This window comes from Natronococcus jeotgali DSM 18795, from assembly GCF_000337695.1.
GTDB lineage: Archaea > Halobacteriota > Halobacteria > Halobacteriales > Natrialbaceae > Natronococcus > Natronococcus jeotgali.
The window spans coordinates 1-56,765 of the sequence record NZ_AOIA01000144.1 but is presented as its reverse complement, the minus strand read 5'-3'; the positions used below and the strand labels follow the sequence as shown (position 1 = coordinate 56,765).

Below are 56,765 nucleotides of genomic sequence, written 5' to 3'. Positions count from 1 at the left end.
CGCGTCGGCTACCACGCCCCCGGGATCCCCGAGGACTGGCAGGAGCGGGAGTACCACCCCGGGCTGGACACCTGGGGGACCGTCTCGTCGATCAACGCCGAGCTCACGGAGTTCGGCCAGATCGTCTCGGTGATCCTCAAGGAGGAGTACGTCGACTGGGAGGCCGAGTACGAACCCCCCGAAGACCTGCCCGACTTCGACTGACCGACCCGACTACCGGACCGCGACCAGCGCGAACGTCTCGGGTCGATCGCGGGCGCTCTCGATCGTGAACCCGCCCGCCTCGAGCTGGGCGACGGCCTCCTCGAGGGAGTACCGCTCCCCGAGGTCGGGGCCGTCCTCGCCCGTCCCGTCGGCCGACCAGTCGACGGCGACGAGCCGACCGCCGGGTCGGATCACCCGCGCGAGTTCGGCGACCGCATCGCCGGGGCTCTCGTCGCCTGCCGAGTCGGCGTCGAGCGGGTTCGCGTACTCGTGGTGGGTCATCGTCGAGTACGCCCCGTCGAGCTCGTCGTCGGCGAACGGCAGCGCCGACACCTCGCTGGTGACGAACTCGACGGTTTCGGGCGCGCCCTTCTCCCGGTAGCGGTCGTGCATCGCCGACTGGACGTCGACCGCGTAGACCGTCCCGGCAAACGGCGCGACGTCGTCGGTGTAGAACCCGGTTCCGGACCCCAGATCGGCGACGACGTCCTCGGCGGTCGGCGCGAGTAACTCGAGCAGTTCCTCCCGGGAGCAAAACCGGTACCGAGAGGGGTCCTCGAGCGCGTCGGCCCGTTCCATCGGAAACGTGTGAAAACCCATGATCGGGATTGGCGCCGCCGACACTTCCCAGTTCCTGTTCGAGTCGTCGGGGCCGCTCCCGGGTCAGTCGTACAGCAGCTCTCTCAGTTCGGTTTCGTCGGCCACGTTCGGCTGGCCCGGTTCCTCGTTCATCGCGGCGACACAGCAGGACAGACAGAGCAGCTGATAGCAGTTCGGACGCTGCCAGCGCTCCCGCTCGAGCCACCATCCCTCGGTCTCCTCGCCGTCGACGCGGGCCCCGCACCGCTGGCAGGGCTTGGGGGCGCAGGGCGGGTTCGGACTGGGAAAGTACGGATCCATACGGGACCTTCGACCCGAGGAAGTATCGGTTCCGGGGTCGCTTCTCGAGGTGTGCGCTCCAGCCCGGGGCCGGGGTTCGGTGCCACATCGAACGCGTGTACGCCGTTCGAAATCGGATAAGAATTTATTCTTATGCGAGTTGGGTTCGACAACCATATGGTATCTGATACTAGCCCGGCATACGGATCTCCGCATTCTCATCCGCTGTAGCGTACGTTTCGTCTACTGAGGCCCGGTATTCGGTAGGAAGTGACACGCTCGGATCAAAGGCCACCATGTTTATACATAAGGAAGATGATGGCCGAACCGTATGTCCGAAACCGGGGCGGAGCCGCGTCCGCCGAGCCGAGCGCTTCCCGATCCAGCGACCGCATCGAACGTCCGGTACGACCCCTCGCTCGAGGAGCTGCGCGAGCTCGCCGAACGCGAGGAGACGACGACGGAGTTCGGCTCCCCGTCGTACGTCAGCGACGTTCGGTCGCGGAGTTCCGATCGGACAAAAAACGCCGTCGACCACGGGTTCGGCGAGCGCGATCACGCGTTCGTCGAGCGCGCGGTCGAGGCCGCCGGAAGCGACGAGATGCTCTGCGTGGACCGGTTGATGGGGCGCCACCCCGAGGCGACGTTCTGCTGTCGGCTCTACGTTCCCGTCGAGCACGCCCGGATCGCGTTCGCCTGGGCGAGCCTGTTCGAGCCCAGCGACGGCCGCGAGCCGGACTTACAGACGGTACAGCTGCCCGACGCCGACGAGACCGCGATCCGGATCCTCCCCGACGAGGGGTTCACCGCGGTGCTCGGCAGCGACTACACCGGCGAGGCCAAGAAGTCGTTCCTCCGCCTCTTTATGTACCGGCTCAAACAACGGGGCGGGCTCGGCCTCCACGCCGGGAGCAAGCGCGTCCGCGTCCGCGACGCCGACGGCGACCTGCGAGACGTCGGCCAGCTCTTTATGGGACTGTCGGCGACGGGCAAGTCGACGCTGACCGCCCACGGGTGCTGGCTCGACGGCGAGGAGGACGCGACCATGCTCCAGGACGACGTCTGCGGACTGTTGCCCGACGGGACGGCCCCCGGCAGCGAGGGGAAAGGACTCTTTATCAAGACCATCGGGCTCGACGAGGACGAACAGCCCGCCCTCTACGCGGCGGCGACCGACGAGTCGGCGATCCTCGAGAACGTCGCCGTCGACGACGACGGAACGGTCGACTTCGACGAGCCGCGGTACACGGAAAACGCCCGCGCGATCGTCCAGCGCGACGAGCTCTCGAGCGCGGCCGACGAGATCGACCTCGACCGGGTCGACCAGGTCTTTTTCATCACGCGCAACCCGCTGATGCCGCCGGTCTCGAAGCTCTCGACCGCACAGGCCGCCGCGGCCTTCATGCTCGGCGAGTCGATCGAGACCAGCGCCGGCGACCCCTCGCGGGCCGGCGAGTCGATCCGCGTCGTCGGGACCAACCCCTTCATCGTCGGCCCCGAGGGCGAGGAGGGGAACGTCTTCCACGACCTCATCGACGAACTCGAGGTCGACTGCTACCTGCTCAACACCGGGTATCTGGGCACCGACGCCAAGGACGTCGGCGTCACCGAGTCGGTGACGATCCTCACCGAGACCGCCCGCGGCACCGTCGAGTGGACCGACGACGACGCGACCGGGCTGACGATACCCGAATCCGTTCCCGGAATCGACGTCGATGACTACTACGTCCCCGATTACGTCGACGACTACGACGCGGCCCTGGCGGAGCTGCGACGGGAACGCCGCGAGTACCTCGCGGAGTTCGACGAGCTCCGCGAGGAGATCCTCGAGGCGGTCTACTGAGCGAAGCGTCGTTCGGCGTCCGTTATCGTTCGGCGAGTGCCAGGGATCGTCCGGAAATCGGCGGGTCTCGAGCGGGTCGCCCTCGAGGCGGCTCGCCGACGTGACGATCGCCGTCGATCGGTGACTGAAACGGGATCCGAGAGACCGACCGAAACGGTCGGCGGACGGAGACTAGGGAGGTCGTTCGGCGGACCGAGCCGTCGCAGTCGCCCGGATCGGGACGCGAGAGAAGGGTGAACGTAATTGGCAGGTTACCCCGGAGATTTCAGCTAGAGCCGAATTACACCGCGGAACGGGATATTTATCACTGAAATGGCAGTCCCAGTTTAAGCTGGACGCTCCCCCCTATCACGAACGCGGGCATGAGCGTACGTACAATACTCGTCGTAGTAGTCGCGCTGATGGTACTCGGCTCTGGCGGAGCCACAGCCATCGCAGCGGGTCCCGCTGCAACCAGCGTCGACGACAACGACAACGACACTGCAGACGGCGAATCGACAGACGCTTCCGACGACGGAGCGTGGCAGGTGACCATCGAAGAGGCGACGGTCCTCGTCCTCGTCGAAGACTCCGGGGACGATGCGGCCGGAGACGAGTCGGATGATGACGGACTAACCGACAATGAATCGGACGACAACGAGTCGGATGATGACGGGCTGACCGACGACGACTCGATCGACAACGATTCGGTCGACGATGGGCTGACCGACAATGAATCGGACGACAACGACTCGATCGACAACGACTCGATCGACGACGGACTGACCGACAACGACTCGGTCGACGACGGACTGACCGACAATGAATCGGACGACAACGACTCGGTCGACGACGGACTGACCGACGACGACTCGACCGATACGGACGACGAATCGGAAGACGAGTCCGTGAGCGCGAACGGCGACGACGACGCACAGGAGGTCACGATCGGCCAGGCGACGGCGTTCGTCCTTCTCGAGGAGGAGCCGGTCGTGGAATCGACCGCTGAGAACGGCGCGACCGACGCGTCCACCGGCGACGAAAACGACACGGCCGCCGACTCCAACGAGTCCGACGACGCGCTCGACGCTTCCGAAAACGGCGACGACGACGAGGCCGACGACCAGCGCCAGGTGACCGTCTCCGAGGCGACGATCTTCGTCTCGGTCGACGAGCTCGACGGCCTCGAGAACGAACTCGACGCCGTTGAAACCGATGGAACCGACGGCGAGAGTAACGCGTTCGTCTACGAGGGGCCGCTCGAGGTGACCATCGAAGAGGCGACCCTCGCTCAGCACGACGGAGCGTCGACCGACGAGGACCCCGTCGCTACCGACGGCGCCGCCGACGGCGTCGACGACGAAGGACCGATGGATGACGTCTCGGTCGACGACGGTTCCGAAGACGACCACAGCGTAACGGACGACGAGTCCACCAGCGACGAAAACGACACCGACGCGTCCCAGAACGGCGCGGATAACGCATCCGACGATAGCGCGGATAACGCATCCGACGACGTCCAAACCGGCGTCGACGACGCCTCGACTGACGAGCCGGTCGACGCGTCCCCCGACGACGGACTCCGCGTAACGATCGAAGAGGCGACGATCTTCGTGATGATCGCCGGCACCGACGAACCGGCGGACGAGATGCCGACCGACGAACCGGCGGACGAGATGCCGGCTAACGATTCCACCGCGGACGAGACGCCGACCGACGACTCCACCGCGGAGGAACCGGTCGACGGAGAGCCCGCTGACTCCGAGGAACCCGCGTCACCGATCGCCGAGAACGGTGATGCCGAGGCGACGAACGGCGGCGCAACCGACGGAAAGACGGCGAACGGCGGCGCAACCGACGGAAAGACGGCGAACGGCGGCACGGCCGGCGATCAGACCGCCGACACTGCCTGCTAGCGACCCCCCGAGGGGATTCTTTTGCCGATCGATCGGGAGCCGCGGCTGTGCTCGAGCGAGCGCCGGCCTCGAGGCTCGATGGGGGGTCGGTATCGTTATCCGGACCGTACCCTCACGGCTCGGTTACCGTCCCGTTCCGATGGTGGTGGCAGCAATTGCCGGTCACAGACACCGTTATGTGTGTCGAGTTCGCACACCCGGTAATGAACGCACAGGTACGGAAACCGACGACGCGAGTATGCGAGGAGTGCGAGCGAGCGGAACGATGGGACGAAGATCTCGGCGCGTGGCAACTGGTTCTGGAGGACGGCGACAAACGAGTCGGCAATCCTCACTGCATCCACGAGTGGGACATCACGGGGACGTTCAACCCGATAACGGGGAGTGGCGACGACGCCTGATCGCGGCGGATAGATCGGCCACGCTGTTGTCCGCTACCGAGTAACTGCGCGTATGCCGACGATCTACGTGACCGCACCGCCCGAGGACGCCCCGTCGATCGCCGAAACGCTGCTCGAGGAGCGACTGGCTGCCTGCGTCAACGAGCTGTCGACGACCTCGACCTATCGGTGGGAGGGTGAGGTCCACCGCGACGAGGAGACGGTCCTGCTGGCGAAGACGACCGACGACGCCGCCACCGACCTCGTCGAGCGGGTCCGGGAGCTGCATCCCTACGACGTCCCCTGCATCGAGCGGTTCGACGAGGCGGACGTCCTCGAGTCGTTCGCCGAGTGGCGCGCCGACGCCGTCGAGTAGTCGCGTACGCCAGTCGGTAACAGGCGTCGACTGCCCGAAAAAGCAATCCTTAAAACTCGCGCACGGGTTGTGACGGGTATGGCTGGAACCATCGAAGTGCTCGTTCCGGGTGGCCAGGCCAACCCTGGCCCACCGCTCGGTCCCGAGCTCGGACCGACCCCCGTCGACGTGCAGGCGGTCGTACAGGAGATCAACGATCAGACCGAAGCGTTCGACGGCACCGAAGTACCCGTCACCGTCGACTACGACGACGACGGCTCGTTCTCGATCGACGTCGGCGTCCCGCCGACGGCGGCGCTGATCAAGGACGAGGCCGGTTTCGAGACCGGTAGCGGCGAGCCCCAGAAGGACTTCGTCGCCGATCTCTCGATCGATCAGGTCAAGACGATCGCCGAGCAGAAACACCCCGACCTGCTCGCCTACGACACGAGAAACGCCGCGAAGGAGGTCGTCGGCACCTGCGCCTCGATGGGCGTCACCATCGAGGGCGAGGACGCCCGCGAGTTCAAAGAGCGGGTCGACGACGGCGAGTACGACGACGCGCTGTCGGCCTAACGCGGTCCGCTCTCGTTTTGCGGTGCGCTTTCCTCGAGTGCCAGCAGTCGCTTCGGCGTTCCCGTTCGACGAGCGAACGACTACTGCGCCGGACGGCGGCCACCCACGTCGCGGATGTAAACGGATCGGAAGCGGCGCCCTCGAGGACGACCGAACGGTCGCCACTCGCCCGCGGAAAACCGCCGTCGACGGCCGCGCCGATCCGGCGGGTTCGGGCCGGAGACACACGGGCAGGACAGTTCGACGGGTTTAAGTTCGACATCCCACTTTGCTCAACAGAGACAGGCCTAGCCTGTTTCACTGACCCGTAGGAGCACTCCTGCGTACTACGGAGGTGAACGATGGCAGATTCGGATATTCAAACAGCAGTCACTCGCGCACTCGAGGACGCGCCCGATCGGAACTTCACCGAGACGGTCGACCTCGCGATCAACCTGCGCGACCTCGACCTGAACGAACCGTCGAACCGTGTCGACGAGTCCGTCGTCCTGCCGTCCGGAACCGGCCAAGAGACTCAGATCGTCGTTATCGCCGAGGGCGAAACCGCGGTCCGCGCCGAGGAGGCCGCGGACCAGGTGCTCTCGGAGAGCGACGTGGCCGATCTGGACGACGACGAGGCCAAAGACCTCGCAGACGAGACGGACTTCTTCATCGCCGAGGAGGCGATGATGCAAGATATCGCCCGGCATCTGGGTACGATCCTCGGTCCCCGAGGGAAGATGCCGGACCCGCTCGGACCCGACGACGACGTCGTCGAAACGGTCAACCGACTCAAAAACACCGTGCAGATTCGCTCCCGGGACCGGCGCACGTTCCACACGCGCGTCGGTGCCGAGGACATGGACGCCGAGAACATCGCCGACAACATCGACGTGATCCTGCGACGCCTGCACGCCGACCTCGAGAAGGGGCCCCAGAACATCGACACCGTCTACGTGAAGACGACGATGGGCCCGTCCGTGGAGGTGGCCTGAGATGAGCGCAGAGGCCGAACGCAAGACCCAGAACCTTCCCCAGTGGAAGAAAGAGGAGGTCGACGAACTCGCCGACCTCATCGAGAGCTACGAGAGCGTCGGCATCGTCGGCATCGCCGGCATTCCGAGCAAGCAGCTCCAGGACATGCGCCGCGACCTGCACGGCAGCGCCGAGTTGCGGGTGAGCCGTAACACCCTGCAGGTTCACGCGCTCGAGGACGCCGGCCTCGGTGACCTCGTCGAGCACGTCGAGGGCCAGGTCGGGCTCGTGGGCACGAACGACAACCCGTTCGCGCTCTACAAGGAGCTCGAGGCGTCGAAGACCCCCGCCCCGATCAACGAGGGCGAGGTCGCTCCCAACGACATCGTGGTCCCCGAGGGGGACACGGGCGTCGATCCGGGGCCGTTCGTCGGCGAACTCCAGAGCGTCGGCGCCAACGCCCGGATCCAGGACGGCTCGATCCAGGTCATGGAGGACTCGACCGTTCTCGAGGCCGGCGAGGAAGTCTCCGCCGACCTCGCGAACGTCCTCAACGAGCTGGGAATCGAGCCCAAGGAAGTCGGACTGGACCTTCGCGCCGTCGTGGCCGAGGGAACGCTGTTCGACCCCGAGGATCTCGACATCGACGTCGAGGCCTACGAGAGCGACATCGCGACCGCGGCCGCGCGGGCGCGGAACCTCTCGGTCAACGCGAGCTACCCGACCGAGGCGACGGCGCCGACGCTGGTCGCGAAGGCCACGGGCGAGGCCAAGAGCCTCGGCCTGCAGGCCGCGATCGAGGACGAGGCGCTCATGCCCGACCTCGTCAGCAAGGCCGACGCGCAGCTGCGCGCGCTCGCGGCCCAGATCGACGACGAGGAGGCCCTGCCGGAGGAACTGCAGGGCGTCGAGGCACCCGCCGAGTCCGCGCCGGCTGACGACGCGGACGAGGACGACGAATCGGCAGACGACCAGGAAGCCGAGGCCGACGAGGCCGACACCGACGATGACGACGACGAAGACGGCGGTGGCGGCGGCGAAGGGCTCGGCGCGATGTTCGGATAACTAACTCGAGGTAATTACAATGGAATACGTTTACGCTGCACTCATCCTGAACGAAGCGGGCGAAGAGATCAACGAAGACAACCTGACGGACGTGCTCGACGCCGCGGGCGTCGACGTCGAGGAGTCCCGCGTGAAGGCGCTCGTCGCCGCGCTCGAGGACGTCGACATCGACGAGGCCGTCGACGAGGCCGCCGCCGTCCCCGCCGCGGGCGGCGCCGCAGGCGGTGCCGCTGCCGGCGAGGCCGCGGACGAGGAAGACGAGGAAGCCGCCGAAGAAGAGGAAGCCGCCGAGGAAGACGAGGACGACGACGAAGACGAGGACGCCGGCGGCGAGGGCCTCGGCGAGCTCTTCGGCTAAGTCGCGACGCGACGATTCGACGACCCAGGTATTTTTTCGAACCCGCGCTCACAGCGGTAGCGCCGCGGTTCTCGGCGACGCTCGAGTTTAAGTTCGAAGCCGAGGCCAACGCCGGCGATGATCGAGCTCGTCGGGGATCCCGAGCTGGCCGTGCGGCTGCTGGCCTGGGTGCTGGCGGGTTCGGCGCTCGGAACGCTGAGCGGGCTCGTACCCGGACTGCACGCCAACAACTTCGCGCTGTTGCTCGCCGGAATCGCTCCCTCGGTTCCCGGGCCGCCGCTTTTCGTCGGCGCGGCGATGCTCGCGGCCGGCGTCGTCCACACCTTTCTGAACGCCGTCCCCGCGATGGCACTGGGCGTTCCCGACGCGGAGATGGCCGTCACTGCCCTGCCGGGCCACCGAATGGTGCTGGCCGGACGGGGGTACGAGGCGATCCGCCTTTCGGCCCTCGGGAGCCTGCTCGCGGTGGTGGTCGCGATCCCGCTCGCGGTTCCGGTGACGCGGGTCGTGACCGCGGCGTACCCGACGATCAGGGGCAATCTCTCGCTCGTGCTGGCGCTGATCGCGGTCGCGTTGATCGCCTCCGAGCGGAGCTGGGCCGCCAGGGCGGGCGGGGCACTCTCCTTTGCGCTCGCGACGGTTCTCGGGGCGGCGACGCTAGATCTCTCGCCGGCAGCTCCGCTCGAGGCCGGCGGGACCCTCTCGCCGCTTTTCGCGGGGCTGTTCGGCGCACCGGTGTTGATCGACGCGGTCCGGGGCGGCGGGGTCCCGTCTCAGACGGACGCGACGCTCGCGCTGTCGCGACGACTGGTCGGGGCGACCGCGGTCGCCGGCGCCCTCGCCGGCGCGGTGGTCGGCTACCTGCCGGGGATCTCCGCGGCGATCGCCGGCGTCGCGGCGCTCGCGTTCGTTCCCGGCGACGCCGGCGATCGAGGCTACATCGTCGCCACCAGCGGCGTCGACACCGCGAACACCATCTTCGCGCTGTTCGCCCTGCTAGCGATCGGCCAGCCCCGAACCGGCGTGATGGTCGCCTTCGAGAGCGTGAACGCGCCCCTCGAGATCCCGGTCCTGCTGTCGGGAATCCTTCTGGCGGGCGTCGTCGGCTTCGTCGTCGTGATCGCGGCGGGCGACGCCTACCTCGAGCTCGTCGGTCGAACGGCCTACTGGAAGATCTCGACGGCCGTCCTCGGGGGGTTGATCGCGCTCTCGTACCTGTTTACCAGCGTGGTCGGGATCGCCGTCTTCGTCGCCGCGGCAGCGGTCGGAATGGTACCGGTCCGCCTGCGGTCCAGGCGCGTCCACCTGATGGGCGTGTTGATCGGCCCGCTCATGCTCGGCCTCTAGGGGCGCAACCGCGTGTCCGAAATTTATCCCGTCGCGGTCCGAAGCGGCACACGATGACGCTCGACAGATACGCCGACGCGATTGCCGACCTCGAGCCCGAGGAGGGCGAGGTCGAAACTGCGGAGCTGGTCGTCGCGGACGACGTGCTGGTCAAGGCCTTCGCGCTCGGTCCGGGGGCGACCCTCGAGCCCCACGAGCACGGCGACAGCACGAACGTGTTCCACGTCCTCGAGGGGACAGTGACGGTCCTGCGGGACGGCGAAGACGAGCGAGTCGAGGCGCCCGGCGTCGTAGTCCACGAGCGAGGCGTCGAACACGGTGCGGAGAACGAGACCGACGAGACGGTCGTGTTCACGGCGAGTCTCTGTCCGCTGCCGTCCTGAGCCGGCGCTCGAGCGCCGGACGAGACTGTCGACGAGGTGTCGTCGCGGCCGCGCTCGAGCCGTCGCCGATACCGACGGCTTCCGAACTCGGGGTGTCAAAAAACGGATCGTCGCTTACCGCCGCCAAAAGCGGCAGAGAGACGGAGTTAGTTGCGGACGACGTTCGTCGCGCGGGGACCCTTGGGGGCCTGTTCGATGTCGAATTCGATCTCCTCGCCTTCCTCGAGGTCCGGGCCGCCGACGTCTTCCATGTGGAAGAACACGTCATCGTCCGCGTCGTCCGTCGAGATGAAACCGTAGCCGCCTGTGTCGTTGAAGAAATCAACGTTACCTTTCGCCATTACAAACAAACGTTTGCCCGGCCGACGGATAAGGGTTCCGAGGGTCGTGGTACCACGAGCGTCGACGCCGCGATCGGTCACTCCTCGAGCAGCGATTCGACGTACTTCGTGACGTGGTCGTCCATCCGTCGCTTGTACCCCGCTTGGCGGGCGAGCCGATCGAGCTCGCGGGCGACGAGGCTGCCGTACTGGACCGCCTTCTTGTCTCGAGTCGCGATCTCCTCGGGCAGATACCGGGCCGCGACCCGTCGGAATCCGCGCTTTCGAACGTCCGCGTCGGCCAGCAGCTCGTCGGGCAGCCGGAGCGCCGCGTCGATCACGGCGTCGTGGAGCAGCGGCGCGACGGGCTCGAGCCCGGCGGCCTCGATCGCGCGCACGTCGCGGGGCAGCTGCTCGGGGAGGCTTCCGACCTGCTCTCGAACCGCACCGCGGACGGTATCAGCCGCGACGCGGTGGTCGAGGCGAACGACCTTCTCGTAGCCGCCGAACAACTCGTCGGCGCCCTGCCCGACTGCCAGCGCGTCGTAGCCGTCCGCGGCGGCGCGTTCGGCGACCAGGTAGAGCGGAAGCGCGATCTGGACGTCCATGGCGTTCGTCCGCCCGATCGCGCGGGCGACCTCGGGAACCGCCCGCTCGAGGTCGGCGGGCTCGAACTCGACGGTCCGGAGCTCGCGGCCCATCGCGTCGGCCGCGGTTCGGGCGGCCTCGAGGTCGTGGCTGTCCGGGAAGCCGACGACGTAACTCGGCGCGTCGAGTAACTCGGCGACCAGCGCCGAGTCGACACCGCCGGAGAACGCGACCGCGACGTCCCGATCCGCGCGTCGAACGCGGTCGGCCGCCGTCCGGATCGCCCGATCGAGCGCCTCGAGGGCCGCCTCGCGGTCGGGTTCGGGCGTCGGCTCGGGGATCGACCAGACGCGCCGGGGCTCCGAGCCGGGTTCGCCGACCGAGCCAGCCGGGAAGCGGACGGGATCCTCGAGGACGTGCGGTTCGAACGCCCACCGCTCGGGCGTCTCGCGCTCGACGAACAGCGGGACTCGCCCGAGTACGTCCCGGACGAGCCGACCGTCGAGCTCGCCCGCGAAGCCGGCGGTTCCCGGAAGCGGGTCCGCGGTCTCGAGGGCCTCGCGAACGGTCTCAGGGTCGGCGCCGCGAAGCGTCATCGGAGCAGTCCCACGACGGTGTTTCTGACCCGACGGGTGACGCCGCCGCCGAACTGGCGGAAGCTGATGCGCCACGGGGTCCGCTTCCCCTCGACGGAGGTTTTCCCCTGGCGGATCGCCTCGAGGATCGCCTCGGCCGAGCGCTCGTCGGCGTCGACTCGGGTGATCGCCTGGCCAACCATCTCCCCGATGTGGGCGTCGCTGCCCGCCGTCATCGGGAGGCCGCGCTCGCGGGCGAAGCGCTCGGCCTGGCGGTTCGCCCGCCCGGTCAGCAGCCTGGAGTTGTAGATCTCGATCGCGTCCCCCGCCGCGAGTTCCTCGCGGGAGATCCGGGCGGTCACGCCGTGGCGCGACTGCTGGAACGGGTGGGGGATCACCGCCAGCCCGCCCTGCTCGCGGATCCGCTCGAGGGTCGTCTCGTAGGACAGCCCCGGCGGAACCGCCTCCTCGATCCCCAGGCCGAGAACGTGGCCGGCCGTGCTCGAGATCTCCATGGCCGGAATGCCGACCAGTCCGTACTCGGGGGCGCGCTCGGCGGCCTCGAGGCTCGCGTCGATCTCGTCGTGGTCCGTGATCGCGATCGCGTCGAGGCCGACGGCCTCGGCCTGTTCTAAGATGAGCTCGACGGAGTCCCGGCCGTCGTAGGACAGCGACGAGTGGGCGTGAAGTTCGACCGACAGCACGTTCCGGTCTTTCGCGCGATCGGTCAAAAGCGCCCCGATCGCCGGCGCGAGCGCCGTCAGTCGGTGTCGGGGCTCGAGGGCGGGAAAGGGGCGGAGAGACGACGGCGGTGGAGGTTGCGCCAGCGGGGACGCGGGTTCGACGAGCTCCGGGCAGTCCGGTATAGTCAGATGTCGTATAAGTATTTTTCTAAAAACAGCACGGTGGCTAGTACGGTTGCGCAATCGCAAACGGAAACGCAAACGAAAATGGAACGGGACGCGTCTCCTCCACAATTCAAACCGTTACGTGGTAGAACCGACGCACGAGCGAGATCGAAATTCCTCCATCCTCCGAGGAGTCCTCTGAAACCGAGGCAATCGGGAATCCTTAATGGAAATAAAATATTTCGATGATTTTATCATCTAGATCATTGATTCACTGCCCGTACACCCGTATGCACCGAAGAAGATTCATCGAACTGGGACTCGCGACGTCGGGACTGGCGCTGGGGAGTACAGCGAGCGCGAACGACAATCGGTATCGTCCCGGCGGGCCGTGGGCGCCGAACGAACGCGCCGTCAACTACAGCGGCTACCTCGACAACGAACAGCTCGGGGAGCGACTCCGCCGACTCGACGAGCGAAGCGACCGGATCGAACTCGAGCAGATCGGCGAATCCGCCGGACGGGGCGATCCGATCTGGGAAGTAACCGTCGGCGACGGGGACGAGCGCGTCCACGTCATCAACCAGATCCACGGCGACGAGCCGACCGGTGCGGAGGCGATGGTCGAGATCTTGCAGCGACTCGCGGGGGGGTCCGGACCGAAAATCGATCGAATCTTAGACGAGTTGACGATCACGATCGTCCCGCGAGCGAACCCGGACGGCGCGAACTTCGTCGGCGAGGACGGACTCGGAGACGACGGCGAGTTCCGCCAGCGACGGTACAACACGACGGAGTGGGAGGAGGGCGATTCGAGATACAAAAACGAGAACTCGTACGCGTACAACCTGGACGTCCCCGGGTACGATCTGAACCGTGGATTCAGTATCATTCCTGGATTCAGCCCGGGCGACGAAAATGAGGACTGGTGGAGCGTCGAGGACGAGGAGGCGAACCTGGGCACTCTGGACGTGCCCGTCGACGAGGTCGGCCTCGAGTTACAGGACGGCAATCCCTACGACGAAATCTGGAACGCCGGGTTGAATCTCAATCCGGAAACGCAGGCGGTTACCGAATCGTTCCTCGGAGCCGACCCCGACTGGGCGCTCACCCACCACCACCAGGGTCCGACCGCGATTCCGGAGTCGGCCGACGAAAGTCCGGGTCCCCAGCGACAGTCGATCATGAGCGTAATGGCGCCGTACGGGCCGACGCACGCGAACCTCGAGGACGTCGACTACGCGTCGTACGTCCGCGAGGGGAACCCGTTCATGTCCGTCGACGCGCAGACTCGCTCCCTCCAGCTCGCGGGGCTCGTCCCGGAGCGGATGGACCAGTTCGGTCGCGGGCGCCTCGACACGATCACGCGGTACGCGTACGGCCCGCTCTGGGGCTCGTACCTCGATTCGCTCTGTCCGCAGACCGACGCCGCCGGCGCGCTCTACGAGGTCTCACACCAGAGCGACGACCGCGGGCACAAGGCCCTCGGAACCATGGTGAAAGTCTCCGTCGAGGGGATCATGGCGACGTTCGAGCGGATCGCGGACGGTTCGGTCCACGACGTCGACGAGATGAGCTACTTCGACTTGCCGATCCCGGAGGGGATCGAGAACCCCCACGACGAACGCGGCTCTCCCTCGCAGAAGCGGTGACGCCGCGGGGACGTCTCTCGGGTGCGCACCGCTCCGAAACGAGCCGCGGATCGGCCCGACGAGTGCGACACGGGCGCGACGACTCGGTGTCCGTAGGGTCGTGGGGCACCCTCGCCGGTAGTCGGTCGTCGTCGATCGTTTTCTCTGGTCCCGCTCGAGTTCGGTGTCACCACGCACGATCTGCCCACGAACGTGCATATAGAAACCCATATACTCCCCGGCTTTCATCACCTAGGTGAATGAGCCTTGCCGATTCGGACCGCGAACTCGTCGTCGAGGAGCTCGAGCGGGAGCCCACGCCCGCGGAGGCGGCGCTGTTCGAGAACCTCTGGAGCGAGCACTGCGCGTACCGCTCCTCGAGGCCGCTGCTGTCGGCCTTCGAAAGCGAGGGCGAGCGGGTCGTCGTCGGGCCGGGCGACGACGCCGCGGTCGTCGCGCTGCCGGACCCGGAGACGGGCGAGAACAGCGACACCTACGTGACGCTGGGGATCGAGAGCCACAACCACCCCTCCTACGTCGACCCGTTCGACGGCGCCGCGACCGGCGTCGGCGGTATCGTCCGGGATACGCTGTCGATGGGCGCGTACCCGATCGCGCTCGCGGACTCGCTGTACTTCGGGGAGTTCGATCGGGAGCACTCGAAGTACCTGCTCGAGGGCGTCGTCGAGGGGATCAGCCACTACGGCAACTGTATCGGCGTCCCCACCGTCGCCGGCAGCGTCGACTTCCACCCCGACTACGAGGGGAATCCGCTGGTGAACGTCGCCTGCGTCGGACTGACCGACGCGGACCGTCTCGTCACCGCCGAGGCACAGGAGCCGGGCAACAAGCTCGTCCTCGTGGGCAATGCCACGGGACGGGACGGGCTCGGTGGCGCGAGTTTCGCCAGCGAGGACCTAGCGGAGGACGCCGAAACCGAGGACCGCCCCGCGGTCCAGGTCGGCGACCCCTACGCAGAGAAGCTGCTGATCGAGGCCAACGAGGTGCTGATCGAGGACGGGGTGATCGAGTCGGCCCGCGACCTCGGCGCCGCCGGACTGGGCGGGGCCTCGAGCGAACTGGTCGCGAAGGGCGGACTCGGCGCCGAGATCGAACTCGAGCGGGTCCACCAGCGCGAGCCGAACATGAACGCCGTAGAGATCCTGCTCGCCGAGTCCCAGGAGCGAATGTGTTACGAGGTCGCTCCGGAGAACGTCGACCGGGTGCGAGAGGTCGCCGAGCGCTTCGATCTGGGCTGTTCGGTCATCGGCGAGGTCGCCGACGGGAACTACACCTGCACCTTCGAGGGGGAGACGGTCGTCGACGTCGACGCCCACTTCCTGGGCGAGGGCGCGCCGATGAACGACCTCCCCGCGGAGGAGCCCGACGCGCCCGAAACCGATCTGCCCGACGTCGACCTTGAGGACGCCCTCGAGACGGTCGTCTCGAGCCCGAACGCGGCCTCGAAGCGCTGGATCTACCGCCAGTACGACCACGAGGTCGGCGTGCGGACGAGCGTCGGACCGGGCGACGACGCGGCTGTCGTCGCCGTCAGAGAGGCCGACACGGGCGTCGCGATCTCCTCGGGCGCCGCGCCCAACTGGACGGACGCCGCGCCCTACGAGGGCGCCCGCGCGGTCGCCCTCGAGAACGCGACCAACGTCGCGGCCACGGGCGCGACCCCCCTCGCGGCGGTCGACTGCCTCAACGGCGGCAACCCCGAGAAGTCCGACGTTTACGGTGGCTTCCGGGCGATCGTCGACGGGCTCGCGGAGATGTGCGAGACGCTCTCGACGCCGGTCGTCGGCGGGAACGTCTCGCTGTACAACGACTCCGTCGCGGGGCCGATCCCGCCGACGCCGACGCTCGCGGTGGTCGGCGCGAAGGCGGGGTACGACGCACCGCCGCTGTCGGTCGAGCCCGAAGGCGAACTGGTACTGGTCGGCGACCGCGCCCTCGAGTCGGGCGACGCCCGGCTCGGCGGCTCCGAGTACCTCGCGCGCTTCGACGGGAGCGACCGGTTCCCCGCCCTCCCCGAGGAGCCGGCCGCCCTGATCGAGACGCTCGCGGCCGTCGCCGACGACGATTCGACGCTCGCGGTCCACGACGTCGGTCACGGCGGGCTGGCGGTCGCGCTGGCCGAGATGGTTACGCCGGACGCGGGGCTCGAGGCGTCGATCCCCGGCGACGATCCCGCGGGGGCGCTGTTCCACGAGCAGCCGGGTCGCGCGCTGATCCAGACCGACGATCCCGAGGCCGTCCGCGAGGCGTTCGACGGCGTCGCGCCGGTGACCGAACTCGGGCGCGCGACCGACGAGGGACGCCTCGAGATCGACGTCGGGGACGATCGACTCGAGGTCGACGCGGCGACGATCGGCGACTGGCGCGCGACGATCGAGCGCGAACTCGACTAGACGGCGAGACGCCCGGTAGCTTGATATACTCACGCGCGGAATTACCGAGTAACTGATATCTACAGGGGTGGATCTCGCATGGACGGCGACACCGCAACCGTACTCCTCGTCGAGAACGAGCCCGACCTCGCCGAGCTGTACGCCTCCTGGCTCGAGGACGCGTACCGCGTCGAGACCGTCCGCGACGGGGCCGAGGCGCACTCGGCCGTCGCCGACGGCGTCGACGTCGTCGTCCTCGACGGCCGACCCGCCGACGCCGACGTCGAGCCGGACGCCCTCGTTCGAGACCCTCGGACCCGCGTCGTGGTCATGACGGGAGCCGAGCCCGACTCGCCGAACCCGACCGTCGACGAGGTCCTGCTCAAACCGGTGTCGCGGGCGGAGCTTCGGAGCAGCGTCGAGAACCAGCTGTTGCGACGGACGTACGCCGAGCAGCTCGAGGCGTACTTCGAACTGGCCTCGAAGAGGGCGACGCTCCACGGACGGCTCAGCGAGGCCGAACGCCGGTCGAGCCAGGAGTACGCCGAGCTCGAGGATCGGATCGCCGTCCTCCGGACCGAAGTCGACGAGACCCGCGCCCGACTGCTCGAGCGGGACGACCCCGAACAGCTCTACCGAGACGTCTCGGCCGCCCCCGACACCACTACCTAGCCGACGGCCTCGATCCCGATCCCGACTCCGTTCGTTCGAGCGTCGCGATCTCCCGGATCGCGATTCGGAGCCGATCCCGTCGGTCGCGCTCGACCAGCGGCCGCCAGCCGTGGGCCCGCGCGATCGCCCCGAGGACCGCGAGCTCGGCCCCCTCGCGGACGCCGCCGACGGCCGGACCGAGGCCGTCGACGGCGGCGACGGATTCGGCGTCCCTGACGAACAGCCCGCGGCTGCCGTCCTCGAGCGGCCCGATCTCGATCGCGACGTCGTCGGTTCGGGCGGCGATCGCGTCGAACGCGGACTCGAGGAGGTGGCGGAACCGGTCGCGGTCGGCCCGGAGCGTTGCTCCGCCGACGAGACGGACAGCGTCGGGCTCGAGTCCGACCGCCGACCGGGCGTCCTCGACCGCGGTCGCGAGGTCGAGCCGGGAGCGAGCCCCGACCGCGCCGGCGTCGCGGGCGAGCTCCCGGACGTCGTCGACGAGTCGATCGGTCCGATCGAGGATCGACTCGACCTCGCGTTCGGCCGGCGGGAGCTCCCGATCGTCCCCGTCGCCCGCGTCGAGGACGGATCCGACCCGTTCGAGCTGACACTCGAGATCCCTCGAGAGGAGCCGCGCGATCGCCTCGAGGCGCTCGGTTTGGCGCTCGATCCGTTCGGTTCGCTCCCGGAGGGCTCGCTCGCGTTCGGTCCGGTCGAGCGCGGCGCGGGTGTTCTCGACGAGCGTCGAGAGTAACTCGACGTCGGTCTCGTCGAACGCCTCCGGCTCGAACGACCCGGTCATGAGCACGCCGTGGGTGCCGATCGGCGCGATGACCTCCGACCGCAGGGGCGTGTCGGGGTTGTACAGGTCGTCGACGGTCCGGAGGTCGTCGAACCGCTCGACCTCGCCGGCCTCGAAGGCGTCCCAGACGAGCCCCTCGCCCGGGCCGAACCGGGGGAAGCCGCCGAACTCGTCGTAGGCCTCGGCGGTGCCGGCGACGGGCTCGAGGTAGCCCCGCTCGTCCTCGAGCAGCCAGACGCCGCTGATCGGTAGCCCGAGCAGGTCGCTGCCGGCGTGGACGGCGACCGCGCAGATCTCTTCGGGGTCGTCGGCCTCGAGGAGCCACCGGGTCACCTCGTGGAGCGATTCGACGACCCGTTCGTACTCGCGGCGGTCGGTCACGTCCCTGACGACCGCCGCGACCGAGGCCGCGCCGTCCCGGATCGGTACGAGCCGGAGCTCCCCGACGCGTTCGCTCCCGTCGCCGTCGGTGACCGGGAGCTCGAACCGGCGCTGGCGGGCCAGTCCCGACTCGACGTCGCCGATCCCCCGACGGATCGCCTCGAGGTCTTCGTCTGCGACCCCGGCCAGCGCCGCGAGCGCGTCGACGCCCTCGCCGACGAGGTCCGCGCGGTCGGCGCCGAGAAACGACGTCATCGCCTCGTTGACGCCGACGATCCGTCGGTTACCGTCGATCGTGACGACGCCGTCGTCGATCGCCTCGAGGACGGCCGCGCGGCGGTCGACGCGTCGCTCCCGGTCGTCGAGCTCGAGGACGAACGCCGAGAGGCCGTCCTCGACCGGGTAGGCGCGCAGCTCGAATCGCGCGTCGCGCTCGTGGTGGTACAGCTCGACGGTCGCCGGGAGACCGCCGTCTGCCGCGCGGTAGAACGCCGCGGGGAACTGGCCCTCGAGAGTGCCGGGAACCGCCTCGCCGAGGGGTTCGCCGAGGACGTCCTCGCGGTCGGCGCCGAACAGCGCCGCGGCCTCGTCGTTGAGGTAGGTAACTCGGAGCCGCTCGTCGAGCGCGAAGACGCCGTCGGCGATCCGATCGACGAACGGAACCGAACGCACCGTCACGTCCGATCCCTCCCGTTCCGCACTCGCGAGCCGTCGCGGCCCGTCCCCGCTCGGTCCTGCATCATCGATACGGACGGACGTTGGGCGGACGACCATTTGAGTCTCGTGGCCGCACGTGCGGCCCGCGAGTCAGAGCGGAACGTCGGTCCCGAGCTCCGCCTCTCGGGCCCGGTCGTAGACGAACGCCGCGGTCGCGGCGTCTAACACCGCCGAGCCGACGCTGGCGACGACGACGATATCGTCGGGCGACTCGCGGCCGAACGCCCCCGCCAGGACGCCGCCGAGGGGGACCAGTTCCCGATCGCCGTACTCGAGGAGATCGCCCGTCTCGGCGGCCTCCTCGGGGACGTCGGCGACGACCGTCGCCGCGCGGTCGACCGTCGTCGCGTCGAGTTCGCGCATCTCGGGGGTGTAGGCACCGACGGCGACGACCAGCGTCCCCTCGGCCAGCGCCTCGCCCGGGAACACCGGTTCGGTGGCGGTCGTCGCCGTCACGACGACCGACGCCTCCGCGACGGCCTCGCGGGGCGTCTCGACCGCGGTCGCCGGAACGCCGAGTTCGTCCGCCAGCTCCGCGGCGCAGTCGACCTTCGAGTCGCTGGGCGAGTAGACCCGGATCGCCTCGAGCCGCGAGCCCACCGCCGCGGCGATCGCCTTGGTCTGCCAGCGGGCCTGCGTGCCCGCGCCGATCACGCCGAGCTCGAGCGGTCCCTCGACCGCCAGCTCGCGGGCCGCGAGCCCGCCGATACAGCCCGTCCGGGCGCTGGTGATACGATTCCCGGCCACGTAGGAACGGGGCTGTCCCGTCTCGGCGTCGACGATCGCGAGCTGGGCCGTGACCGTCGGCAGCCCGCGGTCGGGGTTGTCCGGACAGACCGTCGCCAGCTTCGTGGCGACGTAGGGCTCGCCGTGAACGTACGCGGGCATACACAGCCCCGTCCCGGTCGGCTCCGTCGGTGCGTCGGGGTCGATCCCCGTCCCGATCGGGTAGTGGGGACGCTCCGGGCGCTCGACCTCGCCCGCGTACTGCTTCTCGAAGGCTTCAGCGAGAACCGGGAGTAACGCCTCGAGCTCGAGCACCGACGCCACGTCCGCATCGGAGAGCACGCGTACCATGGTCCGTCTATCGTCGGGCCCCCACTTCATACGGACTGCTGTACGTCGTCGACCGCGCAACCGGAGGACGGCTCGCGGTTGCGCGGGTAAATCGTTACACCAGACCGTAGCAGTGACGCGAGCGCGCGAAACGACTGTATCCCCGGCCCGCGAAGGGGGCGTATGCACACCGTCATCGTGGGGGGCGGGATCGTCGGCGCCGCGGTCGCCGCCCGCCTCGGTTCGACCGACGGCGAGGTCGCGCTGCTCGAGCGAGCCGAGATCGGCGCGGAGACGACCGCCGCCTCCGCCGGACTGTTGATGCGGACCGTCGTCGACCCCGAGCCGTTCGACCTCCGGATCCGGGAGCGGGCCCGCGAGCGCTACCGCGAGCTTCGCGAGGACGGCCTCGAGACCGACCGGATCGGCATCGTCTACGTCGCCGAAAGCGAGAGCTTCGCCGACCGCCTCGCGGACTCCGCGGCGGCGCTTCGCGAGGCCGGGATCGACGCTTCCGTCCTCGAGCCCGACGAACTCGTCGGGCTCGGGATCGAGCCCGAGGGCCTCGAGGGCGGGCTCTACACGCCCGAGGACCGGGTCTGCGATCCCGCAGCCGCGGCGAGGCTGTTCGCCGATCGCGCGCGGGCGGCGGGCGTCGACGTCCGGACCGGGGTTTCGGTCACGGACGTCGAAACTCGCGACGGGGCCGTCGCGGCCGTCGAGACGAGCGAGGGTCGACTCGCGGCCGATCGAGTGATCAACGCGACCGGGCCGTGGGCGCCGCAACTCGACGAGGCGGTCGGAATCGACCTGCCGCTGTGTCACACCCGCGGGCCGATGCTCGCGGTCGAGACGAGCGACCCCCACGAGGGACCCACCGCTATCTTCGAGTCCAAGCGGTACGTCCGACCCACTGAACGAGGCGCGTGGCTCGGCGCCTACCGGACCGACTACGTTCCCGGCCAGCGCTACGACCTCGCGGATCGGTCGGTTTCGGCGTCGTTTCGCGAGTCCGCGCGGGAACTCGAGACGGTCGTCCCCGCCCTCGAGAACGCGACGGTCGTCGACGACTGGGTCGGCTACCGGACGGTCACCCCCGACGGCCGCCCGCTGGTCGGCGAGACCGGGCTCGAGGGCTACCTCGTCGCGGTCGGGTTGAGCGGGCAGGGGATCACGCTGGCGCCCGCGGTCGCCGACGTCGTCGCCGAGTTACTCGCGGACGAGGCCGATCCCGAGTACCGGCGTCGGCTCTCGCCGACCCGGTTTCGCGACTGACGACGAACGCTTATCCCGTCCCGTGTCAACGTATCCCGTATGAACGCTGTCGTCGTCGGCGGCGGTATCGTGGGGCTCTCGAGCGCGCTCGAACTCGCCGAGCGCGGCGTCGACGTCGTCGTCTGCGAGAAGGGCTCGATCGGGAGCGGCAGCACGGAGCGGGCCGCCGGCGGAATCCGCGCGCAGTTCTCGACGCCGACGAACGTCGAGCTCTCGGTCGCAAGCATGGCCGTCTGGAGCGAGTTCGAACAGCGGTTGGGAACCGACGTCGACTACCGGACGAACGGCTACCTGTTTCTCGCCCGCACCCCCGAGACCGCCGCGGCCCTCGAGACGGCCGTCGAGATGCAGAACGAACGGGGAGTGCCGAGCGAGGTGCTCGAGCCCGCTGGCGCCCGCGAGCGCTGTCCGGGGATCGATCCCGACAGGTTCGTCGCGGCGACGTACTCCCCGACCGACGGCTTCGCGGACCCCCACCTCGCGCTGCAGGGCTACGCCCGCGCGGCCGCCGACGCGGGCGTCGACGTCAGGACGGGAACGCCCGTCACCGACGTCCTGCGCGAGGGCGGTGGCGGCCGCGTCGTCGGCGTCGAGACGCCCGACGGCCCCCTCGAGGCCGAGTTCGTCGTCAACGCCGCGGGGCCGTGGGCCCGTCGGGTCGGGGCGATGGCCGGCGTCGAGCTACCGATCGCGCCCAGGCGCCGCCAGATGGTCGTCGTCGACCCCGACACCGCCGTCCCCGAAACCGATCCGCTGGCGATCGACCTCGAGACGGGCACGTACTTCCGGCCCGAGCGCGACGGCGAGGCGCTGGTCGGGGGCCACCTCGGCGGTCCGGACCCGGATCGGGACCCCGACGGCTACGACCGCGGGATCGACTTCGACTGGGCCGCGGACGTCCTCGAGACGGCTTCCGAGTGGGCGACCTACTTCGGGCCGGACTCCCGGATCAAGCGCGGCTGGTCGGGGCTGTACGCAGTCACCCCCGACGACAACGCCGTCCTCGAGGAGACGATCCCCGGCCTGATCACGGCCGCGGGGTTCTCGGGCCACGGGTTCCAGCACGCCCCCGCCACGGGGCGGATCGTCGCCGAACTGATCGTCGACGGCGAGGCCTCGCTGGTCGACGTCGCGGCGCTCTCGAGCGATCGGTTCGGAACCGAGCGCGAGCGACTCGAGCGGAACGTCGTCTAGCAGCCTCAAGGGTCGGGTTTGTGCGGCTCTCCCGTGTTGTATCGCGGTCGAGGAGCCGCCGACGGTCGGGCTTCTGGACAAACGCGTCCGGGGACGGGTCGCTCCGCGCCGGTTCTAGAAGTGGTGACCGAGGTAGACCTCGACCGCGGGGTAGCGGTCCTCGAGGGTCGACACCGTCTCGCCGTCGGCCTCGAGCCGACCCGCGTACGCGAGGTCGCTCGCCGAGCGGGCGCCGACGGCGAGCTGTGAGAGCGCGCCGATATCCAGGCTCGCGTCGGGTTCGCCGTCCTCGCCGTCGACTCGCTCGCAGGTCGCCGTTCCGTCCCCGACCTCGAGGACGAACCGGCCGTCGTTCCAGTCGGCCAGCGGGTCCGCGACCTCGAGGGTGAGCGAGGCGTCGGTCTCGGGTGTCGTAAGCTCGGGAAGCACCGCGGCGACGTCGACGATCCGGACCATCGGCCCGTTCTCGAGGGTCGTCTCGATCGCGTCGGGGTCGCGCGCGAGCTCCCGGACGGGCACCGTCTCGGAGACCCGCAGCTCGACGCGGTCGACCTGGGAGTCGTGGTCGGCGCAGAAGGCAAACAGCGCGAGCAACGCCTCGCGATCGACCGCCGCCAGCTCCGAGACGCGCATCGTCCGGGCGCCGTCCTCACGCTCGATCCGGTAGACGAGGTAGCCCGCGGGCTCGCCGTCGCGCTCGTAGACGTAGACGAACGGCTCGGCGTCGTGGCCCCCGAAGATCCGGTGGCGCCACCACGCCTCGTCGCGTTCGATCGCCAGCCCCGACGCGGCGGCGTCGTAAACGGGCTCGAGGGCGGCGTACTCGTCGGCCTCGAGGGGACGGAACGAGCCCTCGTCGGCGCCCCTGGCGAACGCGAACGCGTCCGGCGACGCGGCGTGGGTGACGATCCGGTTGGCGGTGTCCCAGCCGTACTGCCGGTAGAAGCGGTAGCGGAACGGCCAGAGGATCGAGAGGCGGTCGCCGCGCTCGCGGTACTCCGCGAGCGAGCCCTCGAGTAGCTCCCGGACGTTGCCCTCGCGGCGGAACTCCGGGGGCGTCGCGACCGACGCCAGTCCGGCGACGGGGAAGGCGTCGCCGCGGACGCGGGCCTCGAGCCAGTAGTGACGACAGACGGCTCGAGGTCGGTCGTCGCCCTCGGCGAAGATACCGCGACGGGCGCCCCGGGCGTCTCGAACCGTCTCGTGCTCGTCGGGATCGTACGCGGGAACGCCCCCCTCGGGTCTGAACGCGTAGCTACGGTACTCGTGGAAGGTCTCCCGCTCGTCCGGAATCGGGCGATAGTCGGTCATACGAACGACCGCGGCGGCGGCGGAAAAGAAGGTTCTGGAGCGAGTTAGACGTGGTTCTCGACGAACGTTTCGATGCGGGCCAGCGCCTTCCGGAGGTCCTCGAGCCCGGTCGCGTAGGAGATCCGCAGGTGGCCCGCCCCGCCGGGCCCGAAGACGTCGCCGGGGACGACGGCGACGCCCTCCTCGCGCAACACCGCCTCGGCGAACTCCTCGGCGGTCCAGCCGTCGGGCACCTCGGGGAAACAGTAGAAGGCGCCCTTGGCCTCGAAGACGTCCATCCCGATCTCGCGAAAGCGCGAGAGCACGAACCGTCGGCGACGGTCGTACTGGTCGACCATCTCGCGGACGTCGTCGTCGCAGGACTCGAGGGCCTCCAGGGCGGCGTGTTGGGCCGTCGTCGGCGCCGACAGCATCGTGTACTGGTGGATCTTGTTCATCGCGCCGATCGCCGCTTCGGGTCCGAGCGCGTAGCCCAGCCGGAGCCCGGTCATCGCGTGGGCCTTCGAGAACCCGTTGAAGACGATCGTTCGTTCGCGCATCCCGGGCAGGGTCGCGATCGAGGTGTGCTCGCCGTCGTAGGTTAGCTCGGCGTAGATCTCGTCTGAGAACACCGTCAGGTCGTGCTCGCGGGCGAACTCGGCGATCGGCTCGAGATCCTCCTCGCGCATGATCGCGCCCGTCGGGTTGTTCGGGTAACAGAGCACGAGCACGTCGGCCGCCTCGGCGCCCGCGCTCTCGAGAGCCTCGACGGTGAGCCGGAACTCGTCGGCCTCGGTCGTCGGCACCGACAGCACCTCGCCGCCAGCGAAGATCACGCCGGGCTCGTAGGAGATGTAGGAGGGCTGGGCGACGGCGACGGTGTCGCCGGGGTCGACGAACGCCCGGAAGGCCAGGTCGACGGCCTCGCTCGCCCCGGCTGTGACGAGGATCTCCTCGGCCGGGTCGTACTCGAGGGCGAACCGATCCGCGGCGTACTCGCTTATGGCCTCGCGGAGCTCTCGAGTCCCGCGGTTGGCGGTGTAGGAGGTCTGGCCCCGCTCGAGGGAGGCGATGGCGGCGTCGCGAGCCGCCCACGGCGTCGAGAAGTCCGGTTCGCCGACGCCCAGAGAGATGACGTCGTCGCGTTCCTCTGCGATCTCGAAAAAGCGCCGGATGCCCGAGGGCGGAACCTCCCGCACCCGCTCGGAGAGCTCGAACGTCATGGCGAGAACGAGAGCCGATCGTCCTCCTCGTCGTCGCCGAACTCGATCCCGTTCTCCTTGTAGGAGGTCATCACGTAGTGGGTGACCGTCTGGGTGATCTCGGGGACGGGAGCGACCTTCTCGCTGACGAACTGCGAGACCTCCCGGATCGAGTCGCCCTCGACCTCCATGTCGAAGTCGTAGTCCCCGCTGACCAGCCGCAGGGCGGTCACCTCGGGAAACCGCGCGAGGCGCTCGGCGATCTCGCCGTACCCGGTCTCGCGGTCGAGGTGGACGTTGAGCTCGACCTCGGCCCGGACGCGCTCGTCCTCGAGTTCGTCCCAGTCGACGACGGCCTGGTAGCCACGAACTACGCCCGCTGCCTCGAGTTCCTGGATGGTCGCCTCGACCTCCTCGGCCGAGAGGTCGGTCATTCGCGCGATGTCCGCGGCGGAGTAGCGCGCGTTCTCACGGAGCAACTCGAGCACCTCGCGTTCGCTCATACCCCACCCAAGCGCGAGGGCGAAGTAAAACGTTGTCCCTTCCCGGTTTTTTGCGCCCGGCGAGGGCTCGAGCGCCCCGATCGGCGGTCACCGGTAGTGTCTAAACAGGAGCGCGCGGACGTCGTCTTTCGTCTGGACCGACTCCGTCGAGCCGTCGGGTAGCGTCACCGTATACCTGAAGTCGGCCGAAGACGCCTCCGCCCACTTGTCGTCGTGGGTCTCGAGGAGGGCCATCATCTCGTCTAGCATCTCGTCGTCGTCGGCGCCGTCGCCGTCCTCGCCGTCGGACGGGTCGCGGTCGTCGGACGCGTCGTCCGTCGGGGCGCCGGGCGTCCCGGCGAGACGGTCGCCGGACGGCGCGGACGCCCCCTCGGCCCCGTCGAGGGTCGGCTCCGTCGTCGAGTCCCGATCGGCGGAGCCCTCGGGATCGACGGCGCTTTCGTCGGCGGTCTCGAGGGCGTCTCCCTCGACCGCGTCGTCGACCGATTCGGCCTCGTCGTACGAGACCGTCTGCAGGTTCGGGTCGTCGTCGACGCTCGCCCCGACCTCGTCTCCGTCGGCCGCCGCCCCCGGCTCGAGCTCGAGCCCGTCGTGGAGGTTGTCGATCAGGAACTGCACGGCGTCGCGTTCCCGTACGTGGCCGTACTTGCCGACGACGTGCTCGCCGATCTCCTCGCGTAACTGCTGGACGATCGCGTACTGCTCGTCGGTTACCTCGAGTGTCTCCATACCGAACCAGTCACCCTGCTGGTACAAATATATTCCTGGGTGGTCGGTTCGGAATACTACTGTGCAGGGAGGCGTTGTGAGGAGATCGGTGCGTCGGCGACCGTCCCGTCGCTCCCCTGCAGTGTCCCGCCGGGCGGGGTTTCCGATTCGGTTCGTCTTGGCGGCCACCGAGGTGAGTCGCACGTCCGAACCGTCGTTCGACGCCGTCGATTCGCGCTCGAATCCGTCGGAACTACCGCTCGGAGCGCTCACCGCGGTGACCCGGTACGACCTCGCGCTCGGGCTGATCCCGCTGGCGTTCGCCGGTTCGGCGATCGCCTCGGCCGCGACCGAACCGGGTCTGGAGCAGTCGCTCGTTCCGGCAGCACTCGTCGGGATCCTCGCGATCGTCGACGCGTGTTCCCTGAACCCGCCGATCGACGCGGACGACTCCTGATCCGGCGTCGTTCCGTGTGGCGGTGACTCGAGTCCGCTCCCGAGGGACTCACCTATAAGATCGAACAGCCGTAACTGACGGGTATGGTACTCCAGGAGTCCGACTCCGAACTCGAGGCTGGCGACGCCGCACCCGACTTCGAACTCGAGGGCACCGACGGCGAGAGCCACTCCCTCGAGGACTTCGCCGACAGCGAGGCGTTGCTTCTCGTGTTCACCTGCAACCACTGTCCGTACGCGCGGGCGAAGTTCGACCTGCTGAACGAGCTGGCCGACGAGTACGACGCGGTCTCGGTCGTCGGGATCAACTCGAACGACGCCGCGGAGTACCCCGAGGACTCCCTCGAGAAGATGCGCGAGTACGTCGTCGACGGGCGGATCCAGTACGACGCCTACCTCCGCGACGAGAGCCAGGCCGTCGCCCGCGCGTACGGCGCGGCCTGTACGCCCGATCCCTTCCTGTTCGAGCGGGCGGACGGGGAGTTTCGGCTGGTCTACCACGGCCGGCTCGACGACGCCCTGAATCCGGAGGACGAGCCGACCCGGTTCCACGTCCGCGAGGCCGTCGAGAGCGTCCTCGCGGGCGAGGCGGTCGACCTCGAGTGGCGGCCCTCCCAGGGCTGTTCGATCAAGTGGGTCGACGAGCGGTAGCATCCCGCTCGCGGACGACCCGGGCTTCGACGGACCGCAAGAGCTTACTTTCCGGCCCTCAGTTCGTCTGACAGGTCCCGCGTCATGTCCGTCGATCCTCCGGGCGGTCCCTCGTCTCGTCTCCCCTTGCAGGTCTCGCTCCGACCCGAGGCGATCACCCGAATTCAGGAGACGTTTCTCGACTCGCTTCGCGCCCAGCTGCTCGCGACGGCGCTGCTCGCGATCCTGACCGTTCTCGGGATCGCGGGAACGTCGCGGCTCTACGAGTCGCTCCGGCGCCGACGCGGGACGCGGATCGCCGAGATCGCCTCGATTCTCGTCCTGGTCGTCGTCGTGGCGATCGCCGTCTACGGCTTCAGCGCGATCTGGAGCGTGCTGTTCGTCCTCGAGTTCGCGCTGAACGCGGCCTCGATCTCGCCGTGGGAGGCCGCCCAGCAGGTCGTCACGCTCGGGATCGTCGCGACCGCGTACCTGGCGATCCGCTTCGTCAACCGGTCGATCGACACGCTCGCCGAGACGCGCGCGCTCACGAAACACCAGAGCGAGGTCGCACACCACGTCGCCGACGTCACGATCATCGGCATCGCCATTACGGTGATCATGTCGCTGTGGGGCATCGAGCTGACGAACATCTTCATCGGCGCCGGCGCGATCACCGCCATCGTCGCGCTGACCGCCCGCGAGACGCTGGCGGGAATGCTTGCGGGGTTTATCCTGCTGTTCTCCCGCCCGTTCCGGGTCGGCGACTGGATCGAGGTCAACGAGACCCAGGGGATCGTCACCGACGTCACGATCTTTACGACGAAGATCCAGACCTTCGACGACAAGCACGTCCTCGTCCCCAACGACGAGGTGACGAGCAGCCAGCTGACGAACTACTCGCGCAACAACCAGCTCCGCCTCGAGATCGAGGTCGGCGTCGACTACGAGACCGACGTCCCCCGGGCGCGGGAGGTCGTCGTCGACGCCGTCGACGACCTCGAGATCGTCAAGAGCTCGCCCAATCCCCAGGTCGTCACGCGGGGCTTCGGCGACTCGTCGATCCTGCTCGAGTGTCAGGTCTGGATCGGAAACCCGACGATGCGACGGACCCACGACGCCCGCACCGCGGTCATCGACGCGATCGCGGACGCCTTCGAGCGGGAGGGGATCTCGATCCCGTACCCCCAGCGGGTACACGCCCCGCGCGGGGACGGGTTCAGGGTCGAGAGCGCGCCCCGCGAGGGCGCCGGGATCTCGACGACCGACGACTGAGCGATCGGTCTCGAGTGCCGGACGTCGGGAGCCGCCCGACGGTCGCGGTTACCGAACCGCGCGGCGGTACTGGATCGGCCAGGACTCGGGCTCGTCGGCCAGTTCGTCCGCGGCGCGGAGGCCGAAGTACGGATCGCGAAGGAACTCCCGTCCCACGAGGACGAGGTCCGCACGCTCGTTTCGAACGAGCGCGTCGGCCTGCTCGGGCTCGGTGATCCCCCCGACCGCGCCGACGGCGATCCCCGCCTCCGCGCGGATCCGCTCGGCCAGCGGCACCTGGAAGTTCGGCCCGCCGGGCGGGTTCTGGTCGGGGTGGAGCCCGCCGGAGCTGACGTCGATCAGGTCGGCGCCCAGCTCCTCGAGTTCGCGGGCCAGCCGCACGGATCCCTCGAGATCCCACGACGGTCGGTCCTCGAGCCAGTCCGTTCCGGAGATCCGCACGAAGACGGGTTTGTCGTCGGGCCAGACCTCCCGGACCGCCGCGACGACCTCGCGGACGAACCGCGTGCGGTTTTCGAAGCTCCCGCCGTACTCGTCTTCGCGACGGTTCGTCGCCGGCGAGAGGAACTCGTGGAGCAGGTAGCCGTGGGCCGCGTGGACCTCGGCGATCTCGAAGCCGGCCGCAAGCGAGCGCTCGGCGGCCGCACGGTAGGCGTCGACGACGTCCGCGATGTCCTCGTGGCTCATCTTCCGGATCGCCGGATCGTCGCCGGGGAACGGCGGATACCCCTCGGGCGAGGGCGAGAGCACCTCCCAGCCGTCGTCGTCCTCCTCGGGGTGGATCGGGACGTTCCCCTCCCAGGGACGGGTCTTGCTCGCCTTGTGACCCGCGTGGGCCAGCTGGATCGCGGGGACCCCGCCCTGCTCGCGGACGAAGTCGGTGATCGGCTCGAGCGCGTCGGCGTGCTCGTCGCTCCAGATCCCCAGGTCGGCGGGCGTAATCCGCCCGCGGGGTTCGACGGCCGTCGCCTCGGTCATCACGATCCCGGCGCCGCCGACGGCGCGGCTGCCCAGGTGGACCCGGTGCCACTCCGTCGCCAGCCCGTCGGGCGCACAGGAGTACTGGCACATCGGCGAGACGGCGAGCCGGTTCGGTACCTCGAGCTCGCGCATCGATAACGGCGAGAACAGCTCTGGCATCGACCGGGGGTAGCCGTTCTCGAGGGGTAACGACCCCGAATACCGAGGCTCTTGCCGGTATGGGGTGAGAGAACGGGTCGCTTATTCCCCTCGGGACGACAGTGCGGGTATGGACAGCGACTTCCTCGATCGGTTCGACGCCGCCCGTCCCGTCCTCGGAATGGTCCACCTCCCGGCCCTTCCCGGCGCCCCGGGGTACGACGCGGACGGCGGCCGGGAGTCGATCCGGCGCCGCGCGCTCGCGGACGCCCGAACCCTCGAGGCCGGCGGGGTCGACGGGATCGTCCTCGAGAACTTCGGCGACGCACCCTTTCACCCCGAGGACGTGCCGACCCACACGGTCGCGGAGATGGCAGCGATCGCGACCCGGGTCGCGGGCGCCGTCGACCTCCCGATCGGGATCAACGTGCTCCGCAACGACGCCGAAGCGGCGCTGTCGGTCGCCGCCGCGGTCGGCGCCGAGTTCGTCCGCGTGAACGGCCACGTCGGCGCCGCGGCGACCGACCAGGGAGTGTTGGAAGGCCGCGCTCACGAGACGCTGCGGCTCCGTGAGCGCATCGACGCCGACGTGGCCGTTCTCGCGGACGTCCACGTCAAACACGCGACGCCCGTCGGCGCCGACGACGTCCGGCGGGCGGCCCTCGAGGCCGCCGAGCGCGGCCGAGCCGACGGGCTCGTCGTCTCCGGTCCCGGCACCGGCGCGGCGACGGCACTCGAGGACGTCGAACGGGTCGCCGGCGCGCTCTCAGATCGGGGACTCGGGGTACCGACGTTCGTCGGCAGCGGCGTCGCCCCGGAGACGGTCCGGGACTGTTTCGCGGCGGGCGCCGACGGCGTCGTCGTCGGCACCGCGCTCAAGGAGGGCGGCGAGACGACGAACCCGGTTTCGCGCGAACGCGTCGCGGCGCTCGTGGCCGCCGCTCGCGGGGACGCGTAGCGAACGGCGACGACAAAAACGGCACTCGGCGCGCCTTCAGTCCTCGACTTCGGTCGGCAGGGCGTCGTCGGGTTCGTCGGCGGTGTTCTCCGAGACGGTGCGGCGGTTGGCTTCCCCGACGCGGTCGGCGACGTTGGCGACCATCTCCTCGAGGATGTCCTGGACCTCGCTGTCGTCGTCCTTGACGAGGGTTCCCTTGCTGCCCTCCGCGCCGAAATCGGGGTGGATCGGCACCCGACCGACCAGCGGGACGTCGTACTTCTCCGAGATCGTGTCGGCGCCTTCGGTTCCGAACAGCCCGTGCTGGTCGCCACAGCTCGGACAGACGAACGAACTCATGTTCTCGACGATCCCCAGCACGGGCGTGTCGTGTTTGTTGAACATCTGGACGCCCTTGCGGGTGTCGTCAAGCGCCATCTCCTGGGGCGTCGTGACGACGACCGCGCCCGTCACGGGCATCGACTGCAGCAGGTTCAGCGTGGCGTCGCCCGTCCCCGGCGGGAGGTCGACGACGAGGTAGTCGAGTTGACCCCACTCGACGCCCTCGAGGAACTTCATCATGAACTTGTTGACCATCGGTCCCCGCAGAATGGCGGGATCGTCCTCGTCCTCGGTCATAAAGCCCATACTGATCACGCGGACGCCGTCCGAGCGGGGCGGGACGATGTCCTCGTTGGGCGTGACGCCGGGGTCGCTCTCGACGGGGAGGATGCGGGGGATGTTCGGGCCGTGGATGTCCGCGTCGAGGATGCCGACCATCGCGCCGCGTTTCTCGAGGCCGGCCGCGATGTTGGCCGCGACGGTCGTCTTGCCGACGCCGCCTTTCCCCGAGGAGACCGCGATGACGTTTCGAACCCGGGGGAGAACCTCGTCGTCGAAACCGTGTTCCGCGCCGGCGTGGGCGCGCAGATCGGCCTCGAGACCGGCCTCCTCGCAGACCTCCCGGATCCGGTTCCCGATCTCCATCTCGGAGGGGGCGTAGGGCGTGTTGAACGCCAGCGAGATCCGGGCGGTCTCGTCGTCGATCGTGACGTCGTTGACCAGGCCGAGCGTGACGATGTCCTCGCCGATGTCCGGATCTTCGATGCCCTCGAGTTCGATCTTGAGTTCGTATTCTGTAATGCTCATACTGTGTCGGGGTGTGCTCGAAAACCGGTAAGGGGTGCAACGGGATACGTGTGATGGTTCGGTACCCAAGGGATCCCTCGAGACGAACGCTAGCGGACGCGAGACTCGAGACGACGGAGATCGACGGCGAAAAATGACGGGTCGGTGCTCGGGCGGCCTACATCGGGCCGGGTGCGGTGATCGGCTCGGGCATCCCGCCGTAGAACAGGATTCCGATGATCATCGTCAGGATGAACATGCCGATCCACATCTGGGCCGTGATCCCGACGAGGTAGGAGACGCCGAGCAGTCCGGTGCTCGTGTCGCGGGGTGCGCCGAGGAACCACGCGGCGACCATCACGTAGACCGGAACGAGGATGATGGCGAAGATCAGCCAGGTCCCGATGTTCGGGAAACCGGTCAGGCCCTCGGTGCCGTCGTACCCGTGGTACAGCAGGTACGACAGGCCGCTCGAAAGTGCCGGAATCATGCTTCAACCTCCGGTTTCTTCGTACTTTCTTCTACCGGTTCGTGCTCGTGTTCGTGACTGTGTCCGTGTCCCCCGCGGAGGTGCTCGATCGCGTGGAGTTCCACGATGGGGACGACCTTCGAGACCGTCAGGAAGACCAGCACCACGAGGCCGATGGTTCCCGCCAGGGACATCCACTCGATGGCGCTCGGGAAGTACTCGCCGGGGGTCGCCTCGTAGAGGGTGAAGACTGGATGGAGGAACCCTTCGACGACGAACAGGAGCTTCTCGGTGAACGTCGCCGCGAGCACGGCCACGCTGACGATCAACGCCCGCTTCTTGCTGAACAGCGCCGGACGGATGATCGTCGCGAAGATGTACGCCAGCGAGAGTCCGATCATGCCGATCGCGACCCGGTAGATCGGACTGCCGACCTTCGCCTGGGTCGCCTCGGCTCGAGCGATCGGCGCCTTGAACAGCCCGTTGACGGCGAACTGGAGCTGGAACCAGAGGAACAGCATACAGAAGAACCCGAGCCACAGCAAGAGCCCGCGGAAGATGTCGTCGGTGATGATGTGGTCCCAGTCGTACGCACGACGGAAGCCGTAGGCGGCGAGGGTGATGCCGCTGATCGCGGACATGAGCGCGATCGAGAGGAACGTCGGCCCCTGAATGCCGCCCTCCCAGGCGGGCATCGACGGCAGCAGCGCGAACAGCCACGGGATGACGCCGCCGTGGAGCAACAGCGGAGCCATGATGATCACCGCGAGCGCGAGCCACCAGACCATCCGCTCGACGACCTCGTCTTCCTCCTCGGAGTAGCCGAGCGTCAGGACCTTGTAGATCGGGTTGAACCGGTCCGGTAGCTGGTCGCGAAGTCGCACGACGTCGTACCGAATCGTCAGCGCGAGGTAGGTCGCGGTCAGCACGAAGTACGCGGTGATGACGGTCACGTCCCACACCAGCGGCGAGTTGTTAACCGTGATGTGGTAGTGGCCCAGCACGCTCGTGACCATCCGGTCGGGACGGCCCATGTGGACCAGAATGTAGAAGCCGGCCGCCGAGAGGCCCGCGATCGTCATCAACTCGGCCATCCGGGCGACGGGCATGTACCGCTCCATGCCGAGCAGTCGGACCGCAGCGGAGAGGATGATCCCGCCGTGAGCGATCCCGACCCACCAGATGAACGCGCCGATGTACATCCCCCAGGTGACGCCGCCGCCGGAGCCCCAGTCGCCGAGGCCGGTGACGATCAGTCCCTGCTGGAGCTGGTAGGCCCAGCCGACGAGGAAGGCACCAAGCGCCAGCGCACAGAGCGCGAACAGCGCGAGGTAGCCCTTCGACACGTTCTGGATCGGCCGAAGGATGTCCGCTTCGGTCGGCGTCTTCGTGCTCATCCGAGCCTCACCCCGGCGTCGCCGACCGTGCCCTCGTCGAGGACTTCCTTGCGGTTGTCGACGAGGCTTGCGGACTCGCCGTCCGCGCGAGCGTAGGAGAGGTCCTCGTAGTTGGCACCGGTTCCGGTCGGCTCGACCTGTTCGGCGTCCGGACCGGGCTCGTTACCGAGGTAGATGATGTTCGGGTTGGTTCCCTGATCCTCGAGCAGCCGGAAGTTCGACGTGGGCGTGCCGGCGAACTGCTCGAGTCGGACCTGGGCCTGCTGCTGGTCCGGTTCGAACTCCTCGCCGTCGCCGCCGTTTCCGCCGTTGCCACCGTTTTCGCCGTCGCCGGACGACTCCGGCTCGTCGGCGAGGTTGAGCTGGGCGAGAACCTCCTGGCTCTGGAAGTCGAGGCCGTGCTCGGAGAGCGCGTCCAGCGCGTCCTGAATGTTCTGCTCGTACCGGGCGTGGTCGCCGTCGGTCTCGGCCAGATCGTCGGTGACGATGTCGATCGCGACCATGAGCTCGAGATCTTCCTGCTCGAGGTCGGTCGCCTCGATCACCGAGTCGACGTCGGTTCCGGCGCCGCTGAGGCTCTCCTCGAGGTCGCTCGCGGACGGCGGATTGACCCGCGCCAGCGTCCGAGCGCGGGCCGGGTTCTCGGCGTAGCGGATCGGGTCGCTGGTCTCGTCGTGCATGTTCCCGAACTGGATCGCGTCCGGCGGACAGGCGTCCTCGCAGGCGGTCGTGCCGACCATCTCCTCGCCCTTGTGGCCGTCCTGTCGGGACGGGCACATCGTACACTTGCTCATGGTGCCCCGCGGTGCGCGGCTGTCGACCCAGCGGCCGCGGTCGTCGGTCATGTGATCGCCCTCTTCCCCGGGTTCGGCGTCGTGTTGCTCGGCGATCTGCTCGGTCGAGATGTCCGGCTCGTCCCACTGGAAGTAGTTGACGCCGTAGGGACAGGCGACCTGGCAGTACCGACAGCCGATGCAGACGTCGTAGTCGGTCAGAACCAGCCCGTCCTGGTCGCGGGTGTGGCGGGCCGTCGTCGGACAGACCTTCTCACACGGCGCGTCGGTGCAGTGCTGGCACGGGCGGACGAGACGGTTCGGAGCTCGTCCGGCGCCCCGGGAGACCTGGGAGTTGGTCGCGTTGGAGGAACTGGAGTCCTCGTACTGGAGGACGTACATCCAGTTGACCCCCTGGTCGAGATTGTTCTCCGAAGAACAGGCGGTAACACAGGAGAGACAGCCGTCACAGCGCTCGAGATCGATGGCCATCCCCCACTGGACGCCCTCGCCCTCGCCGAATCCGGGTTCCTCCTCGCCGCCTTCGGCCGCGGCGAGCGCTTCCTCTTCCTGACCGCCGTCGTCGACGGTTCCCCAGGCGCCGAGACCGACGGCGGCGGCGCCGGCGCCCATCTTCTTCATCACGTCGCGGCGCGGCTCCTCGCCGTCGCCCTCGAACTTCGAGAGCATCTTGGAGACCGTTCCCTTGGCCTCTTCCTGGGCCTTCTGGGCCTTCTCGTAGGCCTCCTTGGTCGGGCGCTGGTCCTCGCCGAACTCCTCCATCACGTCGTCGTGGTACTTCTCGTGGAACTCGGCCTCGGAGAGTTCGCCCCTCGTGACCCGCATGGCGTCCTCGGCCATCTCCATCCCGAGGTCGGTGTCGTACTCGGTGTCGTCGAGCATCCCCTCGAGGTCGTTTTCCCACTCCTCGCCGAGCGGATGGAACGAATCGTCGTCCGCACTCATTCGACGAGAGCACCTCTCCTCGAACCCGTTCGATTACACGTCGGTACGTAGTTGAATACAACCATATCTGTATCCTCTACCCCGCACTCGCAACTAGATGGTGTTGAACCATCGAGCCGATTTCCAACTTCTGAGAACGGATACGAACATGTTCGCGTATACTTCCCCGGCGGGATCGGACGGCTCCCACCTCGTCGTCACGATGGGGGGATCGTCGCCGTCGACCCTCTCAGCCGCTCGCGAGCTGTTCCTCGAGTCGGTCCTCGCTCGGCAACTCCTCGACGAACTGCTTGACGATCGCCTCCTCGGCCCGGTGGAGCGTCTCGCTGCAGGTCGACTTGGCGATGCCGAGGTGGCCGGCCAGCTCGGTCAGCGAGCAGCGCCGCGGCGTGTCGTAGTACCCCTCCTCGACGGCGGCGGAGACGACCTCGAGCTGGCGCTCGGAGAGCAGCTGGCTCCGATGGAGACGCTCGCGGATCTGTTCGATGCGGTACCGAAGCCCGAACTGCTCGAGCTGTTCGGCCAGCTCCGCGAGGCGCTCGCGCGAGCCGGTGACCTCGACGGTGGCCTCGCCGTTTCGAATCTCGACGGGAAGCTCGATCGGAATGCCCGACTCTTTCGCGGAGAACAACAACAGCGGGGCCGTCGTCTCGAAGTGGATCGTCGCCTCCCGGTCGCTGCGCTGGACGACCGTCAGCTCGAGCATCTGCGGGTGAGTCCGAATCTCGTCGAGCATTTCGGACACCGCGGGTCCGGCGAGACGGACGAGGGCGAACCCCGACTCGTTGCCGGGGACGGCGGCGAGGACGCGAAACGTCGCCTCCGGGTACGCCGTCGAGACCTGCTGGATCCAGATCTGTTCGGGCATCGTGACGGTGAGTGTTGCCTGGGCCATGCGAACCTGTTCGGCTCGGACCTAGGTCGGAGAGCGCCAATAGTACCTCCACGATTCCTATGTCGTGGGAATGGCGTGTACGTAACCGCTCCGGGCGTCTGACGGCGGGCTCGAGGATCGTCGTCGGTCGCCCATCGCGGAGCGAACCGCCCCGTCAGTCGGCGCCCGAGAGGTGGTCACACACCAGCGCCGTCGTCTCCGAGGGCCGCTCGTGGACCACCCAGTGACTCGTCTCCGGCAGCCGCTCGAGGCGGCCTCGCTCGCAAAATCGGACGCTCTCGGGTCCCAGCTCGGGAACGAGCGCGACGTCGTCCTCTCCCCAGATCACGAGCGTCGGCTGCTCGAGGGGATCCCGACGGGTCTCGGGCGGATATCGCGCGAGCGCACGGTACCAGTTTAGCGAGCCCCGCAACGCACCGTCGCGGCGCCACGCGCGTCGATAGTAAGACAGCTCCCGTTCGGTGAACGTCCCCTCCGCCGCAGTCCCTCGAAGGGCGTACTCGAGGAGTCGGAAGCCGTCGTACCGACAGAGCCGTTCGGGCAGCCACGGGAGCTGGAACGCCATCGCGTACCAGCTGCGCTTGAGCTGTTCGGGGTTCGACAGGAGTTGCTGGCGGTACGCGGTCGGGTGCGGCGCGTTGACGATCCCGAGGCGGTCGACCCGCTCGGGGTACCGGTACGCGAGGTCCCAGGCGACGACGCCGCCCCAGTCGTGGCCGACGACGTGAGCCCGCTCGCGCCCCTCGCTCGCGATCAGCTCGGCCACGTCCCGGGAGAGTTCCGGAAGTCGATACTCCCGAACCGCACGGGGTTTCTCGCTCAGGTTGTACCCCCGCTGGTCGGGTACCACGACCCGATACCCGTCCTCGACCAGCGGTTCGATCTGTTCGCGCCACCCGTACCAGAACTCCGGAAAGCCGTGTAACAACACGACCAGCGGATCGTCCGGGTCGCCCGCAACGACGGCGTGTAGTCGGACCCCGTCGACGACCCGCGAGGTCGACGCCGCTCCGTCGAACGCGAGCAGGGAGGCGTCCGTCTCGAGAGGAGGTTTCGATGCGGTCACGCGGAGCCGTACGGGATGGACGGTCATCCGCGTACTGCCCGGCAAGCGCCGGCCGACGACGGCGGGCTCCGCCCGCGAACGCGTCCGACGATTCCCTCCGGGGGGACTCACCGGCGAGTCGAATTCCGAGAGGGCAACGAGGGTTCAGAACCTCGAGTGCGGAAGATCCGGCTCCCCCAATTAGATCGCGGGACCGTCCTCGGCCTCGAGCAGCTCGTGGTACCGGTTCCGAATGGTGACTTCGGAGATGCTGGCGACCTTGCTGACGTCGTTCTGGGTGACCTTCTCGTTGGTGAGCAGGGCCGCGGCGTAGACCGCGGCGGCCGCGAGCCCGACCGGGGACTTCCCCGAGTGGACGCCCNCTGACGTCGTTCTGGGTGACCTTCTCGTTGGTGAGCAGGGCCGCGGCGTAGACCGCGGCGGCCGCGAGCCCGACCGGGGACTTCCCCGAGTGGACGCCCCCTTCCTTGGCCGTCTGAAGGAGGCTGCGGGCGCGGCGTTCGGTCTCGTCGGAGAGTTCGAGTTCGCTCGCGAAGCGGGGGACGTAACTCTCGGGATCGGCGGGCTGGACCTCGAGGCCCAGTTCTCGGATCACGTAACGGTAGGTGCGGGCGATCTCGTCCTTCTCGACGCGACTGACGGCGGAGATCTCGTCTAAGCTGCGGGGGGTGCCGGCCTGGCGGGCCGCCGCGTACAGCGACGACGTTGCGACGCCTTCGATCGATCGTCCCGGCAGCAGGTCCTCCTCGAGAGCGCGGCGGTAGATCACGCTGGCGGTCTCGCGGACGTTCTCCGGGAGTCCGAGCGCGCTGGCCATGCGGTCGATCTCGCCCAGGGCCTGCTTCAAGTTGCGCTCCTTGCTGTCGCGGGTCCGGAAGCGCTCGTTCCAGGTCCGCAGACGCTGCATCTTCTGGCGCTGGCGGCTNGCCTGCTTCAAGTTGCGCTCCTTGCTGTCGCGGGTCCGGAAGCGCTCGTTCCAGGTCCGCAGACGCTGCATCTTCTGGCGCTGGCGGCTCGAGAGCGAGCGGCCGTAGGCGTCCTTGTCCTGCCAGCCGATGTTCGTCGACAGCCCCTGGTCGTGCATCATGTTCGTCGTCGGCGCGCCGACGCGGGACTTCTCGTCTTTCTCGGCGGCGTCGAACGCGCGCCACTCGGGACCGCGGTCGATCTCGNTCATGTTCGTCGTCGGCGCGCCGACGCGGGACTTCTCGTCTTTCTCGGCGGCGTCGAACGCGCGCCACTCGGGACCGCGGTCGATCTCGCCTTCCTCGACGACGAGCCCGCAGTCCTGACACACCGTCTCGGCGCGCTCGCTGTCGGAGCGCAGGCGACCGCCACACTCCGGACACCGCTCGCGCTCGGCGGCCCGTTCGTCCGCCTCCTCGCGCTCGCTCGAGCGACGCTCGCCGCTCCCGGTCCGGATACGTGAGTCTGTCATCGTGGGGTGAGAATCCGGCCGCGAGTGCCGACCGGAGAACGTTCTGTTCCCGTTCCACGGGATCGACGGTGTTAAGTACTTCGGTCGTCCTTCCGGTGCTCGGATCGGTAACACGCGGTTACCGGGGCAGGGCGTCTCGACGAGAACGCGACGGCGGTATCGAAACCCTTACTCTCCGGAGTCCGGTGGGATCTGGTATGAGCGACGACGCCGTCAGTGCCGAGGAGGTCCGCCACGTCGCGGAACTGGCTCGCGTCGGCCTGACCGACGAGGAGGTCGACCAGTTCACCCGCCAGTTCGCGGACGTCCTCGAGTACTTCGAGACCCTCGACGAGGTGCCCGAGGTCGAGCGCGAGGCCGATCTCACGAACGTGATGCGGCCCGACGAGGAGCGGGACTCGCTGGATCGGGAGGAGGCGCTGCGCAACGCGCCCGAAACCGAGGACGGCTACTTCAAGGGGCCGAACGTCTCATGAGCGAGAACGTCTTCATCACCGAGGAGCGCATCGAGGGCGACGACGACGGTCCCCTTGCGGGGCGAACGGTCGCCGTCAAGGACAACATCTCCACCGCGGGCGTGCGGACGACCTGCGGCTCCCGGATGCTCGAGGAGTACGTCCCGCCCTACGACGCGACGGTCGTCTCCCGACTCAAAGACGCGGGGGCGACGATCGTCGGCAAGACCAACATGGACGAGTTCGGGATGGGTTCGACCACCGAAACGTCGTCCTTCGGTCCGACGGACAACCCCGCCGCGCCGGGCCGCGTTCCGGGCGGCTCCTCGGGGGGCTCGGCGGCCGCCGTCGCCGCCGGCGAGGCCGACCTCGCGCTCGGTTCCGACACCGGCGGATCGATCCGCTGTCCCGCCGCCTTCTGTGGCGTCGTCGGGATCAAGCCCACCTACGGGCTGGTCTCGCGGTACGGACTGGTGGCCTACGGCAACAGCTTAGAGCAGATCGGCCCGTTCGCGAACTCCGTCGAGGACGCCGCCCAGTTGCTGGACGTCATCGCCGGCGACGACGAACACGACGCGACGACACGCGAGCCGCCACGCGGCTCGGACGGTCGAACGGGCGACGCCCGTGAGACACGCGAGCCGCAACTCGAGAACGGCGCGAGCTATGCCGACGCCGCGACGGGCGACGTCGACGGCCTGCAGATCGGCGTCCCCACCGAGTTGCTCGAGGGCGCCGACGAGGGCGTCGTCGAGACGTTCTGGGACGCGATCGCCGACCTCGAGGACCGGGGCGCCGAGTACCACGAGGTCTCCTTACCGTCGGTCGAACACGCCGTCGAGGCCTACTACGTGATCGCGATGTCGGAGGCGTCCTCGAACCTCGCCCGGTTCGACGGCGTTCGGTACGGCCACGACGCCGACGCCGAGGGCAACTGGAACGAGACCTTCGCGCAGGCCCGCGAGGAAGGGTTCGGCGACGAGGTCAAACGCCGGATTCTACTGGGTACGTACGCGCTCTCGGCGGGCTACCACGACAAGTACTACAAGAAGGCCCAGGACGCCCGCGCCTGGGTGAAACAGGACTTCGACGAGGCCCTCGAGGAGGCCGACGTGCTCGCGTCGCCGACGATGCCCGTCCCGCCGTTCGAGCGCGGCAAGAGCCTCGAGGACCCCCTCCAGATGTACCTCGCCGACGCCAACACCGTCCCGGTCAACCTCGCCGACCTGCCGGCGATCTCGGTCCCCGCGGGCGAGACCGACGGCCTCCCGGTCGGCCTGCAGTTGGTCGGTCCCGCCTTCGGCGAGGAACGGCTGATCCGGGCCGCGAGCGCGCTCGAGTAACCGGACGCGACTCGTTTTTCGACGCGACGGCTGCGATCGCTCACGCTAAGCGTCCGATCGAACGCGACGAGAGTCGGTACCGGTAGCGACGGCTCTCGAGACGGATCGCGAACGACGAGAGCGCGCGGTGTCGCTCGAGGCGGACTACTCCTCGTAAGCGAGGTTCATGATCCACTGCGAGAAGGCGTCGCTGTTGGGGTCGACCTCGTCCTCGCCGATGAACGGCGAGAGCATATCGCCCGCCATCAACAGGGTGAAATCGAGGTCGCGGGCGATCGGCGTGATGTAGTAGGTGTTGTGCCCGTTGTAGATCGTATCCTCGCGGTCGACCAGCCCCTTCTCGACGAGGGATTCGACGATGCGACTCCCCTTCCGGGAGGAGACGTCGAGCTCCTTCCAGAAGTCGCTCTGGTGGATGCCCCCGGTCTCGCGGACGAGCTCGAGGCCGGCCCGTTCGTCCTCGGTGAGCTCGGCTTCGGTCTCGGAGACGCTCACTGCGACCACCCCGTGCGCGACGCTACGGGCGCAAGTGCGTGCATACCTGTATCAGGCGGCGCGAGCCGCTTAAATGTGCCCTTCGCGGTTACGCTCCGGGTCGACGGGCTCGTAGGCCGTCTCGCAGGGCGGTCCCGGCGCGAACGCGTACCGCGATCGCTCGCCGAGCGCGATCAGCGACGACGAGCGGGTGCCGTAGCCGTCGCCGTGGACGCAGACGCCGTACTCGTGGTCGCCGAGCACTCCCCCGGCGCGCTCGAGCCAGCCGTCGACGCCCTCCCCGCGGTCGGGGGCCAGTTCGGCGCGCACCCTCCGGGCGTTGTCGGCCTGCTCGCGGGCGATTTCGGTCCGGTCGGACGGCAGCCGGACGTCGTCGTCGACCGCGGCGTTGACGACGACGTGGACGCCCGGTTCGAACTCGGTCCGCTCGAGGACGCCGTTCCACTGCAGGCAGACGGCGTCGCGCTCGTCGGCGACGACCAGATAGAACCCGTCGTACTCCCGGCTCTCGGTCTCCGCGTCGACGATCGCGGCCGCCTCGCGGGCCGAACTGGCCTCGAGGGCGTCGGCCACGAGCAGCCCGCGGGAGCGCTCGCCGGCGAGCTCGGGGGTTCCCCAGCGGTTCGTGATCCCGGCGAAAACCCTGCGTTCGTTGTAGCCGATCCAGGTGCCGCCGGCCTCGACGTCGCGGGGTGCGACGATCCGGGGCTCCTCGCGGTAGACTCCCGGCGGAACCGACTCGCGCTCGAGGGACTCGTCTCGGTTGGCGGCGACCGCTACCGGTGCGTCCTCGAAGACCTGCCAGGCGAGGGTGAGCGTACACACGGGCGAGGGTAGGGACGCCGAGGCCTTAACGTCGCGTTCGACGACCCGTCCGTCGGGGAGGCGATCGGCGCTCGAGTGGGGTCGACCTCGAGTCGCGGGGGGTTCGACGACGGAAGCCGTTCGACCGCCCGCGCTCACCCCGACCGCGACCGCGTCGAGACGTCCGTTCCGGACTCGAGCAGCCGCGTCCGTACGGCCTCGCGGTCGACGGTTCCCGAGTGAGTGCGGGGCAGCGACGCCGTCAGGCCGAGCGTCTTCGGTCGCTTGAACCCCGCCAGGCGTTCGTCGCAGTGTGCGAGGAGCTTCTCGAGGTCGACCGAGCCACCCTCGGGAACGACCAGCGCGGCGACGCGTTCGCCCCACTCGGTGTCCTCGAGGCCGACGACGGCCGCGTCGGCGACCGCGGGATGGGAGCGCAGGACGTCGGCGACCGCGCCGGGGTCGACGTTTTCCCCGCCCGTGACGATCCGGTCGCTCCGGCGGTTGAGCACCCAGAGCCGGCCCTCGGCGTCGGCGTAGCCGACGTCGCCGGTGTGGAGGCCGCGGTCGCCGAAGGCCGCCGCGGTGTGCTCGGGCTCGAGGTAGCCCGGGGTGACCGTCGGACCGGAGACGACGAACTCGCCGACCTCGCCCGCGGGAACCGGCTCGCCGCCCTCGTCGACGACGGCGACGTCGGTTCCGAGCAGGGGCTGGCCCGACGTCCCCTCGTGAGCCTCCGTCTCCGCGGGCGTCGCGGTGGCGATCTGGGAGGCCGTCTCCGTCATCCCGTAGGTGGGGTGGACCGGGACGTCGGCCTCGCGACAGCGTTCGAGCAGGTCGCTCGAGGCGGGCGCACCCCCCAGGAGGACGAACCGCAGCGAGTCGGCGGGCCGCCAGCCGGCCTCGAGCAGGCGCTTGCACATCGTCGGCACCAGCGAGACGCCGGTGATCGCGAACGCCTCGAGGGCGTCGGCGGTCGCCCGCGGCTCGAACGACCGCTGGACGACGACCGGGGTCCCGTACAGGACCGAGCGGACGACGGGCGCGAGCCCGCCCATGTGGTACATCGGGAGACAGCACAGCCACCGATCCTCGCGGGTGACCCCGAGGCGGAACGCCGACGCCGTCGCGCTGGCCAGCAGGTTGCCGACGGTCAGCCTGACCCCCTTGGGATCCCCGGAGGTGCCGGAGGTGAACATGATCAGCTGGACGTCGTCGGACTCGAGCGAGGCCGGTTCGACCGCGGGCGGGGACGGGGAGTCGGCTGCGTCGTCGCCGACCGGGAGCGATCGGATCCGATCCGAGCCCGGGTCGTCGACGGACCGAACCGGAATTTCGCCGCGTTCGTCGGCCAGATCGAGGGCGTTCGACTCGGTGTCGGCCTCGCAGACGACGGCCTCGAGTTCCGTCCGTTCGGCCTTCCCGACGAGTTCGGGGACCGTCTCGCGGACGTTCAGCGGGACGACGGTCGTCCCGAGCCGCACCGCGGCGAAAAACAGCGTCGCGAACGCGGGACGGGAATCGAGCAGGAATCCGATCCGGGCCTCGCGCGGGGTTTCGAGGACGTCCCGGAGCGCGGCTGCGGCCGCGTCGACCCGTCGGTCGAGCTCGCGGAACGTCCACGACGCGTCCCCGTCGGCGTCGATCAGGGCGGTCCGCTCCGGGGTGGCGGCGACGCGGTGGCTCACCGGATCGCGGGCGGGCCACTCGAGGGGCGTCACTCCGCCCACACCCCCTCGACGCCCAGCCCCTTGGCCTGGGGGACGACCGCCGCGCCGTTCTCGAACAGGACGGGATCCCGGCCGAGGTCTTCCGCGAGCAGGTCTCCGGTCGCCAGCCCGCAGGCCGGCGGATCGGGCAGCGACGCCGCGAGGTGGACGGCGCCGGTGCGGGCGACGACGCCGTCGATCGTCGTCGTCACCAGCGGCGTCACGCCGAACTGGTCGACCCACGTCGCGACCTGCTGGGCGACGTCGAGCCCGCCCAGCGCCATCGGCTTGAGGACGACGGCGTCGGCGGCCCGGGCCTCACAGATCGCGTCGACGCCGTGCTCGAGCAACCCCTCGTCGAGGGCGATCCCGACGCCCCGTCCGCGGAGCTCGGCGTGGCCCTCGAGGGCGCCCGCGGGGAGGGGTTGTTCGACGAGCGCGACGTCGTCCTCGTCGAAGGCCTCGATCGCCGCGAGCGCCTCCTCGTAGTCCCAGGCGCCGTTGGCGTCGGCCCGGAGCTCGACCGACGGGCCGACGACCTCCCGAACGCGGCGCATCCGTTCGACGTCCGCCTCGACGCTTCGGCGGCCGACCTTGAGCTTGCAGCAGCGAAACCCGCGCTCGACGGCGTCCCGCGCGGCGGAGACGGTCTCCTCGACGGAACCGTCGCCGACGGTCGCGTTCACCGGCACCCGCGCGACCAGCGAGTCGGGCGCGTAGTAGCGGTACAGCGGGATCGATTCGCTGGAAGCCGCCAGATCCGCCAGCGCCAGCGAGACGCCGTAGCGGGCGGCGACGGCCTCGTCGACGGCCTCGAGGGCGCCGTCTTCGTCGCCGGAGTCGAGCGCGTCCCGCGCGCGCTCGAGGGCGGCCTCGCAGTCCGCGAGCGACTCGGTCCACCCCGGAAGCGGGGTCGCCTCGCCGTAGCCGACCGCGCCGTCGGCGCGGCTCACGCGGACGAGAAAGCCGTCCCGGGACTCGATCGTGCCGCTGGCGGTCTCGAGGGGCTCGGCCAGCGACAGCGAGAACGAGCGGTACTCGAGGTCGTACCGGCTCATCCCAGCACCAGCCCTCCGGCGAACAGGACGGCGTACAGCGCGAGCAGCTTTCCGGTCTGCTCGAGGGCGGGGTTGAGCGCCTCGCCGTCGGTGCGGGTCAAGACGGTGCGGGCGACCAGGGCGCCGTAAGGTATCGTCGCGATCGGCGCCAGCACCGCGGGGCCGAACCCCTCGCCGAGCCAGAGCCACGCCGGGACGAGGTACGCCAGTGCGAGCAACCCGGCGTACTCGAGGCGGCTCCCCCGGTAGCCGAGCCGCACCGCCAGCGTCCGCTTTCCGGCCTCGGCGTCGGTCTCGAGGTCGCGGACGTTGTTCACGACGATGATGGCCGTCGAGAGCCCCGCGATCGGCAGGCTCGAGAGAACGGCCTCGCGAGTCACCGTCCTCTCGGGGATCGTCGTCGCGAGCGGGTCGGCGAGGACCGCCGCGGCCTGGACGTAGTAGGTTCCGGTGACGGCGACCAGTCCGAAGAAGACGAACACGAAGGGGTCGCCGAGTCCGTGGTAGCCCAGCGGATAGGGACCGCCCGTGTAGGCCCACCCGCAGAGAACGCTGATCAGACCGATCGCGAGGATCGGCACGCCCCCGACGTAGACGAGGTAGGTTCCGGAGAGGATCGCCAACCCGAAGGTGACGATCGTCGCCAGCTTGACCCGCTCGGCCGAGATCAGTCCCGACTGGGTGACCCGGGTGAACCCCTCGCGGTCGTCGGTGTCGGCGCCCTTGACCGCGTCGTAGTAGTCGTTCGCGAAGTTGGTACCGATCTGTATCAGCGCCGCGCCGACGAAGGCCATCAGCGCCGGCAGCGGGGCGAACACGCCCTCCGCGACCGCGACGCCGACCCCGACGATAACGGGGGCCGCCGCCGCGGGGAGCGTCTGCGGGCGCGCGGCCATCACCCACGCCTTCGTCCGCGAGATGTCGAGCTCCGCCGTACTCATTGTCGGAGTACTCCGACTCGAGGAAGTGTCAACGTTGGCATTCCGATCGGGGATCGGGGCCTACCCGGCGGCGTCCGGCGCCGCCGGCGGCAGTGCCCGCAGCGACCGCGGCGGCACGAGGTAGTTCCCGCGCCGCCGGACGAAGAGGTAGTGACGGATGCCGCTGTTGGCCGTCGAAACCTCGAGGTCGGCCCCGGTCATCGCCTCGCGCACGCGGACGAAGTCGCCGATTTCCCGTTGCAGCGAGAGGAAGTGCACCCCGGGGCGGTCGCCGTCGACGGTGTTGACGTCGCGCCGCAGGAGCAGCGGTTCCCCGTCCTCGCGGGCTCGAGCGGCCTTCTGGGCGTGGCCGACGACGCCCCGCTCGCGGGCGTGGTCCCCGGTCGCCGCGACGCGTTCGTCGGTCAGCCCGTTGGTCGCCCCCAGCGCCTCGCCGACCTCCCCGACCGCCTCCTCGTCGTGTTCGGGGCTGAACAGCTTCGCGACGCGCTGGCGGTGGTTCTCCTGGCCGAACCACTGCTCGAGCTGGAGCCCGATCGAGGAGAGCTGCTGGGTGGTTCCGCCGGCGAACGGCCCCGCGTCGATCGTCACACGGTCCTCGCCCGCCTGACTCTCGGCGAACCCCGACCGAAATCCCATGAAGAAGGGTGCGTCCGCGGGGATCGACTCGGGAACGCCCGAGACGTCGGCGCGGTCGGCCGGCAGCCCCTCGCCGACGAACCCCGTCCGACGGCGCTCGGGGAGCCGATCGAAGACCCCCGAAAGATCCGCCTCGAAGGCGGTCCCGTCGAGGGTCTCGCGCTCGCCGAACAGCCCCGCCTCGGCCTCGAGGACGACCTCGGGGCGGTCGCTCGCGAGGTGCAAAACGGCGTCGAACCCGTCGAACGCCGGCTCCTCGCCCGGCGCCAGCGGCTCCGGCTCGGGCAGGTCGACGGAATCGGGCAGTTCGCCGTCGAACCGATCGAAGTACGACGGCGTGTACCCCAGCGTGAACAGCAGTCCGTCCGCGCTGCGCTCGTAGGCTCGCTCGAGCGTTTCGAGGGTGTCCTCGGTCGTCGCTCGAGCGTCCTCGTCGACGTCGTCGATGTCCAGCGACAGCGCGGCGAAGACGTGGTGTTTCGCCGGCCGCACGTTCCCGTCGGCGTCCGTCGAGAGGGACTCGTTCCAGGCGTGCTGGCGCTCCGGCAGCGACGACGGGTCGTCCGTTCCCGTCGGCACCGCGCGGTCGCCCTCGGGCTCGCCGATCGCGTCGAGGCAGGCGCTCAGCGCCGCGGCGCCGCCGGCGGCGACCAGCGCGCGGCCGTACTCGCGGCGGGAGAGCGCGGATCGATCGGGGAGGGTCACGGCTCGAGGCTCCGCCAGCGACGGGACAAAGCGTTTCGGTTGCTCACGACGGGCGAGTCAGTAGTGCCAGGGGTAGTCGTCGAAGTCGGGTTCGCGGCCCTCCACGAAGGCGTCCCGGCCCTCCTGGGCCTCGTCGGTCATGTACCCCAGACGGGTCGCCTCCCCGGCGAACACCTGCTGACCGACCATCCCGTCGTCGGTCATGTTGAACGCGTACTTGAGCATCCGCATCGCCGTCGGGCTCTTGGCGTTGATGCGCTCGCCCCACTCCAGGGCGGTCTCCGATAACTCCTCGTGGGGGACGACCTCGTTGACCATCCCCATCTCCGCGGCCTCCGCGGCGTCGTAGGTCTTTCCCAGGAAGAAGACCTCGCGGGCCTTCTTCTGGCCGATCTGTTTCGCGAGGTACGCGGAGCCGAAGCCGGCGTCGTAGCTCGCGACGTCGGGGTCGGTCTGGAGGAACTTCGCGTGCTCCTCGCTGGCGAGGGTGAGATCGCAGACGACGTGCAGCGAGTGGCCCCCGCCGACGGCCCAGCCGGGGACGACACAGACGACGACCTTCGGAATGTGACGGATGAGCCGCTGGACCTCGAGGATGTGCAGCCGGCCCTGCTCCGACGCGCGTTCTTCATCCCCCTCGTACTGGTAGCCGTCCTCCCCGCGGATCGTCTGATCCCCGCCCGAGCAAAAGGCCCAGCCGCCGTCCTTCGACGAGGGGCCGTTGCCCGTCAGCAGGATGCAGCCGACGTCGGTCTGGCGCTTGGCGTGATCCAGCGCGTCATACAGTTCGTCGACCGTCCCCGGTCGGAAGGCGTTGCGAACTTCGGGCCGATCGAAGGCGATCCGGACCGTTCCCGAGTCGACCGCCCGGTGGTACGTGATGTCGCGAAAGTCCCGATCGACGTCCTCGATCGGTTCCCATCGTTCCTCGTCGAAAAGTTCCGAAACCATCGCTCGAGTGTGGTCGCCGTCTCGCCAAANGGTTCCCATCGTTCCTCGTCGAAAAGTTCCGAAACCATCGCTCGAGTGTGGTCGCCGTCTCGCCAAATAGGTTCGCGTCGCCGATCGAGAAAGACGGACTTTCCAGATCGAGTTCGCCCCCGGATCAGTTGGGGTGGTGTCCGACCGAGGGCTCCCGAGCCGTCAGTCGTCGCAGCTCTTCCCGGAAGCGCGGTCGAAGCCGACCGCCTGCCCGTCGCGGTTCGGGTCCGCCGCACCGGTCAGCGTGCCGTCTTCGCTGGCGATGACCTGGACGTTGCCGATCTCGCCGGGCTCGTCCGCCATGTCGTGGCCCCACTCCGCGAGGGTCTCCCGGGCTTCCGCCGGCACGTCCTCGTCCCACTCGACGCCGCCGAGGGAGTGGGTGTAGATCGTCGGCTCGGTGATCGACTCGAGCGGGCGCAGTCCGTAGGCGTAGCGGTGGAGGATCGCCTGCAGCGTCGCGCTGACGATCGACCAGCCGCCCGGCGAGCCGGCCGTGAACTCCGGCCGGCCGTCCCGCAGCACCATCATCGGGCTCATGCTGCTCAGCGGGCGCTTCCAGGCGCCGGGCTCGTTGGGTCCGCCGGGCTCGGCGTCGAAGTCGGTGAGCTCGTTGTTGATCATGAACCCGCGTCCGGGCACCATCTTTCCCGACCCCATGAACCGCTCGATCGTGGAGGTGTAGGAGACGGCGTTACCCCACCTGTCGATGACCGAGAAGTGGGTCGTCTCCCCGGGCTGGCCCGGGCCCATGGGTCCGTCCTCGGGGAAGACGGTCTCCCCGAACTCGATGGAGTCGGCCCGCGACCGGAGGTAGTCGTCGTCGAGCAGGGCGTCGACGGGAACGTCGACGAACTCGTCGTCGCCCATGTACTCCATCCGGTCGGCCCAGGCGGAGTAGATCGAGTCGGCGATCAGGTGGTACTTCTCCGCCGATCGGATATCGTACTCCTCGACCTCGAGGAACTCGAGCATCCGCAGGATCATCGCACAGACCGTCGGGCCGGAGCTGGGCATCGGCTGGCCGACGAGTTCGACGTCGCGCCACTCCTTGCGGACCGGCTCGTCGATCGTGACGTCGTACGCCGCCAGGTCGTCCTCGTCGACGACCTGGTCGGGATCGCGAGCGTACTCCCGGATCGTCGCGGCCAGATCCGCCGCGACGGCACTGTCGTAGAAGCCGTCGGCGCCCCGACGCCGGATACACTCGAGGGTGTCGGCGAGATCCGGGTTGGTCATCGTATCGCCCTCCTCGTAGGGATTCCCCCGCTCGTCGCTGTAGGTCTCGATAGCCGCCTCGTTGAACTTGTCGGCGTTCTCCGCGATCTGTTCGGCGAGGAACCCGTCGACGGTGAACCCCTCGCGCGCGAGGCGGATCGCCGGGTCGATCAACCGCTGGCGCGAGCACGTCCCGTACCGCTGTCGAGCCGTCTCGAGCCCCTTGACCGTCCCCGGCGTTCCCATCGCCTCGCCGGTCTCGATGTCCTGCTCGTACTCGCCCTCGTGACGATACAGCTCAGGAGACGCGGTCTGCGAGGCCCGCTCCCGACTGTTCACGCACTCGACCGTCCCGGAGTCGGCGTCGTAGACGACCATGAACCCGCCGCCGCCGATCCCCGAGCCGTGGGGCTGGGTCACGTTCAGGACGTACTGCAGGGCGATCGCCGCGTCGACGGCGTTGCCCCCCTCGCGGAGCACCGTCGCCGCGACCCCCGAGGCGATCGGATCGACGCTCGAGACCATTCCGTCCGCGGCGGTGACCTCCCGCCCGCAGGTGAACTGCGGGTGATCGCAGCTAAAGCCGGGAACGTCGGTAACCGACTGGTAGTCGCCGGCCGCGACCGTCGGCGTCCCGAACGCGAGCGCCCCCGCGGCGACCCCCGCACTCGAGAGGAACGCCCGACGCCGAAGCCTCGAGGGCGTCCCCCGTTCGTCCGCCCGTTCTCCCGTCTGTCCCTCCGCCCGCCGTGGTGTGTCATCTCGTGGCATGAGTGTCGTGCCACGCGGACACTCACCGGTCTCGGACAAAACCGTTTCGGAAACTGAACCCTCCGAACCCCTGGAAATTCTCGAGTCGAAAACCGCTCGGGGCGATCCGCGAGCGCGGCGACCGCCTACCGCTCGGCGACGGGGAGGTCGTCCGCTTTGGCGAGCGGCGTTACCGTTCGCGTCTCGGCGTCGTACTCGACGAACGCCCGGGACGCGAGCGCCGGCAGATGGCGGTGGTGGAGTTCGATCAGGATCGTCTCGAGGGAGCGGTCGACGGCGCCGACCGCGTCGAGTCGTCGGCCGAGGTCCTCGAGCGAGAGCGGTTCGTCGCGCGTCGCCAGGACCTCGAGTGCGGCCCGGCCGCACGGATCGGTAGCGACGGGAAGCGCCTCCGGGAACTCGTCGCGGTCGGTCACGAGCGCCGCGACCCGGTCCGCGTCCTCGCCCGGGGCGATCCGACCGCTCGAGTCGTCGCGGGCGACCAGCTTCGCCGCCTCAAGTTTCGGGAGGTGGACGTGGCGGAGCTCGAGGCACACCCGTTCGACCGAAACCGGATCCTCGTCGTCCGTCCCGTCACCGATCCGGTTCGCGACCTCGCTCGCGAGGGCCGCCCCCGTTCGAGGCGACTCGTCCTCGAGCAGGACCGCAAGCGTCGCCCAGCGGACCGGGTCGGCGAGCGCCTCGAGGATCGCTCGCTCCCGCGGGAGTCGCTCGAACCGCTGCTCGTCCGACGGCGAGGGGGGATCGCGGTCGCAGGTCATTCGGTCCGTACACGTCGCTCCCGTCGGAAACGCGTAGGACCTAGTTACCGAAAGGGGCCGCCGACCGACACCTCAATACTGAGCCCCGCGGCGTCGCTACTCGAACAGCGATTCGCAGAGCTTCCGCTGGGCCGCCCGGAGGTGCTGTGCGAACGTCGGCTGGGAGATCCCCAGCGACGCCGTCACCTCCTGGCCGGTGCTCCGTCTCGGGGATTCGAAGTACCCGCTCAGGTACGCCGTCCTGAGGACGTCCCGCTGTCGGTCGGTGAGGTCCTCGGCGAGCGCGCTGCGGACCGAATCCGGGCCCGACCGCGTCCGGGTGCGGCGGGCGACCAGCTCCGTCCCCGGGAACGTTCGCCGGAGCTCGTCGATAACCGAGCGGACGTCGGCCGACGGCGGGAGCGCCACGGTGGCGTCGATCCCCGTCCGGTCGACGCCGATCGACCGGAGCTTGCCGCCGCAGTCGACGACCGCCGCCGCGACGGTCGGCCCCGCGACGGCGAGTTCGAGCCGACCGTCGTCGGCCGAGATGCGCCGGCACCGTTCGATCCCGACGACGTCTGCGGCCGCGTCCTCGACCCGTCCGACGCGGTCGTCCGCGGGCCTGACGAAGAGGTGATCGGCCTCGTCCCCCGGGACGTACCCCTCGACGGCGACCGAGCAGTCGATCTCGCGGGCGAGCCGGGCGGGCGCCGTCTCGGCGTCGGAGACGGCCAGATCGAGTTCGAGGACGGTCGGCGAGCCGAGCGCGGTCTCGGTCTCGGCGCTGTGGACCGCGGTCCCGATCAGCTCGCCGAGCTCGGCGAGGACGTCCCGATCCAGCTCCGTCATCGCCGAATCGAGCGTGTACGCCGTGAGGACGCTGTAGACCGTGTCCTCGTACGTGATCGGGACGCTCACGCAGGAGCGAAACCCCCGTTCGAGGGCGACCGAACGCCAGGCGTCGAACGATCGCTCGGTGGCGACGTCCACGACGAGTTGCGCCCGCCCGGTGTCGGCCGCTCGAGCGGCGGGCGTCGGCTCGGACCACGCGTCGATCGTCGCCGCGAGCTCGTCGCCGGCGTCGTCCGCCCCGGCCCACTCGAGCGGCGCGACGACGTCGTCGAGCGCCGGTTCGCCGATCCAGGCGAACGCGTAGGCGTCGGAGCGAGCCAGCGCCGCGCAGACGATCCGCCGGATCTCCTCGCGCGAGTCGGCCCGGACGACGCCCCGCTCGACGCCGCGGATGATCCCGTTGATCCGCTCGAGGCGCTCCAGGCGCCCGGCCTGCTCGCGAAGCTGTCGCTCGCGATCGGCGCGGTCGTACGCGGCCTCGACGTTCGCGGCGATCGTCCGGAGCAGGTCCATCGAGACGTCGTCGAACGCGTCCGGGTCGGCCGACGCCGCGCGGATCACGCCGTGGTTTCCGAGCGGAACGACTGCCACCCCGCCCCCAGCCGACGACCGCTCGCCGACCGCGCCGTCGCCCTCGAGTTCGATCGTGCGACACTCCTGGTCGACGAACGCGTCCCAGCGGGGGGTGACGTCGCTCGAGCCGTCGACCCCCGCGGCGCGTCCGCCGTCGGTCGGCTCGAGATCGCCAGTCTCGGCGTCGTACAGCCAGACCTCGGCGTCGAGGACGCCGAGGACGTCCCGGACGACGTCGCTCGCGCAGTCGTGGATTTCGTCGGTGTCGGCCCGTAGCAGCTCCCGAGTGGCCGTCGTCAGCCTCGTCAACCCTCGATCGCGGTACTCCAGACGCGAGCGGGTCTCGGCCCGTGCGGCGATCGTCCGCAGCTTTCGGTCGACCGTCGAAGCGACGTCGTCCGGGCGCTCGCCGGGCGGGGCGTAGAACACGTTCCGGCCGACGGTGCCGTCGAAGGCGATGTGGGGGTGGTTCTCGATGATGCCGTCCAGGAACTCGTCCGGGAACGCCTCGCGGTCGTACTGGCAGAGCCCGACCGCGTCGTAGTCGGCGTAAAACCGGTTGAGGGAGCGCTCGTACTCGCACACCCGATCGAGGTCCGCGTCGGCCTCGAGCAGCCAGGACAGCTCCGCGGTGAGCCGGACTCCCTCGTACCCCTCCCGGGCGGCCGCCTCCACGGTCGACCGGAGGGCGTCGATAACCGCCTCGCCGTCGAACGGCTCGTCCTCGCCGTAGATCTCGGCCGGTTCGTGGATCGAGAGCGCGCCGCTCTCGACGGCCTCGGCGACGTCGATTCCGTACTCGAGCATCGCCTCGAGGACCTCCTCGCGGCTGCGCCGGCCGGCGACGTAGAGACAGCGCTCGCCCCGGTCGAGGCCGGCGCGAACGAACGGGATCACCGCCTCGAACTGCTGGTCGGCGGTTCGGTAGATCGACGCGAGGTGGTCGTGGGCGGTACAGATTTCGTCCATCCGGACGGGCGTGACGAGCGACTCGCCGCTCCCGCGGTCGAGCTCTGGCTGTGATGATACCCCTTGCTGAGCCATTATCCAACTCAGCGCGCTCGGAGACAAAAGGATGCTGCGAGAACGCGACCCACGAAGGGAGCCTCCGGAACCCCCGCACCGACCGCGAGTTCGGTATATCGGAATACGGTGTGTCAGTCGCCTCTCGACCGGTTCGCGGGCTCGTTACCGGCCGCGCTCGAGGGCGTCCGCGACCGCGGTTTCGGTCCGTTCCGCGAGGACGCCCCGACGGCGGTGGCTCGCCTCGGCGTCGAACCGGACCGCGAGCACCTGCGTCCCCGCGCTCTCGATCGATCGGCGGTAGGCGGCCGCGAAGTCGACGGGATCGACGCGCTCGAACTCGAGGTCGTACAGCGCTGCGAGGCGCTCGAACTCGAGGCCGTGGGGCGTCTCGAACTGGTCGGTAAAGGGGGGCTCGAAGTCGGCGATCGGCAGCTCGTGGAAGATGCCCCCGCCGTCGTTGTCCAGCAGGACGATCGTCGCGTCGACGCCGCAGCGTTGCACGGCCAGCAGGCCGTTGGAGTCGTGGTACAGCGAGAGATCGCCGGTGACGAACACGAGCGGATCGTCGGTCGCGCTGCCGGCGCCAAGCGCCGTACTCGTCGTGCCGTCGATCCCGCTGGCGCCGCGGTTCCCGAGGACGGTCAGCTCCGCGTCCCGCGGGCGGGCGAACCGGTCGGCGTCGCGGATCGGCATGCTGTTTGCGACGACGACCGTCGCGGGGTCGGGCGCGTCCTCGAAGACCGTCGCGAGGACGGCGCCTTCGAAGGGGGCGTCCGCGAGCGCCGACGGCTCGAGCGCCTCGTCGCGGCACCGCCAGCGGACGCGCTCGGCCCGCTCGAACCGCTCGAGCCACTCGTCGTCGGCACCGGCGTCGTCGCCGGCGGACCGGAGGCGTTCGCGGACGCCCACCAGCACCGACGACGGCGTCGCGGCCAGGAGGTCGGTCGCGGTAAAGGTCGCCTCGCGCCACGCTCCGGCGGGGTCGAGCAGGTACTGGTCGGCGTCGGCCGCCGCGAGGGCCGTTCGAAGGGGTTTCGAGGTCGGCGAGGCGCCGAGCCGGACGACGACGTCGGGCTCCGGGGCGACGTCGGCGTAGGCGTCGTAACCGCCGAGTACCGGGCCGTCCGTGGCGCCCTCGCCGAACCGCAGCCCCGAGAGGGGGTCGGCTACCACCGGGGCGCCGACGCGCTCGGCGACCGCGAAAACCGTCGCGGGCTCGAGGTCGCGGCGCTCGACGGGGTCGGCGGGTCCCGCCACGAACAGCGGGCGGTCGGCCGCCGCGAGCGCGTCGGCGAGGTCGGCGACGGCGTCGCTCGAGTCCTCGAGGGTCGGCCGTCCGCGGTCGGTCTCGACGAACGCGCCCGTCCGTCCCCGCCCGGCGGGGGTCGCCGCGAACGAGTCGGGAACGGCGCCGGTCTCGGTCGGCTCGAGGGGTTTCCGGAACGGGCAGTTGAGGTGGACGGGGCCCGCGGGGGTGCCGACCGTCTCCGCGAGCGCGCGGGCCGCGGTCGTCCGCAGACTCCGGACCTTCCGCTCGTCGGCCTCGGGATCGGGCAACTCGGCGTACCAGCGGACGGCGTCGCCGTAGAGCTTGACCTGGTCGATCGTCTGGTTCGCGCCGCTGTCGCGCAGCTCGTGGGGGCGGTCGGCGGTGAGCACGAGCAGCGGGACTCGAGCCTGGTTCGCCTCGATAACCGCGGGGTGGAAGTTCGCGGCCGCGGTGCCCGAGGTGCAGACGAGGGCGGTGGGCTCGCCGGTTCGGCGGGCCCGGCCGAGCGCGAAGTAGGCGGCCGAGCGCTCGTCGAGCTGCGAGAAGACCTCGAGATCGCTCTCGGCGAAGGCGACCGTCAGGGGCGTCGATCGACTCCCCGGCGAAATGCAGACCGCCTCGAGCCCGCCCTTCTCGAGCTCGTCGACGAGGGTGCGACCCCACAGGGTCGCGCGGTTGGGCGCGCTCATCGCAGCTCGTCCAGCACGGGCCGGAACTTCAACTGGATCTCCTCCCACTCCTCCTCGGGATCGCTGTCGGCGACGATCCCGTTGCCCGCGAACAGGGTCACGGTCTCGTCGGTCGCCACCCCCGAACGGATGCCGACCGCGAACTCGCCGTCGCCGTCGGCGTCGAACCAGCCGATCGGGGCGGCGTACCAGCCCCGGTCGAAGGACTCGGTCTCGCGGATCGTCTCGAGGGCCGTTTCGGGGGGCACGCCGCCGACCGCCGGCGTGGGGTGGAGGGCCTCGACGAGCTCGAGGACGTGTCGGTCGGCCTCGAGGGTGGCCGCGATCGGCGTCCGCAGGTGCTGGATCGTCGCCAGCCGGCGGATCGTCCGGTCGTCGACCGCGAGCTCGCTCGCGAGGGGGGCGAGCTGGTCGCGGATCGCCTCGACGACGAGCCCGTGTTCGCGGCGAAACTTCTCGCTGTCGAGCAGCCGCTCGACGTGCTCGTCGTCCTCCTCGGGGGTCTCGCCGCGGGGCACCGAGCCGGCCAGGGCTTCGGTCTCGACCCGATCGCCGCGTTTCGACACCAGTCGCTCGGGCGGGGCGCCGAAGAAGGTGCCGCTGGTCCCGTCGCCGACGAGGAACCGGTAGCAGTTCGGGTACCGTCGACGCAGTCGCTCGACGGTCGCGGGGACGTCGATCGCCCCCTCGAGGTCGACCGACAGCGCCTGCGCGAGGACCACCTTCGTGAGGTCGCCGGCGTCGATCCGCTCGAGGGCGCGATCGACCTGCGCGCGCCACGAGTCGAGGGTGGTGGTCCGCCGCGTCGCGGCGACGCCCGGTCCCGACCCGCTCGGTCGCATCGCCGGCAGCTCGAGCAGGCGGTCGTGACACTCCTCGAGACGCCGCGTCGCGTCCGCGGCGTCGTCGGCGACGGCGGTGAGCCAGGTGCCCTCGTCGCTGCGGGTCACGAGCACCGCCGGGACGACGAACGACGCCGCCTCGAACCCCCGCCAGACGCCGCCCGCGTCGTGGCCGTCGTGGAACGAAAACCCGCCGAACGCGCGCGGACGAGCGACGTCCGGACCGACGTGATCCAGGCCGTCGAACGTCGCCTCGGCCTGCGTTCGGATCTCGTCGAACCGGTCCGGCCCGCGAGCCTCGAGCCGGGCGGCGACGCCGCGGCCGACGACCTCGAGCCCCGCGGGAGTCGCCCACTGTACCCGGCAGGCGTCGTCGGCCTCGACGACCGCGCCGAAGGAGACGTCCTCGAGTTCGCGACTCCGGCTCGTCAGTCCGACGCCGTCGCGCCCGTCCGCGGGCCGCGCGTCGCCGGCGAGTTGTCGCCCGCCCAACGTTCGGTCCATCGACGGAACGTCAGGACTGGCTCGCCTTCAGCCTAACTATTCGGCTGATCGGTGCCGCGAGCCCCTAGCTGTACCGCTCCTCGTTCCAGGGGTTCGCCGTTTCCGAGTAGCCGCGTCGCTCCCAGTAGCCCGGCTCCGGATCGGTGAGGAACTCGATCCCGTCGACCCACTTGGCGCCCTTGTAGGCGTACTTGTGGGGCTGTCTCTTATACACATCTTGAG

52 protein-coding genes and 1 pseudogene (1 of these 53 running past the window's edge) are annotated in these 56,765 nt (G+C 69.3%); 22 read left to right on the top strand and 31 right to left on the bottom strand.

Annotated elements, in window-relative coordinates; genetic code table 11:
• Window positions 1–204, top strand: partial view of a hypothetical protein gene (locus tag C492_RS16725; RefSeq protein ID WP_008425806.1) — the 3' end only. The gene continues 267 nt to the left of window position 1, outside the view; only the last 204 of its 471 coding nucleotides appear in the window; its start codon lies beyond the left edge, outside the window; its stop codon occupies window positions 202–204.
• Between the two features lie 9 nt (window positions 205–213).
• Here the strand turns inward: C492_RS16725 and C492_RS16720 are convergent, their stop codons facing one another.
• Window positions 214–804: a class I SAM-dependent methyltransferase gene (locus C492_RS16720; protein ID WP_008425804.1), complete on the bottom strand. Its 591-nt coding sequence runs from the start codon at window positions 802–804 to the stop codon at window positions 214–216.
• 63 nt (window positions 805–867) lie between these two features.
• Entirely contained in the window at window positions 868–1,104 is a 237-nt protein-coding gene (locus tag C492_RS16715; protein WP_008425803.1) for a hypothetical protein, read from the bottom strand.
• Between the two features lie 310 nt (window positions 1,105–1,414).
• Between C492_RS16715 and C492_RS16710 the strand changes: the two genes are divergently transcribed.
• From C492_RS16710 to C492_RS16665, 10 genes are all read left to right on the top strand, one after another.
• Complete coding sequence (locus C492_RS16710) at window positions 1,415–2,926, top strand: phosphoenolpyruvate carboxykinase (ATP) (RefSeq protein ID WP_008425801.1); 1,512 nt, start codon at window positions 1,415–1,417, stop codon at window positions 2,924–2,926.
• A gap of 401 nt (window positions 2,927–3,327) precedes the next feature.
• Complete coding sequence (locus C492_RS16705) at window positions 3,328–4,821, top strand: midas domain-containing protein (RefSeq protein WP_008425799.1); 1,494 nt, start codon at window positions 3,328–3,330, stop codon at window positions 4,819–4,821.
• A gap of 203 nt (window positions 4,822–5,024) precedes the next feature.
• A complete protein-coding gene (locus C492_RS16700; RefSeq protein ID WP_008425798.1) occupies window positions 5,025–5,222 on the top strand; it encodes an HEWD family protein in 198 nt (65 codons plus the stop codon).
• A 52-nt stretch (window positions 5,223–5,274) separates the two neighbouring features.
• A complete protein-coding gene (gene cutA, locus C492_RS16695; RefSeq protein ID WP_008425796.1) occupies window positions 5,275–5,577 on the top strand; it encodes a divalent-cation tolerance protein CutA in 303 nt (100 codons plus the stop codon).
• Window positions 5,578–5,655: 78 nt separating this feature from the next.
• Window positions 5,656–6,132: a 50S ribosomal protein L11 gene (locus C492_RS16690; protein ID WP_008425795.1), complete on the top strand. Its 477-nt coding sequence runs from the start codon at window positions 5,656–5,658 to the stop codon at window positions 6,130–6,132.
• Window positions 6,133–6,473: 341 nt separating this feature from the next.
• Entirely contained in the window at window positions 6,474–7,106 is a 633-nt protein-coding gene (locus C492_RS16685) for a 50S ribosomal protein L1 (RefSeq protein WP_008425793.1), read from the top strand.
• A gap of 1 nt (window position 7,107) precedes the next feature.
• The gene (locus C492_RS16680; protein WP_008425791.1) at window positions 7,108–8,151 is read left to right on the top strand and encodes a 50S ribosomal protein L10; all 1,044 of its coding nucleotides are present in this window, start codon (window positions 7,108–7,110) and stop codon (window positions 8,149–8,151) included.
• Between the two features lie 19 nt (window positions 8,152–8,170).
• Complete coding sequence (rpl12p, locus tag C492_RS16675; RefSeq protein WP_008425790.1) at window positions 8,171–8,509, top strand: 50S ribosomal protein P1; 339 nt, start codon at window positions 8,171–8,173, stop codon at window positions 8,507–8,509.
• A gap of 117 nt (window positions 8,510–8,626) precedes the next feature.
• Window positions 8,627–9,856 carry a tripartite tricarboxylate transporter permease gene (locus tag C492_RS16670; protein ID WP_008425787.1) on the top strand — a complete coding sequence of 410 codons (1,230 nt, stop codon included), beginning with the start codon at window positions 8,627–8,629 and terminating at the stop codon, window positions 9,854–9,856.
• A 53-nt stretch (window positions 9,857–9,909) separates the two neighbouring features.
• Window positions 9,910–10,239, top strand: a complete 330-nt coding sequence (locus tag C492_RS16665; RefSeq protein ID WP_008425785.1) for a cupin domain-containing protein — start codon at window positions 9,910–9,912, stop codon at window positions 10,237–10,239.
• A gap of 146 nt (window positions 10,240–10,385) precedes the next feature.
• On the opposite strand, the gene C492_RS16660 is transcribed toward C492_RS16665, so the two are convergent.
• The 3 genes from C492_RS16660 to C492_RS16650 all read right to left on the bottom strand — a co-directional run bounded on the left by C492_RS16660 (window position 10,386) and on the right by C492_RS16650 (window position 12,426).
• Window positions 10,386–10,580: a cold-shock protein gene (locus C492_RS16660; protein WP_008425784.1), complete on the bottom strand. Its 195-nt coding sequence runs from the start codon at window positions 10,578–10,580 to the stop codon at window positions 10,386–10,388.
• 77 nt (window positions 10,581–10,657) lie between these two features.
• Window positions 10,658–11,743, bottom strand: a complete 1,086-nt coding sequence (locus tag C492_RS16655; protein ID WP_008425782.1) for an asparagine synthetase B family protein — start codon at window positions 11,741–11,743, stop codon at window positions 10,658–10,660.
• Window positions 11,740–12,426: a CehA/McbA family metallohydrolase gene (locus C492_RS16650; protein ID WP_008425781.1), complete on the bottom strand. Its 687-nt coding sequence runs from the start codon at window positions 12,424–12,426 to the stop codon at window positions 11,740–11,742. The genes C492_RS16655 and C492_RS16650 overlap by 4 nt, the downstream gene beginning before the upstream one ends.
• Window positions 12,427–12,860: 434 nt before the next feature.
• Here C492_RS16650 and C492_RS16645 point away from each other — a divergent pair, with 434 nt between their 5' ends.
• The 3 genes from C492_RS16645 to C492_RS16635 all read left to right on the top strand — a co-directional run bounded on the left by C492_RS16645 (window position 12,861) and on the right by C492_RS16635 (window position 17,266).
• Window positions 12,861–14,222 (top strand): M14 family zinc carboxypeptidase, encoded by a 1,362-nt coding sequence (locus tag C492_RS16645; RefSeq protein ID WP_008425779.1) that lies wholly within the window; start codon window positions 12,861–12,863, stop codon window positions 14,220–14,222.
• A 239-nt stretch (window positions 14,223–14,461) separates the two neighbouring features.
• Window positions 14,462–16,615, top strand: a complete 2,154-nt coding sequence (purL, locus tag C492_RS16640; protein ID WP_008425778.1) for a phosphoribosylformylglycinamidine synthase subunit PurL — start codon at window positions 14,462–14,464, stop codon at window positions 16,613–16,615.
• A 78-nt stretch (window positions 16,616–16,693) separates the two neighbouring features.
• Window positions 16,694–17,266, top strand: coding sequence for a HalX domain-containing protein (locus C492_RS16635; RefSeq protein ID WP_008425776.1), 573 nt, complete (start codon window positions 16,694–16,696; stop codon window positions 17,264–17,266).
• Here the strand turns inward: C492_RS16635 and C492_RS16630 are convergent.
• Both C492_RS16630 and C492_RS16625 read right to left on the bottom strand, forming a co-directional pair.
• Window positions 17,259–19,205, bottom strand: coding sequence for a sensor histidine kinase (locus C492_RS16630; protein ID WP_008425774.1), 1,947 nt, complete (start codon window positions 19,203–19,205; stop codon window positions 17,259–17,261). The genes C492_RS16635 and C492_RS16630 overlap by 8 nt on opposite strands.
• A 33-nt stretch (window positions 19,206–19,238) precedes the next feature.
• A complete protein-coding gene (locus tag C492_RS16625) occupies window positions 19,239–20,225 on the bottom strand; it encodes an ornithine cyclodeaminase family protein (protein ID WP_008425773.1) in 987 nt (328 codons plus the stop codon).
• A 162-nt stretch (window positions 20,226–20,387) separates the two neighbouring features.
• Here C492_RS16625 and C492_RS16620 point away from each other — a divergent pair, with 162 nt between their 5' ends.
• Window positions 20,388–21,479 (top strand): NAD(P)/FAD-dependent oxidoreductase, encoded by a 1,092-nt coding sequence (locus tag C492_RS16620; protein ID WP_008425771.1) that lies wholly within the window; start codon window positions 20,388–20,390, stop codon window positions 21,477–21,479.
• A gap of 39 nt (window positions 21,480–21,518) precedes the next feature.
• Window positions 21,519–22,673, top strand: a complete 1,155-nt coding sequence (locus C492_RS16615; protein ID WP_008425768.1) for an NAD(P)/FAD-dependent oxidoreductase — start codon at window positions 21,519–21,521, stop codon at window positions 22,671–22,673.
• A 114-nt stretch (window positions 22,674–22,787) separates the two neighbouring features.
• On the opposite strand, the gene C492_RS16610 is transcribed toward C492_RS16615, so the two are convergent.
• The 4 genes from C492_RS16610 to C492_RS16595 all read right to left on the bottom strand — a co-directional run bounded on the left by C492_RS16610 (window position 22,788) and on the right by C492_RS16595 (window position 26,397).
• Window positions 22,788–23,984 (bottom strand): GNAT family N-acetyltransferase, encoded by a 1,197-nt coding sequence (locus tag C492_RS16610; RefSeq protein ID WP_008425766.1) that lies wholly within the window; start codon window positions 23,982–23,984, stop codon window positions 22,788–22,790.
• 44 nt (window positions 23,985–24,028) lie between these two features.
• Window positions 24,029–25,186: a pyridoxal phosphate-dependent aminotransferase gene (locus C492_RS16605; RefSeq protein WP_008425765.1), complete on the bottom strand. Its 1,158-nt coding sequence runs from the start codon at window positions 25,184–25,186 to the stop codon at window positions 24,029–24,031.
• Complete coding sequence (locus C492_RS16600; RefSeq protein WP_008425763.1) at window positions 25,183–25,668, bottom strand: Lrp/AsnC family transcriptional regulator; 486 nt, start codon at window positions 25,666–25,668, stop codon at window positions 25,183–25,185. Before C492_RS16600 ends, C492_RS16605 begins: the two co-directional genes overlap by 4 nt.
• Window positions 25,669–25,755: 87 nt before the next feature.
• A complete protein-coding gene (locus tag C492_RS16595) occupies window positions 25,756–26,397 on the bottom strand; it encodes a hypothetical protein (RefSeq protein WP_008425760.1) in 642 nt (213 codons plus the stop codon).
• A gap of 172 nt (window positions 26,398–26,569) precedes the next feature.
• Here C492_RS16595 and C492_RS23885 point away from each other — a divergent pair, with 172 nt between their 5' ends.
• The 3 genes from C492_RS23885 (at window position 26,570) to C492_RS16580 (ending at window position 28,737) form a co-directional block, all read left to right on the top strand.
• Complete coding sequence (locus C492_RS23885; protein ID WP_193364868.1) at window positions 26,570–26,833, top strand: hypothetical protein; 264 nt, start codon at window positions 26,570–26,572, stop codon at window positions 26,831–26,833.
• 83 nt (window positions 26,834–26,916) lie between these two features.
• Window positions 26,917–27,483 (top strand): thioredoxin family protein, encoded by a 567-nt coding sequence (locus tag C492_RS16585; protein WP_008425756.1) that lies wholly within the window; start codon window positions 26,917–26,919, stop codon window positions 27,481–27,483.
• 84 nt (window positions 27,484–27,567) lie between these two features.
• Entirely contained in the window at window positions 27,568–28,737 is a 1,170-nt protein-coding gene (locus C492_RS16580; RefSeq protein WP_049893145.1) for a mechanosensitive ion channel family protein, read from the top strand.
• 48 nt (window positions 28,738–28,785) lie between these two features.
• Here the strand turns inward: C492_RS16580 and C492_RS16575 are convergent, their stop codons facing one another.
• Entirely contained in the window at window positions 28,786–29,877 is a 1,092-nt protein-coding gene (locus tag C492_RS16575) for an NADH:flavin oxidoreductase/NADH oxidase (RefSeq protein WP_008425752.1), read from the bottom strand.
• A gap of 109 nt (window positions 29,878–29,986) precedes the next feature.
• Between C492_RS16575 and C492_RS16570 the strand changes: the two genes are divergently transcribed.
• A complete protein-coding gene (locus C492_RS16570; RefSeq protein ID WP_008425750.1) occupies window positions 29,987–30,814 on the top strand; it encodes a BtpA/SgcQ family protein in 828 nt (275 codons plus the stop codon).
• Window positions 30,815–30,850: 36 nt separating this feature from the next.
• Here the strand turns inward: C492_RS16570 and C492_RS16565 are convergent, their stop codons facing one another.
• The 7 genes and pseudogenes from C492_RS16565 to C492_RS23175 all read right to left on the bottom strand — a co-directional run bounded on the left by C492_RS16565 (window position 30,851) and on the right by C492_RS23175 (window position 38,925).
• Entirely contained in the window at window positions 30,851–31,942 is a 1,092-nt protein-coding gene (locus C492_RS16565) for an Mrp/NBP35 family ATP-binding protein (RefSeq protein ID WP_008425748.1), read from the bottom strand.
• A 157-nt stretch (window positions 31,943–32,099) separates the two neighbouring features.
• Window positions 32,100–32,411 carry a hypothetical protein gene (locus tag C492_RS16560; protein WP_008425747.1) on the bottom strand — a complete coding sequence of 104 codons (312 nt, stop codon included), beginning with the start codon at window positions 32,409–32,411 and terminating at the stop codon, window positions 32,100–32,102.
• Window positions 32,408–33,787 (bottom strand): NrfD/PsrC family molybdoenzyme membrane anchor subunit, encoded by a 1,380-nt coding sequence (gene nrfD / locus C492_RS16555; RefSeq protein WP_008425745.1) that lies wholly within the window; start codon window positions 33,785–33,787, stop codon window positions 32,408–32,410. Before nrfD ends, C492_RS16560 begins: the two co-directional genes overlap by 4 nt.
• The gene (locus C492_RS16550; RefSeq protein ID WP_008425744.1) at window positions 33,784–35,526 is read right to left on the bottom strand and encodes a 4Fe-4S ferredoxin N-terminal domain-containing protein; all 1,743 of its coding nucleotides are present in this window, start codon (window positions 35,524–35,526) and stop codon (window positions 33,784–33,786) included. The genes nrfD and C492_RS16550 overlap by 4 nt, the downstream gene beginning before the upstream one ends.
• 229 nt (window positions 35,527–35,755) lie before the next feature.
• Window positions 35,756–36,421 carry a helix-turn-helix domain-containing protein gene (locus C492_RS16545; RefSeq protein ID WP_008425742.1) on the bottom strand — a complete coding sequence of 222 codons (666 nt, stop codon included), beginning with the start codon at window positions 36,419–36,421 and terminating at the stop codon, window positions 35,756–35,758.
• 154 nt (window positions 36,422–36,575) lie between these two features.
• Window positions 36,576–37,514, bottom strand: coding sequence for an alpha/beta fold hydrolase (locus C492_RS16540; RefSeq protein ID WP_008425740.1), 939 nt, complete (start codon window positions 37,512–37,514; stop codon window positions 36,576–36,578).
• 153 nt (window positions 37,515–37,667) lie between these two features.
• Window positions 37,668–38,925 (bottom strand): annotated as a pseudogene (locus C492_RS23175) (transcription initiation factor IIB).
• Between the two features lie 197 nt (window positions 38,926–39,122).
• On the opposite strand from C492_RS23175, the gene gatC reads away from it, so the two are divergent.
• Both gatC and gatA read left to right on the top strand, forming a co-directional pair.
• On the top strand, window positions 39,123–39,401 hold the full coding sequence (gene gatC / locus C492_RS16520; protein WP_008425735.1) for an Asp-tRNA(Asn)/Glu-tRNA(Gln) amidotransferase subunit GatC: 279 nt from the start codon (window positions 39,123–39,125) through the stop codon (window positions 39,399–39,401).
• The gene (gene gatA / locus C492_RS16515; RefSeq protein ID WP_008425733.1) at window positions 39,398–40,723 is read left to right on the top strand and encodes an Asp-tRNA(Asn)/Glu-tRNA(Gln) amidotransferase subunit GatA; all 1,326 of its coding nucleotides are present in this window, start codon (window positions 39,398–39,400) and stop codon (window positions 40,721–40,723) included. Before gatC ends, gatA begins: the two co-directional genes overlap by 4 nt.
• Before the next feature lie 144 nt (window positions 40,724–40,867).
• Here gatA and C492_RS16510 read toward each other — a convergent pair whose 3' ends face one another.
• From C492_RS16510 to C492_RS16455, 12 genes are all read right to left on the bottom strand, one after another.
• Window positions 40,868–41,218, bottom strand: a complete 351-nt coding sequence (locus C492_RS16510; RefSeq protein WP_008425732.1) for a helix-turn-helix transcriptional regulator — start codon at window positions 41,216–41,218, stop codon at window positions 40,868–40,870.
• A gap of 69 nt (window positions 41,219–41,287) precedes the next feature.
• A complete protein-coding gene (locus C492_RS16505; protein ID WP_049893150.1) occupies window positions 41,288–42,043 on the bottom strand; it encodes an NRDE family protein in 756 nt (251 codons plus the stop codon).
• 134 nt (window positions 42,044–42,177) lie between these two features.
• Window positions 42,178–43,752, bottom strand: coding sequence for an AMP-binding protein (locus C492_RS16500; protein ID WP_008425729.1), 1,575 nt, complete (start codon window positions 43,750–43,752; stop codon window positions 42,178–42,180).
• On the bottom strand, window positions 43,740–44,789 hold the full coding sequence (locus C492_RS16495) for a mandelate racemase/muconate lactonizing enzyme family protein (protein ID WP_008425727.1): 1,050 nt from the start codon (window positions 44,787–44,789) through the stop codon (window positions 43,740–43,742). Before C492_RS16495 ends, C492_RS16500 begins: the two co-directional genes overlap by 13 nt.
• Complete coding sequence (locus tag C492_RS16490) at window positions 44,786–45,730, bottom strand: 1,4-dihydroxy-2-naphthoate polyprenyltransferase (RefSeq protein WP_008425725.1); 945 nt, start codon at window positions 45,728–45,730, stop codon at window positions 44,786–44,788. Before C492_RS16490 ends, C492_RS16495 begins: the two co-directional genes overlap by 4 nt.
• 60 nt (window positions 45,731–45,790) lie before the next feature.
• Window positions 45,791–47,074 carry a DUF7405 family protein gene (locus C492_RS16485; RefSeq protein WP_008425723.1) on the bottom strand — a complete coding sequence of 428 codons (1,284 nt, stop codon included), beginning with the start codon at window positions 47,072–47,074 and terminating at the stop codon, window positions 45,791–45,793.
• 57 nt (window positions 47,075–47,131) lie between these two features.
• Window positions 47,132–48,025, bottom strand: a complete 894-nt coding sequence (locus C492_RS16480; protein WP_008425721.1) for a 1,4-dihydroxy-2-naphthoyl-CoA synthase — start codon at window positions 48,023–48,025, stop codon at window positions 47,132–47,134.
• 192 nt (window positions 48,026–48,217) lie between these two features.
• The gene (gene ggt / locus C492_RS16475; protein ID WP_008425719.1) at window positions 48,218–50,044 is read right to left on the bottom strand and encodes a gamma-glutamyltransferase; all 1,827 of its coding nucleotides are present in this window, start codon (window positions 50,042–50,044) and stop codon (window positions 48,218–48,220) included.
• Between the two features lie 125 nt (window positions 50,045–50,169).
• The gene (locus tag C492_RS16470) at window positions 50,170–50,805 is read right to left on the bottom strand and encodes a DUF7344 domain-containing protein (protein ID WP_008425717.1); all 636 of its coding nucleotides are present in this window, start codon (window positions 50,803–50,805) and stop codon (window positions 50,170–50,172) included.
• A 96-nt stretch (window positions 50,806–50,901) separates the two neighbouring features.
• On the bottom strand, window positions 50,902–53,256 hold the full coding sequence (locus C492_RS16465; protein ID WP_083898869.1) for an MEDS domain-containing protein: 2,355 nt from the start codon (window positions 53,254–53,256) through the stop codon (window positions 50,902–50,904).
• A 144-nt stretch (window positions 53,257–53,400) separates the two neighbouring features.
• Window positions 53,401–55,197 carry a 2-succinyl-5-enolpyruvyl-6-hydroxy-3-cyclohexene-1-carboxylic-acid synthase gene (menD, locus tag C492_RS16460; protein ID WP_008425714.1) on the bottom strand — a complete coding sequence of 599 codons (1,797 nt, stop codon included), beginning with the start codon at window positions 55,195–55,197 and terminating at the stop codon, window positions 53,401–53,403.
• Window positions 55,194–56,543 carry an isochorismate synthase gene (locus tag C492_RS16455; protein WP_008425712.1) on the bottom strand — a complete coding sequence of 450 codons (1,350 nt, stop codon included), beginning with the start codon at window positions 56,541–56,543 and terminating at the stop codon, window positions 55,194–55,196. Before C492_RS16455 ends, menD begins: the two co-directional genes overlap by 4 nt.
• Window positions 56,544–56,765 lie beyond the last annotated feature (222 nt).

Coding starts and splice junctions, on each gene's coding strand:
- C492_RS16720 (WP_008425804.1), bottom strand. CDS start 804: ATGGGTTTTCACACGTTTCCGATGGAACGGGCCGACGCGCTCGAGGAC.
- C492_RS16715 (WP_008425803.1), bottom strand. CDS start 1,104: ATGGATCCGTACTTTCCCAGTCCGAACCCGCCCTGCGCCCCCAAGCCC.
- C492_RS16710 (WP_008425801.1), top strand. CDS start 1,415: ATGTCCGAAACCGGGGCGGAGCCGCGTCCGCCGAGCCGAGCGCTTCCC.
- C492_RS16705 (WP_008425799.1), top strand. CDS start 3,328: ATGGTACTCGGCTCTGGCGGAGCCACAGCCATCGCAGCGGGTCCCGCT.
- C492_RS16700 (WP_008425798.1), top strand. CDS start 5,025: ATGAACGCACAGGTACGGAAACCGACGACGCGAGTATGCGAGGAGTGC.
- cutA (WP_008425796.1), top strand. CDS start 5,275: ATGCCGACGATCTACGTGACCGCACCGCCCGAGGACGCCCCGTCGATC.
- C492_RS16690 (WP_008425795.1), top strand. CDS start 5,656: ATGGCTGGAACCATCGAAGTGCTCGTTCCGGGTGGCCAGGCCAACCCT.
- C492_RS16685 (WP_008425793.1), top strand. CDS start 6,474: ATGGCAGATTCGGATATTCAAACAGCAGTCACTCGCGCACTCGAGGAC.
- C492_RS16680 (WP_008425791.1), top strand. CDS start 7,108: ATGAGCGCAGAGGCCGAACGCAAGACCCAGAACCTTCCCCAGTGGAAG.
- rpl12p (WP_008425790.1), top strand. CDS start 8,171: ATGGAATACGTTTACGCTGCACTCATCCTGAACGAAGCGGGCGAAGAG.
- C492_RS16670 (WP_008425787.1), top strand. CDS start 8,627: ATGATCGAGCTCGTCGGGGATCCCGAGCTGGCCGTGCGGCTGCTGGCC.
- C492_RS16665 (WP_008425785.1), top strand. CDS start 9,910: ATGACGCTCGACAGATACGCCGACGCGATTGCCGACCTCGAGCCCGAG.
- C492_RS16660 (WP_008425784.1), bottom strand. CDS start 10,580: ATGGCGAAAGGTAACGTTGATTTCTTCAACGACACAGGCGGCTACGGT.
- C492_RS16655 (WP_008425782.1), bottom strand. CDS start 11,743: ATGACGCTTCGCGGCGCCGACCCTGAGACCGTTCGCGAGGCCCTCGAG.
- C492_RS16645 (WP_008425779.1), top strand. CDS start 12,861: ATGCACCGAAGAAGATTCATCGAACTGGGACTCGCGACGTCGGGACTG.
- purL (WP_008425778.1), top strand. CDS start 14,462: ATGAGCCTTGCCGATTCGGACCGCGAACTCGTCGTCGAGGAGCTCGAG.
- C492_RS16635 (WP_008425776.1), top strand. CDS start 16,694: ATGGACGGCGACACCGCAACCGTACTCCTCGTCGAGAACGAGCCCGAC.
- C492_RS16630 (WP_008425774.1), bottom strand. CDS start 19,205: ATGGTCGTCCGCCCAACGTCCGTCCGTATCGATGATGCAGGACCGAGC.
- C492_RS16625 (WP_008425773.1), bottom strand. CDS start 20,225: ATGGTACGCGTGCTCTCCGATGCGGACGTGGCGTCGGTGCTCGAGCTC.
- C492_RS16620 (WP_008425771.1), top strand. CDS start 20,388: ATGCACACCGTCATCGTGGGGGGCGGGATCGTCGGCGCCGCGGTCGCC.
- C492_RS16615 (WP_008425768.1), top strand. CDS start 21,519: ATGAACGCTGTCGTCGTCGGCGGCGGTATCGTGGGGCTCTCGAGCGCG.
- C492_RS16610 (WP_008425766.1), bottom strand. CDS start 23,984: ATGACCGACTATCGCCCGATTCCGGACGAGCGGGAGACCTTCCACGAG.
- C492_RS16605 (WP_008425765.1), bottom strand. CDS start 25,186: ATGACGTTCGAGCTCTCCGAGCGGGTGCGGGAGGTTCCGCCCTCGGGC.
- C492_RS16600 (WP_008425763.1), bottom strand. CDS start 25,668: ATGAGCGAACGCGAGGTGCTCGAGTTGCTCCGTGAGAACGCGCGCTAC.
- C492_RS16595 (WP_008425760.1), bottom strand. CDS start 26,397: ATGGAGACACTCGAGGTAACCGACGAGCAGTACGCGATCGTCCAGCAG.
- C492_RS16585 (WP_008425756.1), top strand. CDS start 26,917: ATGGTACTCCAGGAGTCCGACTCCGAACTCGAGGCTGGCGACGCCGCA.
- C492_RS16580 (WP_049893145.1), top strand. CDS start 27,568: ATGTCCGTCGATCCTCCGGGCGGTCCCTCGTCTCGTCTCCCCTTGCAG.
- C492_RS16575 (WP_008425752.1), bottom strand. CDS start 29,877: ATGCCAGAGCTGTTCTCGCCGTTATCGATGCGCGAGCTCGAGGTACCG.
- C492_RS16570 (WP_008425750.1), top strand. CDS start 29,987: ATGGACAGCGACTTCCTCGATCGGTTCGACGCCGCCCGTCCCGTCCTC.
- C492_RS16565 (WP_008425748.1), bottom strand. CDS start 31,942: ATGAGCATTACAGAATACGAACTCAAGATCGAACTCGAGGGCATCGAA.
- C492_RS16560 (WP_008425747.1), bottom strand. CDS start 32,411: ATGATTCCGGCACTTTCGAGCGGCCTGTCGTACCTGCTGTACCACGGG.
- nrfD (WP_008425745.1), bottom strand. CDS start 33,787: ATGAGCACGAAGACGCCGACCGAAGCGGACATCCTTCGGCCGATCCAG.
- C492_RS16550 (WP_008425744.1), bottom strand. CDS start 35,526: ATGAGTGCGGACGACGATTCGTTCCATCCGCTCGGCGAGGAGTGGGAA.
- C492_RS16545 (WP_008425742.1), bottom strand. CDS start 36,421: ATGGCCCAGGCAACACTCACCGTCACGATGCCCGAACAGATCTGGATC.
- C492_RS16540 (WP_008425740.1), bottom strand. CDS start 37,514: ATGACCGTCCATCCCGTACGGCTCCGCGTGACCGCATCGAAACCTCCT.
- gatC (WP_008425735.1), top strand. CDS start 39,123: ATGAGCGACGACGCCGTCAGTGCCGAGGAGGTCCGCCACGTCGCGGAA.
- gatA (WP_008425733.1), top strand. CDS start 39,398: ATGAGCGAGAACGTCTTCATCACCGAGGAGCGCATCGAGGGCGACGAC.
- C492_RS16495 (WP_008425727.1), bottom strand. CDS start 44,789: ATGAGCCGGTACGACCTCGAGTACCGCTCGTTCTCGCTGTCGCTGGCC.
- C492_RS16490 (WP_008425725.1), bottom strand. CDS start 45,730: ATGAGTACGGCGGAGCTCGACATCTCGCGGACGAAGGCGTGGGTGATG.
- C492_RS16480 (WP_008425721.1), bottom strand. CDS start 48,025: ATGGTTTCGGAACTTTTCGACGAGGAACGATGGGAACCGATCGAGGAC.
- ggt (WP_008425719.1), bottom strand. CDS start 50,044: ATGCCACGAGATGACACACCACGGCGGGCGGAGGGACAGACGGGAGAA.
- C492_RS16470 (WP_008425717.1), bottom strand. CDS start 50,805: ATGACCTGCGACCGCGATCCCCCCTCGCCGTCGGACGAGCAGCGGTTC.
- C492_RS16465 (WP_083898869.1), bottom strand. CDS start 53,256: ATGGCTCAGCAAGGGGTATCATCACAGCCAGAGCTCGACCGCGGGAGC.
- menD (WP_008425714.1), bottom strand. CDS start 55,197: ATGAGCGCGCCCAACCGCGCGACCCTGTGGGGTCGCACCCTCGTCGAC.
- C492_RS16455 (WP_008425712.1), bottom strand. CDS start 56,543: ATGGACCGAACGTTGGGCGGGCGACAACTCGCCGGCGACGCGCGGCCC.